The organism is Litorimonas sp. (assembly GCA_029936425.1).
Classification (GTDB): domain Bacteria; phylum Pseudomonadota; class Alphaproteobacteria; order Caulobacterales; family Maricaulaceae; genus Litorimonas.
In genome coordinates this window covers 1-56,723 of sequence record JAPYSU010000015.1, presented here as the reverse complement: position 1 = coordinate 56,723, position 56,723 = coordinate 1, and the positions used below count along the sequence as shown (strand labels likewise).

Below are 56,723 nucleotides of genomic sequence, written 5' to 3'. Positions count from 1 at the left end.
CCAGTGCTTCAAAGTCTCCGCGTCCTGAACGCAGACATATTTCTCTTTATCAAAAAGAATGTTTTCCGGCATTTCTCGCTCAACCGGTGCGGTCTCTTCTGCGGCGTCATCATCTTTGCGAAGGCCGTCGGTTTCGCCTTCCCCTAATTGCGCCCTCACCCGCGCGGTAAGCGTGCGGAACGTCATGCGCTCTAGGAAATCAAACAGCTCATCAACATCCGGGTCAGAAACAGCGAAGTCTTCCAGCTCCGTCTCGACCTCGACATCGGTTTTCAGTGTGACGAGCTGTTTGGAAATCAGGGCCATTTCCTTGTTCGCTATGAGTTTTTCCCGTCGACCCTTTTGTGGAATCTCCTCGGCGTGATCGAGCAGGTTTTCGAGCGTGCCGTATTCGTCCAAAAGCAGAACAGCTGTTTTCACGCCAATCCCGGGAACGCCGGGAATATTGTCAACAGAATCTCCGGCCAAGGCCTGGACGTCAATAACGCGGTCTGGCGAAACACCGAATTTTTCTTTGACCTGCGCAACGCCGATATCCTTATTCTTCATCGTATCGAGCATGACCACTTTATCCGTCACCAATTGCATCAGGTCTTTATCGGAGCTGATAATCGTGACCCGCGCGCCTTTGGCTTCCGCTTGGCGAGCATATGTTGCAATCAGATCGTCGGCCTCAAATCCGTCCATTTCGATAGAAGGCGAACCAAATGCACGCGTTGCATCCCGCACCCAAGGAAATTGCGGCACCAAATCTTCGGGCGGCGCAGAGCGGTTTGCCTTATATTGGTCATAAATATCATTACGAAAGGTCTGACTGCCCGCATCAAAGATTACGGCGAAATGGGTTGGACGAGCGGCGTTATTCTGGCCCTGGAGGAGTTTGAACAGCATATTGGAGAATCCGGCCACGGCTCCGACCGGCGCGCCGTCCGTTTTGCGTGTCAGCGGCGGCAAGGCATGATAAGCCCGAAATATGTATCCGGATCCGTCAACGAGGACGACATGGGAATTCTTATCAACGGGGGCGGATTTGGACATATACTCACTTACCGTAGGCTTAAAGTAATCTGGGATTTAAGGCTAAGAGGGTTTTGAGGGGAAGGGCGCAGGAATTCAATAGTGCAGTTGCGGTTTGGTTTGTATAAACCGCAAGAACGGATGGAATGAGGACAGACTTTGTATCAGGACATTGACGATATAGATGCCGAGGACGGCCAGGAAGCGGGGTCGTCACCGCCTGTCTGGCGACGGCCAAAAGGCCTGATCGCTCTGACTGGTCTTGGACTGCTAGCACTTATGCTCGTTCTGAGTATTTTCTTTCGGGAGCAGGCGCCTACCCCCGCCAAACCCGATCTGTCACAAACAGAAGCGGCGACCAAAGCCTACCTCACAGCGATTTCCGAGCAAGACCCGGCGCTTCGCCGCGCAAGGCTGAGCGACTATCTTTTGACCTTTGAAAATGGCCCTCACGAAACGGCTGTTCTGGCGCAGATTGACGTTATAAACCGATATGAGGGAGGCGATTGGGAACAGGTGCAGCTCACAGCCTATAATCCGCGGCTCTCTAAAGACGTCAAACTCGGCGTCTTGAAGCGATATGAAGAAAAGTGGGGTGGATCCTTATTAGGCAGCCGTGAAGACGACATTGAACGCTTGAGAGTGGAAATCATGGACTCACAGGCGCCAACAATCCTTCCCGACAGGAGCCTGGAGGGACAGAACAGCGGAATATCCGAAACTGTGCCGGATAATTTTCTGGCGGGCGGGCCAGGCTTTGCCGATCCTGACTTTTCGAATCGTCCGGAAGGCACCTTCCCATCTCTCAACCAACAGGCTGAAGTCATACCCCTACGCGTCAGGCGTGATCGCCGTCCAATCTATCCAAGATCAGCAGAGCGCCGCGGCATTGGCGGCGTTGTAACGCTATTACTAAATGTTGACGCTGAAGGCCGGGTCGTCATGACAGAAGTCGCCAGCGTTGAAGCAGATCGTTATGAGCGGGATTTTATAAGAGCCGCGCAGCGCGCCGCAATGCGAACCCGGTATTATCCAAGAACTGAAAACGGACGCGCTGTACCCGTCTCCGGAATCTCTAAAACCTATCGCTTTCGGGCCGAATAGTTTCGCCCTAGACGCCCATTAGTGTCCGTCGCTTACTGCATTTTCATCCAGAACAAACACCCGGTCACAATATTTGCAGCGCACTTTTGTGTCCTGGCCCATATCCAGCCAGGTTCGCGGATGGCCCAGAGCGACGCCGCTCCCGTCGCAAGCTACGCGTCTGGTCTTCACAACCGTAATGTCGTCATGGTTCTGGGAAATTTCATTTGAATTTGACATGCAAAGCCTGCGCGTGATGTGTAGGAGGGACTTTGTTAGATTTATGCGATAGAATCGTCAACGGGCGGTTTCATCCCACCGGCAATATTTGGACAAAATTATGAACGCTCCAGCGATTGAAATCAAAAACCTGAAGAAAACCTACAAGGCGACGCGCAAAGCACCGGCGAAAGAGGCCTTGAAGGGCGTGGACTTGACCATTCCACGCGGCTCTATCTTTGGACTGCTCGGCCCGAACGGGGCCGGGAAGTCGACCATGATCAATATTCTCGCCGGACTGGTCAATAAAACCTCCGGCACTGCCGAGATTTGCGGGTATGATATTGAAACCGCCACCCGGCAAGCACGGGCCTCTATCGGTATCGTCCCGCAAGAAATAACCATGGATGTCTTCTTCACGCCTTATCAAGCCCTTGAAATTCAGGCGGGCTATTACGGCGTACCGAAAGAAGAACGTCGATCAGAAGAAATTCTCGAGGCTCTCGGCCTGTCTGACAAGCGTGACGCCTATGTACGACAGCTTTCCGGCGGCATGAAGCGAAGGCTGCTGATTGCCAAAGCCCTGGTCCACAATCCTACTGTTCTGATTCTGGACGAGCCTACAGCCGGGGTGGATATTGAATTGCGCCGGCAGCTCTGGGTCTATGTTCAGGAGCTTCACAAACGCGGCACCACAGTCATCCTGACCACACACTACCTCGAAGAAGCAGAAGCTCTTTGCGACCAGATCGCCATTATTCATCAGGGCGAAATTGTCGCCAATGAAAGCAAATCCTCGCTCTTGTCCCGGCTCGACAAACGCAAATTGGTTATCACACCGACAGAGCCGCTAAGCGCCGTCCCAAAAGGCCTGTCACATTTGGACGCCGAAGTCATGGAAGACGGCGACTTGGTCATCTCTTATCGCGCCGGAACAGATTCAATTTCGGGCATGCTCAATGAGTTCAAGGATGCAGGCCTGTCCATCGGCGACCTGCGAACCGAAGAGCCGGATCTGGAAGATGTGTTTATGTCCCTGACTTATTCGAACGAGGCGGCGTAGGCCTACCGAAGCTAACCACGGACAAAAACTATAAACGTTTAGGAGACTGAAGATGATCAATATCGGCATTCTCGGCGCAGCGAATATCGCCCCCAAGGCTATTATACATCCGGCGCAGGATCGCGACGACTGCCAGGTTTTGGCTGTCGCCAGCCGCGACTTGGAAAAATCTGAAGCCTATGCGAAGGAACATAGCATCTCTGAGGCTCTGGACGATTATGACGCGCTCATCTCGCACCCAAAAATTGATCTGATCTATAACGCCCTGCCTCCAAACCGCCATGCGGATCTCACTATTGCGGCGTTAAAAGCCGGTAAATCCGTCCTTTGTGAAAAACCATTTGCGATGAACGTGACGGAAGCCAAAGCCATGGTAGCCGCTGCGGAAAAGTCAGACGGTCATCTGATTGAAGCTTTTCATTACCGCTTCCACCCCGCCGTCATTGAATTTCTGACCCTTATACATCACGGCGAAATCGGCGACGTCCGTTCCATGAACGGAAAGTTCAATGTAACGATTGCCAATAAACCCGGAGAGCTTCGTTATATCAAGGAGCTGGGCGGCGGGGCCTTAATGGATTTGGGATGTTATACGCTGCACCTTTCGCGGCTTGTCTCCATGAAAGAGCCCGAGGTGACATCGGCGACAGCAATTCTTTCAGAAAGCGGGGTCGACGCCGCTATGAAAGCCGAAATGAATTTTGACGGGGTAAAAGGCACTCTCGCCTGTGACATGCGGGGCGAAACAGATCGCGAAATAGTCTTTACCGTCACGGGAAGTAAAGGCACCGCGACCCTGGATCAGTATGTGCACCCTTATCGGCAATTTACCTTGACAGTTGAGACCGAAAGCAGCGTCAGAACGTTTACCGAAAAAGACGATGAAAAACGCTATACCCGATCAACCTATGCTTATCAGCTCGACCATGTCCTCAAAGTGATGTCCGGCAAAGCGTCGGCGCTGACGGGTGGCGCAGACGCAGTTCAGACAATGCGCGCCATAGATGCGATTTACGACGCCGCCGGAATGGGGCCGAGATAAAATTTCCGAATTAAACTTTTTCTTTATGTGAAAACCGACTAACAGCCGCCTTCATGACTGAGACGGCTCATATCATTGCTCCGGCTTCGCCAGAGGTTACGGCTCTCCCCGACACGTGGTGGGGCGAGATGGGCGCCCTGCTGCGCCTCGGAATTCCTATGGCGTTTACGCAGCTCGTCATGTTCTCGATTTATTTTATCGACACTGTGATGATAGGCCGCCTCTCCCCGGCAGATCTGGCGGGAGCGGCGCTTGGCAGCGTGATGATTTTCCTTCTCTATATGATTGCGAGCGGACCAATTATGGCGGTCTCTCCTCTCGTCTCTCAGGCAATAGGCGCGGATAAAAATGAGACGCGTGATTCCCGCCGCACTGTTCGCATGGCGATCTGGATGATTTTCTTAATGACGCCCTTTATGCTTGTCGCGATGCTTATGACGGAACGCGCGGCTTTATTTTTAGGTCAGGATCCGGTCGCCGCCGCGAAAGCGCAGAGCTATGTCCTCGCGATTCTCATTGGCCTGCCTTTTGGATTGGCGACGATGGCGCTCCGAAATTTTCTGGCGGCCCTGGATAAAACATTTGTGCCGTTTTTGATTGTGTTTTTTGTTGTTATCCTGAACGCTGGTTTGAACGCCCTGCTTATTTTTGGATTACTTGGGTTTCCGGCCTTGGGGCTTGTGGGGGCGGGTCTTGCTTCCTCTATTGCCACGATCATCGGATTTTTTATCTTTCTCGCTTACATTCAATGGGACAAACGGGCGCGCACTTTTGAAATTTTCAAACGGTTTTTTGTGCCAGACTGGGAAAGGCTGATTGAAATATTCAGACTTGGCTGGCCGATTTCTGTCACCACCTCTTTTGAAGGCATGTTATTTAACGCTTTGGTTCTCATTGTTGGACTTATCGGCATCACGGAGCAGGCCGCATATCAAATTGCGCTCAACGCCTCTGCGACCGCGTTTATGATGCCTTGGGGAATGAGCATGGCCGGATCTGTGCGTATTGGTCTCGCGCGCGGCGCAAAAAATAAGCCTGCCGAGAAGCGGGCCTCTAGCACAACTATATTATCCTGCGTCATCGCCATTGGCATTTTTGCAATTCCGATTGCGCTCATGCCTGAAACCATTGCTGCGCTCTATCTCAATTTGGAAGAAGCTGAAAATGTCGAGGTAATCGCTTTTGTCATTACCTTCTTGCCGATTGCGGCCGCCTTCATGTTTGCCGACGCCATTCAAGTCGGCTGTAACCAGCTATTACGAGGGCTTAAGGACGTAACAGTCCCAATGTGGATTACAGGCATCAGCTATTGGATTGTCGGATTTCCGGTTGCCTATTATCTTGGCCTCCACAGCCCGCTTGGCCCCAAAGGGGTCTGGTATGGCTTGATGGCGGGGCTGACCTGCGCCGCTATCGGCCTCGGAATAAGGCTTGCGCAGCAGCTTCGGCAGGATCCACTTCCCGGGTCTCCTGCTCAACTGGCTCCCCAATAAGCGCTTCCGGAGCAACGTCACTTTCAATTTCGATGACCCAGATATCCGGGTCGTCATCGACGCGTCGGTTCACCCGGCTATCGAGCGCGGCCTGATCCGCCATATCGTAAGGCCACCATACCCTTTGCCCCTCAAAATTTCGTTCCGGCGCGTAGAGCTTAAGCGCTTGTCCGACCCGGAAAACGATCAAAACAATTCCGGCGTCAGGGTCACCCTTGCGCAATATGGTGGCAAAGCCGCCTTGGGATTGCGCGCGGCGGAGGAGAGCCCCGACCCAAAATTCACTTTTTAATCTTGGACTCATAAATCCATCTCTCGCTTATCGCGGCCTGACTGAGTTATTTTCGCCTCAAGAGACATATCTGGCATCCCGCTTGCTTGGTTAAGGCCATGATTAACGTGAGGCCCGGATTAATGTCCCATTTCCGACAAAAGACACTTATGTCTTTAACGGCCTTTGCGCTTCTAACCGCTACGGGACCTGCTGTCACGGCAGAGGCGGGCATAAACGAGGCAAACAATCCCGGACTTAAAACGCCTTTTGGAAAGAGCCAGACACAGACGGCGGCTCTTTCTGATTTTACACGCTTATCTGAAAAACCCGTATTGGATTGGCGAAATCCAAATTACTCCCTGACATTTGACGTCCCTGATGTGAATTGGACATCTTCGCTTCGGTTAAGCCTCTCCGCCGACCCGGTCGGAAATATACCCCGAAACGCGGAAATTTATGTGCAACTTAATCAAGAGTCTCCTGTCAAAGTCAGCACGAAAGGTCGGGGTTTTGATGCTCTTTTAACGCTTGAAACGGCCAGCATCCGCCCCCGCAATAATGTTCTAAACATCTTTTACGGCGTGCCAGCCGGGGCTGAATGCCTCCAATCCCAAAACGGGGCCTGGGTTTTAAATCTAGACAGATCTATTCTTACTCTACGGAGCCGAACCAAATCCCGCGCTTTGAACATTGGGGATATTGATGCCGTGCTTTCTAACCCTCTAAGCGCGCCTCAAAACGTCAGTCTTATTGCTTTTGGCGATCACCAAACACAATTCCAATCCCTCCTGGCTCAAGCTGTCGGGTTGCGATCAGCACAGATGCCCGAATTTACGCTGTCCCCTGGAACAGGCGATATTGAATTCATCGCAGGGCGACGCGAAGTCATATCGCGACACATAAAAAACGAAGTTGTTCTACAGGTGAGCGGGCCGCGTGTCGCCCTGGATGAGGGCCGACCCTTACGAGTTATCCTGACAGGGGATACGGATGAGCAGGTCTTAGATCTCTTGCAGGCTTTCGCTCAGTACCAACTTCCTGAAACGCGCCGAACACTTACCAGCACGGGGGAGCTAAAAATGCAGCGGCCTCTCTCGGAAGACGCGACGCTTCAGAATGGTCAGACCAAGCTCTCTGATTTGGGATCGATGGATATTCATCCCAACTGGAATCCGAGTAATGTGAGTCTACGCTTTGATGTGGAAGACCCGCTCGCGAGCCAGGGAGATATTCTGCTCCGCCTCACCGCGCCGAAAGTCGTCGCGCGCGCCGAAAATACACTCACCCTCTCCTTGAATGGAAAGTCTATCGGTCAAACGTCATTGGATAAGCGGAATAAGTCTGTGGCTTTTCAAATTCCTCAGGGCGCATTGCAGGGACAGGATAATGTTCTGAAAGTGACGTCGGATATCGAAACCGAAAATCTGAACGGATGTTTAGGTCAGAGCTACACTCAAAACAGCCCGATATTTGGCGAGCACTCCCGGATTACGTTGACCTCCGAAACTGAAACGCCTCTCTCTGATTTGTCCCGCCTGACCGCGACAGGCGCGCCTTTTTCCGATGAAAATGGCAAAGAGACGTTACTAGTTTTGCCGAAAAATAACGCTGATTATCAGGCGGCGCTTGGTCTGCTCGCCAAGCTCGTGGCAAAACAGGGCGCAAGCTGGTCCGAAGCAGAATTTACGCGAGATTACACAAAAGTTGAAGCTTTAGCCCGCCAGCGGAATGTTCTTTTCATTCTGCCAGCTGAAGACATTCCCCAGAAGGCAAAGTCTGCGGCCCCCAAATCATTTCTTTCCGCTTTAACTGGTAAATCGCAGGACGGAGAGAATCTGTTAACTGCAGAAGCTGAGCGCTACGCCTCGGCAGCGTCTCTGGGCGGAAGCTTTACCTTTAAATCCGCGCAGCGCAACCGTATCGCAAATGGGGGCGTTGCCGCGCTTTATGCGTCGCCTTACCAGTTCGATAAAATCGCGGGAGTTATCACAAATATTCCTGGAGATTCTTTTGGCTCTGCCCTTGAGAATTTATCCCAGCCAACGCATTGGAACCAATTGGAAGGCAGTGTTGCCCGCTGGAATGACAAGACAGTCTTAATGACGGAATTGTCTTCGCCTCTGCCGGAGTTTGTTCGATCCGTTCGCCCGTCTTCCTCTTCGTCTTCTCAATTAGATTGGCCCGAGATTGATTTAACGGCGCTAAGTTCTGCTTTGCCCGATTTTCAATGGCCGTCCATGAATTGGACTGAGCTAAAAGAAAAAGCTTTATTTTGGAAAAAAGCCTACCCCGAAGCTGATGAAGGACATCAATCTGCAGTCTCCCTAAGAGGACTCTCTGTTTTCGAGACAGGGGATATTTCGCAAACTTCAAAAATCGGCTTACACTGGACAGGAAATAAGTGGAGCTCTTTGAAAGCGTCCGTTTTGGGTTGGGAGTTGAACGAGAAAGCCTCGAACCTACAGAGCCGCGTTCAGCATTTGAAATCGACGTGGCACCAGAATTGGAAACGCAGCTCGATTCCCGGACGTTATGCTGAGAATTGGAGCTTACAGCAATTAAGCGCGGCGGCCTTTTTAGGAATACTTCTTTTGGGAATGATCTTGCTTAGCTTCTCTAAACCGCGCAACCGGGCCAATAAATATTACTAATCAATCATCGCGAAGCGAATACGTTTTACCTAAGTTCTAAGGGTTTTCAGTCCGCACGGGATGACGGAAGCGAGACGGTGACCTGCGTTCCTTCCCCAAGCTGACTCTCAATATCAAACTCGCCCTGGTGTAATTCCGTCAGAGATTTCACCAAGGACAGCCCCAAACCGCTCCCGCGCTCTTCAGAGGATAGCCCGCTGGCCGATTGCGTATATGGCGTGCCGATCGTGACCAGGTCTTCTGCGCTGATGCCTTCTCCTTCATCCTCGACACGCAGAACCAAAGCCCCGTTTTGCTCAAAGGCAGAGACAGAAACACGGCCGCCTTTGTGGGAGAATTTAATCGCATTGGAGAGCAGATTTAACAGGATTTGACGGACGGCTTTGCGGTCCGCTTCGATGAGGAGTGTCTCGTCCATTTCGACAGCGACATCAAGACGAACTTCGGCGGCATCTGCCGCTGGACGGATCATTTTAACTGAGCTGCGAATGACATCTGCGGCGTCGAACGTATCATATTGAAGTGTGTACCTTCCGGCCTCGACTTTTGACAAGTCCAGGACGTCCCCGATCAAATCCAGCATGTGCTGGCCGCTATCATGAATAAGATCAGCATATTCCGCATATTTGGACGGCAAGGGCCCGAAAAGCCGAGAACGCATCATATCGGAGAAGCCTATAATGGCATTTAGCGGCGTCCGAAGTTCATGACTGACCCCGGCAAAGAAGAGCGTTTTGTCATCCGTTTCACGCGCAGCCAGCGCCTGACTGCGGCGTAAATCCTCTATTCTTTGTTCTTCGGCTGTCCGGTCAATAACATGCAGTACAAGCCGGCCATCATTTTTCGGAGCAATATAGCACTCTATAACCGCCGCGGAATTTTCCTGTCCCGGCAGGTTCAGACGTGTGGACCAAGGCTGCTTCGTTTCGCGAACTTTATTAATTGCTCCCATCAAAGCCGCTTGCTCTGCATCATCCGCCAATAAGCCTTGCAACTTCACAGTCTGTTCATTGGGATCAATATCAAATATTTGCCGAGCGCCTTGATTGGCTGTGATTAAGGTGCCTCTTTTGGAAAACTCTAAAACCCCGCCCTGAACGCCCTCATATATATGAGACGGGTGGGACATTCCCGCTGCCTCATCCATACGGCTACGGCCCCTGAGTTGAGCGGACACGAAAAGTGTGCCGATAATGAGGGCTATCAGACCTACAAGCCCGGTCTGCGTCGCCCAGAGACTTTGCGCATCATCAAGAGGCGTTTCCGGGAGCGCGCCGCGCAAGGTCGCAAAATAGAGAAGCCCGGCCAGAATGGCGGACATAACTAATGCCTCGACAATTTTTTCCTGCCGAAACAAAGCCGCCATAACGGGCGCAGTCAAAAACAGTATGGCAAGCGGCACAACGCCGACAAATAAACAGGCGATAATGGCAAGAGCAAGCCAGCTCAAAAGCACCAGAATTTGCGCCCATTCTTTCTCTATGAAGACACATAGCAAAACAGAAACTATTGCCGGAAAGGCCCCGATCAAAGCCGGCCCGGCTAAATCCAGCGGGTCTATACCGCGCAAAAGAGTCGCGGCAAAAGCAGTCGCGATAACGGCTAGCCATATCAGGCTCGGCACTAAAATCGCGCGTTTGGTATCTGCATAAGTCAAATGCAATCCTTTCGACCTCTAACAGGGTATAAAACACGTTTTTTGAGTCGTTTGACCAGTCAATTCGCGTGAGAGGTGTAATTTTTACACAGCCTTCGGACGCGGCCATGCCCTTGTGGGAACCGCTTAAGCTCCTTATTTCAGGAGTATGAGCGAGACCTTACCTGACGACATAACCGATTTGATTTCCGATTTCGAATTCCTCGATAATTGGGAGGACCGATATATGCATGTGATTGACATGGGGAAGTCTCTGCCCCCGCTGGAGCCAGCCCTGAAAACAGAGGCGACCAAAGTCAAAGGCTGCGTCAGTCAGGTGTGGCTGATTAGCGAGCAAGAAGGCGAAAAAGACCCGGTTCTGCGCTTTCAGGGGGATAGCGACGCCCACATCGTCAAAGGTCTTGTAGCTATTGTCTTGGTCATTTTCTCCGGACGAAAAGCGTCGAAAATTTTGAGCCTTGATGCCAAATCGATATTAGGAAAGCTCGGCCTGTCCGAACACCTGTCCCCGCAACGCTCAAATGGATTAAACGCGATGGTCGCCCGAATAAAGGCAGAAGCCGAAGCGCTCGTCTGACATCAATCAAAAACCGAGGCAATTGACTCTGGGGTTATGCCCTCTTTCAAGTCCCGGATTTCGAAATAAACCGCCGCCACGGAAGAAGCAGAAATGAGCACTGCAATCGCTTGGGCCGCAGCAGAAGCTAAGGCATAAACAATCCAGAAAATTACGCTTCCTCCGGTAAAGGTTGCCATATTGGGGTCCCCAAAGGGAACGGAAACGAGCGTCAGGAGAACGCTTATAACAGTCGAAATCACCCAAAGAATAATGACGATCAGCAGAACCCACCTCTTATATCCCTTTGTGAGTTCCCAGGACCGGCCAAGGGAGTCAACCACGCCGCGTTTTTCCACCAGTAAAACCGGGATACACACATACCAACCGAGCAGAAGTAAAATTCCCGGAATTATGAAGAAAACCAAACCGAGAAATACGCCGATTGTATATAAAATGATCAATCCGATTAAGCGCAGTAAAAGACTCAAAGCCTTTCTCATAGATAGTCTCAGGCTAACTTTTTCGCCTGCAAAATCCTTGAAACAGGCGTGAACGAGAATGGATTGCGCCAGAGCGTATAATAAAAAATATAACAACATGCCGCCAATGGCCCCAACGAATGTGCCGATAAGATAGCCGTCACTCAATTCGTCTCCCGATAGCATGCCTTCTCCCCCATAGAGTAGCAGTGGCCATAAGCCGACGACAAACATGGGAAGCCCAACAATTACAAAAGACAGCAGTCCAAATTTTACAAAATTGTTTTTAATGGCCGAAAACGTGCGGCCCAAGACCCGCCCCACCTCGAATTGCGGCTTCGGGCTTTGCCACTCAAATTGCGGCGGTTGGGAATCTATTTCGTCTGCCATGATAGCCTAATAGTTGAATTTACTCTTTGAGCTCAATGTCCCAATAGAGATAATCAAGCCAGCTGTCATGCAGATGATTGGGCGGAAACCTTCGGCCCTGAGCCTGTAATTGATGCATGGTCGGCTGGAAGGGCTTCACGAGCGGGTGCATTCCGGCCACTTTCGGATGGCGTCCCCCCTTTTTCAGGTTACAGCTGGAGCAGGCTGCGACGATATTCTTCCAAGTCGTTTTGCCGCCAAGCCGTCTTGGAATGACGTGATCAAAAGTAAGCTCGGTTTCGCTGTGGCAATAAACGCATTCAAATCCGTCCCGTAGAAATAAATTGAACCGTGTGAAAGCGGGGGCGCGGTTTTGCGGAACATAATCTTTCAGAGCGACAACGCTCGGCATTTGCATTTCAAATGTCGCAGAACGAACGCATTGCTCATAATGATTGATGACATTCACGCGGTCGAGAAACACGGCCTTTATAGCGTCCTGCCAGGACCAAAGCGAAAGCGGGAAATAGGAAAGCGGTTGGTAATCTGCATTCAGAATGAGGCAGGGGTAATTTCCACGAGCAACAGGTTTGGCATCCGAAATGTTTATTTCAGCAAGGCTCATCGGGCTCTCTCATCTCTGTGGGGAATATGAAACAGCCGCGTCTTGGCCTCAGCGAGGAGGCGCTATGATGATTTTGACAAAATAAATGACTGAAACCACTTACTCCAAAAAACTGTTTCTATACGGGGATAGATAATCAGAAAGACAGAGATGTGACAAGCAGAAGAAATTTTTCTTACATAACATAAGTTTAGCCCTTAGTTTTTATCGCTTTCTTATATTTTGTCTGTGTTTTTTGTTCGTCATATTGCGTGATAGCCCATTAGAAAGACCTATGCGATTCGCGAGATTTACAGTTTTCGCTTTGTTGGGGACCGTAATTTATTGCGGCACCTCTCTCGTTTGGGCGCAGAATTCTCCTACTGAGCCTTTCGTCGACCTCAACCAACCTTCTGAAAACACTCTCCCCGTCAGAACCCAGAGCGGAAGTCATTTTGCGGCGCTAAGAGCCGGAGATGGACTTGTTTTTGAAAGACTTTCACAAGGCTTAGGGGTGATTTCGGCTCTTGCAATTGACGCCTCCGGGACGCTTTATGTGGCTGACCGCGGTGCAGGCAGGCTCTGGCGACTTCGTGACCGCAATCAAGATGGCCGATATGAATTCAAACAGGCTTTGCCTCAGCGTTTTGATCAGCCATCCGGATTGGCGATTAGCGGAAAAAAAATTTATATCTCGGACCGAAACGCCGTCTGGGTAATGAACGGAATGAACCCTCCGCGAAAACTCGCCGGATTGGTCAACTCCGGCTCCAGAGGAACGCATCATCCTCTGTCGCTCACCGAGAATGGAAAAACTCTTTATCTTGGCCTCAGTACGAAAGCGGGCGAAGCTAAACTTCTACAGCTGAATGTCGAAACCGGAAAAGCCGCTCTGGTTCAGAACAAGGAAACGAGTCAGGAAATTATTGGATTGGCCGCTTTTGGAGACAGCGCGCCGTGGTTAGCGCTGGAGCATGGCATAGGCCCCTCTCTCGAAAACATAACACCTATTTCTTCCTCTCACTCCTTTAAGTCTTTGGCACTGCCTGTCTCTGCCGCAATTTCTGAAAAAAGTGATTGGCCCGCAGCCTTCAAGAACAAGGTCATAGTTTCCCGACAGTCCGGGGGAGGCTATGACGTCTTGGCACTCCCGGCCGGATTTGGGCAAATTGACCTCCGAGCCAAAGTAATATTTTCAGGATTTATGTCTTCTTCCGGACGGTCCGTCTGGGGAAGGCCCGGACCACTTCTTTTTGACACTAAAGGTTTGATCGTTGCCGATTCAAAAAATGGAGATATCTATCGATTAAAGGCGGCTCCTATGCCTGTCGCCCCAGAACAAAATGAAGACCCCGCCACTCTCGCACCCCCGGATACTCAATCTCCAAAACCAATCGCCCAGGCCGGGCCGCCGGACATGCAGGTTTCGACAATTCGAGAGGGCAGTCAGATTGGATCTGCCAGCGCCTTGAATCGCGGATCCAATCTGAATGTGGGCTCGACGATTATCCGGGACTATGAACCGCTTTCACTCGAAAAAGAAGGCCTTGAAGACGCGGAAGAAAAGAAAGCTGAACCCGAAGGGATAGATGACGATCAATAAGCTTTCAGGCTCAAGTCACCTCGTGTTCCATATTAAGTTTCGAGGCCAGTTTTTTGAGCCGAAATTCAACTTGCTCTGTCAAAAGAGCTTTCTCTTTTGTGTCTACGGTTAAAGTCAGAACTTTTTCGTTTTCTCCCAAAGAGAAACAATCCAGAAGTTCAGAGGATCCACCCGTCGCCACGATGCCCAGACGTATAGCGGCCCCGACCATGCCCGCCACTTCCTGTTGCTCGGGCGATAGCAGCGCGTCAATTATATCGGGCGCCGGAACGTCTCGGCTTGCGGTGTAAGATCGAAACAGGCAAAGCGCGAGAAAAACGCGTTCGGCATGGTATAAACCGGCCACCGGCGCATATAGAACGGCCGCAAAAATGGCTTCCGCGCGATAATCTGGATGCAAGTCTTTGCCAATTCCGGCCATCAGGCAGGCAGATTCGAATATTCTTTTGTCATCTTCGGTGTTGAAGACATCGGGGAAGAGCGACCTGACAGGTTCAATAAAACGGATTAACGGCCGCCCGAAATTTTCGGTTTGAAGTGAGCCCTTGGCAAAGGCGCGGCATCCGTCAAACAACGGATCACGTTGCCGCTGTGAGGTTGGAATGGCATTTTGTACCAGACCTTCGCGTAGTCCTGCTTGCGAAATAACAATTTCTCTGGGTTTGATTTTATCAATCAAAATTTCGAGCAATATTGCGCTATAAGGCAAGGTTTCGGCCCGGCGGCTTCGCATGCCCGGCCAGCTAAAGACCGCCTCACGGCCCTGGCCATAAGCCCAGCGCGCATGTTTTATCGCCTCTTTAGGGGATAATGTATAAGCCTGTAATGTGCGTAATGGATATCCTGAACGGGCCTGATGGATCGAGGCTAAGTTCCGCCAAGCTCCACCGATTAGATAGAGCGACTGGCCTCTGCCTTTTTTGAGCAGACCTTTATGTTCAGAGAGATGCTCCAAGATCGCGGCTTTGGCATTTCGAATTATATCCACCGTCATTTCGGTCAGATTTCCGCCCATCAGGTCGAACGGCCCAAGAGGAAGCGACTGGCATTTGCCAACAACGGCTTCTTTCTCCCCTTGTTTAATATTTACGAGTTCCAGGCTCGCTCCACCCAAATCAGCGGCCAAGCCGGACGCGCGCGGATGCATGGAAATTAATCCCATAGCGCTAAGGCGCGCTTCCTCATCTCCGCTGATCGGCTCTATCTTCAAACCGGTTTCAGACTTTATCTTGCGGAGAAAGTGAGCGGCGTCTTCCGCTTCGCGAAGAGCGGCTGTCGCCCCAAAAATCAGAGGCGGTAGATTTCGGGCATTGGCAATACGTGTAAAACGGGAGAGCGCCTGTAGGGTAAGGTCTTTGCCTTCTTCTGAGAGTTTGCCGGTGGATTTCAGAGACCGTCCCAAGCCCGCCAGAATTTTTTCATTATATATCTCGGTGAAATGCGAACCGAACACTTCGTAAATCACCAACCGGACAGAGTTTGACCCAATATCAACAACCCCTATTTCTCGGCCGACAGCTTTTTTTTTGAGCTTCACTTCGTCGCTTTCAGCTTTTCAGCAAAAATAGTTTCCAGAGGCAGCGGCGCGTCATTATCCAAGGCTTGCCCGCGTCCCGATAAGGACGGATTCTTCATGAAATAGGCATGGGCGGAAAATTGTCCGGTTTCTCCTTCTTTGCTCAACCGGCGATATTTACCTTTGGGGTCAAGCTCCCAGCTATTGGCGGTGTCGATAAGATTGGCAACCATGATCTGATCCAGAACCTGCCCGTGCACGGTCGGATCGTCAATGGGAATAAGGGTTTCAACGCGGCGGTCGAGATTTCTTGGCATCCAGTCCGCGCTGGAAACGAATACTTTCGCATCATCATGCGGCATAGCCGATCCATTGCCGAAACAGATAATCCGGGAATGCTCCAAAAAACGCCCGACAATGGACTTCACCCGTATTGTTTCAGACAGGCCAGGAACGCCGGGGCGAAGGCAACAAATTCCCCTTACGACCAAATCAATCTGAACTCCGGCTTTAGAGGCTTCGTATAATTTATCGATCATGTCAGCATCTACAAGCGAGTTCATTTTCGCCCAGATACAGGCAGGTTTGCCAGCCTTTGCGAACGCGATTTCATCGTCTATATGGCCATAAAGCGCCTCGCGCAGCCCCAGCGGGGCCACGACTAATTTTCTCAAATCACGAGGCTTGGAATAGCTGGTGACATAGTTGAAAAGCTTTCCAACATCTTCTCCCATTTCGGCATTAGCCGTAAACAAAGCCAGGTCCGTATAGATTTTTGCGTTCTGCGCATGGTAATTTCCTGTTCCCAAATGCGCATAACTTTTCAAACGAGAACCTTCCCGGCGTAAAACCAGTGAGACTTTCGCGTGAGTTTTATATCCGACAAAACCGTAGACAACATGCGCGCCTGCTCTTTCAAGATCACGGGCCCAGCGCAGATTGGTCGCCTCGTCAAAACGCGCTTTCAATTCAACCAAAGCTGTAACGGACTTACCTTTTTCCGCCGCTTCGATCAGGGCAGCGACAATCGGGCTATCATCGGACGTTCTGTAAAGCGTTTGCTTGATAGCGACGACATTCGGGTCCACAGCCGCTTGCTTGAGGAATTGAATAACAACATCAAATTCTTCATAGGGATGATGGACAACAATGTCTTTGGCGGCAATGGCCGCAAAACAATCTCCTTCAAACTCTCGAATCCGTTCAGGAAAACGGGCATTAAAGGAAGGAAAAAGAAGATCTGGATTTTGTGAGTCAATTATTTGAGAAACATCACTGAGGCCAAGCATTTTATTCTCGTCTTGAATGTCCTCATCCCAGCACTCGAAACTGTCGATTAGAAATTCCCGGAGTTCTGAAACAACGCCTTCCCCCAATTCGAGGCGAATGACCCGACCACGTCTGCGTTTTTTCAATAAAAACTCAAAATGACGAACAAGGTCTTCTGCATCCTCATCCACTGCAATATCACTATCGCGGGTAATCCGGAACAGACCCGTGTGACGGACATCAAAATCCGGAAACAGATCTTGAGCAAAAGTGGTCAAGACATCTTCGATTAAAACATAGCTCTTGCCTTTGCCCCCCTCTTGAACAGGCAGAAAACGCGGCACGTGAGTTGGAATTGTAATCAGGCCATACATGGGGTCATCTCGCCCCTCGACATTCATGGAGAGTGCCATTCCGAAGCCAAAATTTGGAAGAAAAGGAAAAGGATGGGCGGGATCAACCGCCAAAGGGGACAAAATTGGGAGAATTGATTCAAGAAATAGAGTTTTGACCGCCTCAAAAGGTTCTTTTTTCAAGCTCCCAACTTTCCGAATATGGATGTTTTCGGACGCTAATTCCCGTATAAGTTTTGACCAGCATGTGCCTTGGCGTTTAACAATTTTTCCGGCCCGCCTTCCGATTTTGGCAATTTGGGCATCCGGGGTCAGACCATCAGCGGATTTCGTATGCATTCCCGCCAGAACCTGTGTCCGAAGTCCGGCGACCCTCACCATGTAGAATTCATCAAGGTTTGAAGCTGAGATAGACAGAAAGCGAACCCTCTCCAGGAGAGGAACTTCCGGATTCTGGGCTTCTTCCAAAACGCGGCTGTTAAAGAAAAGCCAGGATAGCTCTCGATTGAAAAAACGTCTGGAGTCTAGAGGTGTCATGCCGTCTTTTAGTCAGACAAAGACGTAAAATATAGTCCTAAGCCACACTTGCTCTGTGACAGTTTTATAAAGCAAAACCGTTTTTAAGCGGCTTTCACGTCCTGACTTTCAGCCAAAATCATATAGAGCGCTTCGGCATTTGGCGCCGAGCGAAGACGCTGGCGCATTTCCTGACGTCGTAGAAGCCGGGAAACTTTTGCTAGAGCCCGTAAATGAGACCCGCCGGCATTTTCAGGCGCAAGTAGGAACGCCACTAAGTCGACATCGCGGTCATCCACGGAGTCGAATTTCAGGGGCGTTGCCAATTTCACAAATACGGCTGTGACATGGTCAATACCTTCGAGACGTGCATGCGGCAGCGCCACGCCGTTTCCAACTCCTGTGGAGCCAAGCCGTTCACGCTCCACGGCAGCCGCCACAATATCACGGCAGGCAATACCTTTAGAATCGAGTTTTTGGCTCTTGATAAGGAGCGAAGAGATTTCTTGAAAAAGCTGTTTCTGGCTTCCGGCGTTCAAATCAAACAGAACGCCTTCCGCGCTAAAGAGCGGCGGGGTTGGCATGACTATACTCATATTGGTTCACCGGAAAAAATCAAGCCGGTGACAGTTATGCGCGGTCTCGCGCTCAGTTGCGCGCTCCCTTAGAGGAGCGGCGCCCGAAGGTCAATCAAGGGCTTCAGCCCAAAGCGCTAGCTCTATGCGCCTGCGCCGTCCGGATCGACCCATCCAATATTTCCGTCCTGACGTTTGAAGACCACATTCAAGCCGCCGTGGCGCGCATTGTGAAAGACGACAACGCCGCTATCGGCCAATCCGAGCTCCAGCGCCGCCATAGAGGGCGTGAGCGTACGAATCTTGCCTTGCTTTTCAGCAATCACCATAGGCTCATCTTGATCGGGATATTCCGTCTCGTCGTCCTCATCCTCCTGACCGCCCGTAGGATCCTGCAGGATAAAGAGGTTCATATTCTTGGCAGCTTTTTGCGCTTTGGAATGATCTTTCAAACGGCGTTTATAACGGCGCAGACGCTTTTCAATATGTGTAAGCGCCTCATCTGTCGCCCCATAAGCGTCCTGCGCGGCGCCTTGGCCTTCCATGGACGCGCCGCTAGGTAAATGCACGGAGCAAACCGTCTTGAACCCGGTACCTTCGCGGCTGACTGAAACATGGGCTTCGCCCTCGCGGTGAATATACTTATCCATCATCTCATCTAGTCGGCCTGATATGCGCTCTCTGAGCGCAGGGGAAACATCTATGCCTTTGGAAACGATTTGGATTTGCATAATCTACCTCTCTTAGTTGTTATATAGATATACGGGTTAACATAAAAAAGGTGCCGTGACTGCCCAAAACTTATTTTAGGCTTAAATTCTAAGGCACTCATCTTTTAAACTTAAATCAAAAATGAATATGCTAAACTTCAAGACTAATGCATGTAAGGTGAATGATTATGACGTCCAAAGCTCCATCTTCCTCTAATTCACCTCAGAACGAGCAGTCACACCTTACAGATTATATACGGCAAATTATAATTTTGGTTGCCGCGCCCTCAATGTGGATTCTCTCCAGTCTCTCTCAGTTCGACGACAATGCCCGCAGTCCGGATGGTCTATCGGACATTAACGAAAGCCTGCTTGTTCCCCTCGGCTTCGCCTTCGCGATTTGGTTTCCGATTTTTGTCGGGTGCATCGCCTATGGGATAATTCAGGTTTTACCGCCGAACAGGACCCGCAAGATTTTCAGACATTCTGGCAAGTGGTCTGCCGCAGGATTTATAGGTATCTGTATCTGGTCGCTGATTTCGGCATATGCAGGGGAAAGTTGGGCGCAATGGGGAACGGCGATCATCTTCATTCCGGCCATGTTATGTCTGGTAAACACCATGCTGATCCTGACGCGGGGTCGGCATAAACTGGATAATTTGGAAACGGTTTGTGTCTGGCTGCCTGTCAGCCTCATCGCAGGTTGGACCTCCTTGGCGGTATTTCTTAACTGGACGCCAATTGTCATCGGACTTTTCGGAAGTAATGTGCCTTTCATCGTTCCGAATATTATTATGCTTCTGGCCGCGCTGGTTTGGGCAGGATTTATGACTCGCAAAAGCGGGGCCAACAGAGCTTACGCCTTCCCCATTATCTGGGGATTGAGCTTTCTGTTCATCAAACAGGTCTTCGTAACACAAGATTCGATTTTGATCGGCGGTCTGGCTTTGGCTGGCGCGCTTTTAATAATCGGATTGGCGGCTTTCAAACCTGAAATCGACGCGTCAGATTACAGGGTTTAATCAAAGACCGAAACATTGCCATCGTCTTTTGGATTAGGTCCGTATTTGTTCGGCCCGAAATGGCTGTCTTGGCAAAAAAAGACAATCAATAATATCCAGTAAGCGAACCCCATCAGGACTAGTAAAGCCACTATTAGTCCAACCCCAAATCCAATTATTATCAGGTTGGTTGCAAGTTTTTCACTTACAAACATCACCCCAAAGACGAAGCTCACGGCAATAACTGCCAAATAGGATCCACCAACCCACCAGCCTGAACGGCCTGTGTCATGGAGTCTTCGCCAAGAGACTGCGAGGCCCGGAAATAATGTGGCAAGACTGAACAAACTACCAAAAGGTTTTATATTTGAACCTTCCCATCCAAAAAATAAAGAATCCAGAATGCCAAAAACAATGCTCGCAATTATTGTGAACAATACCCAATACCAAAACTCGGATCGACGGGCACGGCCGCTGAATTTAAAATACTTCCGAAAGCAAGACCCAACGGCCTCTACCATATTCACTTAGGCCTCACCCCCGCCAAAGCGTTCCGTCCACTCCGCCACACTTTCCTCTTCAATTTTTGAGAATAATAGCTCAGGCGCAGCAACCGTGTGACCAATAGGCAAGGCGTCGAGGAGGTCTTTTACCTCTCCAAAATTCCAGCTGCGCCTATCCTCCGGCACGCCAATCGCGTCGAGAATTTTGCCCGCTGCGTCCGGAATCACGGGCTGGGCAATAATCCCGAATAAAGCAACCAAATTAAGTCCATGGCGCACGCCAATGGCCGCCTGATCTACATCCGTCTTGTAATGCGTCCAGGGCGCCGCTTGCGTCAGATATTCATTACCCGCCGCCCAGATAGCACGGGTTTCGGCCATGGCTTTACGGAAGTCGCGGGCCTCATAAAACTTTATCAGTTTCGGCAGACGGTCTGAAAGCTCATTCACAAGCCATTCTTCTGCTTCTCCGGCTTCTCCCCCTGATGGAACAACACCGTCAAATTTGCCGACACAATATTTTGTAATCCGGTTGACGAAATTCCCGAGCACATTGGCTAAATCGGAATTGACCGAAGATTGGAAATCCTCCCATGTAAAGGCCGCGTCAGAGCCTTCCGGCGCGTTCGCCATAAGGTACCAACGCCAGTAATCGGAAGGGGCAATTTCTATCGCCTGATCCATAAACACGCCTCGGCCCTGAGAGGTCGAAAATTTGCCGCCATACCAGGTCACCCAGTTAAAGGCCTTCAGTTGATCGACCAGCTTCCAGGGCTCTTCGCTGCCCATTATTGTTGTGGGGAAGGAGAGCGTATGAAAAGCGACATTGTCCTTGCCCATGAACTGGACATAATCGACGTCATCCGCGCCTTTATCCGTGCGCCACCAACTCTCCCAGTCGCCGTCATTTTCTGTCGCCCAGTCCTGCGTTGCGCCGATATAGGCAATGGGCGCGTCAAACCAAACGTAAAAGACCTTGCCCTCAAAGCCATCGCGCACATTCCCATCCAAGTCCGTAACCGGAATGCCCCAGTCGAGATCGCGTGTAATCGAGCGGTCGCGCAAGCCTTCATCCAGCCATTTCAGCGCGATGGAGCTCGCCAAGGGCGGCCAACCTGTGGAGGCGTTCACCCATTCCCGTAGACGGTCGCTCATTTTCGACTGCAAGAGATAGAGGTGATTGGTGTCGCGAACTTCGACGTCGTGACTGCCTGAAACGGCCGAATAGGGATCAATCAAATCGACAGGATCGAGTAATTTTCCGCAACTATCACATTGATCGCCCCGGGCTTTTTCAAATCCGCAATTTGGACAGGTTCCCTCAACATAGCGGTCGGGCAAATATCGCCCATCTGCATTTGAATAGACCTGCTTGGAGACGCGCTCTTCTATAAGGCCGTTCTTCTCTAGAACTTGCGCGAAATGCTGGGTCAGCCTGGCGGTGGACGGGGCCGAAGACCGCCCGAAATAATCATAAGAGAGGCCAAACTGCGCGCCGGCCTGTTTTTGCGCCTCATGCATTTTATCGCAATAGGCCGCGACCTCCATATTCGCCGCTTGGGCCGCCAGCTCTGCCGGCGTGCCATGTTCATCGGTCGCGCAAATATAAAGCACCTCATGTCCCATCAGGCGCATGGCCCGGGCGTAGACATCGGCTGGCAACATAGACCCGGCCAGATTGCCGAGATGTTTAACGCCATTAATATAAGGCAGAGCGGAGGTAATGAGGATACGAGACATAATCTTGGCCTTCTAGCGCGGCGCCCAATTCACGCAAGCCCAAATGGGGCTTTCTCCTGTCGTTTTAGGGGCTTTCATCGGATTACCTGCCCAATTGCCCAAGGTGCGACATTTTGGTACACTCATTTAGGGTCAATCACGGCCTGACAGAAGGGGGAGGCATTTATGCCAAAAATTCATAATACATCAATTCTCGGGATAGGCGTGGCCACGATCGCCTTTTATATTTTAGGGGGCCTTTGGTACGGGGTCTTTTTCGCAGAGCCTTGGATGGAACTGGCCGGCATGACCGAAGCCGAAGCCCTGGCCCGCAATGATGCGCTCGGGCCCATGATGTTTGTCTATGGGCTGTTGATCACCTTGGCGCAGGTCATCGGTCTCAACTGGTTAATTCATTGGGCAGGCGCCGCGCGCTGGCGCAAATGCCTCGAGGTCTGCCTGGTCACGGCAGGCTTTATCAGCTTTCCGATCATGCTTTATAGCTGGCTTTATGAAGGCACAAGTTTCCGCGGAGACATTCTTGATTTAGGACATATTGCTGTTGGCTATGGTATGGCCTTGTCGGTCTTATTCTTGCGGCGTTTCGCGGAAAAGACAAAGCCTCACTTGGCAACTGAAATAAGCGTTTAAGTCATGGCGGCGCACAAAAGCTTTTGCGCCGCCCCATTTTTTTCACCCGAGCTGCAATAATCGGCTTGCAAGAGCACTGCGACAAAGCTATGAGCCGCGCGCATCTTCCAGTGCCCCTATAGCTCAGCTGGTAGAGCACCTGATTTGTAATCAGGGGGTCCGCGGTTCGAGTCCGTGTGGGGGCACCATTTGATTTTTCCAAAACCTTCAATCTGAATTTTCCGTGTGGACTCACATGGGTGGCTCTCGATTGCATCCCATCCCTTAATCAAAATTTACCACGCCTCTTTGCGAAGCGGAAACTCCTGCCTGTTATTTAGGCTGTAATGAAAGAGCCGGAAAACACGGCCGTCAGGTGAAAAACGGAGTTTAAAATGCCCCCTCTCAACCCCCAAACCGCCGGGGTCCTTACAGCCTATGAACCAGCCGGCCGCCTTGTGCCTGTTCTCTCAGCAAATCCGGTTGGTTTTGATGTCATTGACACAGCGCTCGCGCTGGGCCGGAAAGCCGCGAGTTTTGGCGAGACGGTACTTATTCTCGATTGTAATGGGGGACAGACCCTGAACCGGGCCGGCATAGTCTTTAACAAAACCCTCGCAGATGTTCTATCCGGCGAAGCGCAATTGAGGGACGCGCTTTATATCACTTCAAACGAGCATTATAACGCCGCCGCGCTCGGGAATATTTCACTGGATAAAGCTTTGGGCAGCCTCGCAGCGCTGTCCCTTGATTTTGACTGGGTCTTTGTCGTGGCCGAACCGGGCTGCACGCGGGCGCACACACGTCTGGCCGCAGCGGGCGATATTTGCCTGCTGGGATATGAAACGCAAAAAGACGATTTCATGCGAGCCTATTGGATGATTGAAGCCGTGAGACGCCGCGCTCCGAAATTTGATCCTTTCATTCTCTCTTGCGGAGATAAAGCTGAGGCTGTGGAAACGGCTTTGATGCTCACCGACACGGTTCGCGATCATCTGGGCGCGCCGCCATCTTATGCGGGTCATGTGCTGGATAACAATCTGGAAACGCGCCTCCTTTCACAATTGCGGGATACCTTAGCAAGCACCGCCGCCTGAACCGCTGCAGAAGATGAAATTTAATTAACGCAGTAATTTGCGAAGGATTTAGGCGTCTGCCTCGTTTGTGTCTATGAACACAACGAAAAGGAGACCCCATGCGTCGCTTAAATAAACTCACACTTCTTGGCGTAGCTGCTGTCGCGCTTGCTTCCACCCCAATTATGGCCCAAACCCCTCTGGCCGACGCCAATCAAGACGGGCAGGTCACAAAGGCCGAATTTTCGGCCGAGTCCCTGGCAAAATTCCAAAGCGCTGATTTAAATTCGGACGGTTATCTCGATGAAACAGAGCAAAACGCTTTGCGCCAGAATCATCGCGACGCATATCTTTCCCGTAAATTTGACACACTCGACGTCAATGGCGACGGCTCTGTCACCGAAGCGGAAATGAAAAGGGTCAGTGAGGCCCGCCGTGAAAAACGCATGGAGCGCCGTAAGCAGCGCCGCGAAGAGTGGAAATCCCGGATGGACACGAATAGCGACGGATCCGTCTCTGACGCAGAAAAACAAGCCGCCCGCGACGCCTTCAAAGCCACAAATGATGACCGTAAAGGCAGATGGGGCCGTAAAGGCAAAAGAGGCCACAGGGCCAAACTGGATGCGAATGGCGACGGTTTTATCAGTCAGGCTGAATATACGGCCCGCGCCGACGCTTTATTCGCCCGCATGGACGCCAATGAAGACGGCGTGCTAACCCAAGGCGAGGGCAAACACCGTAAAGGCAAACGTCACAAAGGTCATGACCGAGACTAATGTCCAAATCCGACCCTGATAATGATCTCCTTCCCGGTCTTCGGGACGGAGACGAGACAGCTCTGGCCCATCTGATGGACCGGCACCTTAAAACTGTGACCGCCATTGGCTATTATATGCTGGGCGATGCATCTCTTGCCGAAGATGTGGCGCAGAGCACCTTTCTGAAACTCTGGCAAACAGCGCCGAAATGGGAGCCGGGCAAAGCGACCCTCCTAACCTGGATGAGGCGCGTGGCCACGAATGACTGCCTGGATCGTCTGAGAAAAAAAGGCCCGGTTTATTCGGATCACGTGCCTGACGCGGCGGATGACCAACAAACAGCTCTGGAAGGGTTGGAAAAAGTCGACACGATTAAGGCAGTAAAAATGGCGCTTGCAGGACTTCCCGCAACGCAGAGAGCGGCCATAACATTGTCCTATTACCAGCAAGTGTCACAAAAAGACGGCGCAGAGATTTTAGGCCAAAGCGTCAAAGCTTATGAAAGCCTGCTCTCGCGGGCTCGAAATAACCTTAAAGCAGCGCTTAGTCCGCTGGTTGAAAGAGAGAGTATATGAGCGATTTGAATTCTTTACTTGATCAGGTGAAATCACCGGAGCCGAGCGATTTACTAAAAGCGCGTATTCTGCAGCAAGCCAAATCGCAAACTGTGAACCAAAACTCCAAACCCGCAAATGACACTCACTGGAAACGCTGGATCGGAGTGGCCGCAATAGCTGTTATCATGGGCGTTGTCGGCTTTACCACACTTTACTCCGCTCCGCCGAGTGAAGACGAGGTCTGGGCAGAGGCCGCGCAGGATATGGGGTATGGAGACCTTTATGCCTGGGTTGAAGGGGACGCTACCGAAACCCTGGCTGCTAATGAAGACTCTTAACTGCATGAAGCCGTAAAGCTATTAAACGAAAATCGTGACGCTCTGCATGCCTTCGGCGGTCAATTCCCCTGAACTGTTCCATATCCGCATAACCTGGGTGGAGTAGCCTCCTTGCGCGGCAGTTAAACGCGTTTCGATATGCCACCATCCCTCTTCGGTGGACGGTTTATCGGACAAAATGTTGAATATCCAAGTCATGGAACTCACCGGACCGGGTTGTGTTAGCATCGGAAGGGCGCCTGGGGGCAGGACATCGCCAATACAAAGCAGACTAGACGTTCCGTCCCTAGACGCATCGTCTTGATGACGGCTCCAGACTCGAACATAGCCCTCCTTATGTCCTGTAACGGGGCGCCCCCCCGCAATAATTCGCGTATCGAACCGTTGGAAGAATACGGGAACAAATTTGGCATATTCTTTGGGGGTATATGGCTCACATGTCTCCGGGGAAGAAGCTTCCGGCGCCGGATAACCTACATTTAACTGCGAGTCGCGACTGGCTCCGAAAGAAAAAACGACGCTGATGACCGGGGTCTCCCCGTCATATCCTTTGACTTCAATGGTCGTAACATTCCGGCCCTGACGAAGAATCTGTGTTCGGTATACGGGATCCGCCGGAACAGGTCCTGTGAAATTAATCAAGGAAGACCGCAAAGGCGGAAGATCTGGATGTAGTCTTTTAACAGCTTCGAGAGCGAGCGCCGAACTTATACCGCCATAAGCGGTACGTCCCTGTCGCCAGTTATCCGGTATTTCGGCTTTTAAGCCGTCCGGTGACTGGGACAGGCTGTCTGCTATATCCTTAAAACCTAATGCCGGCATAATCTTATTTTCCTGTCCTTGTCTATCGCTCAAAGGATTTCCTGCATAAGGTCTTGCAAACCTTCCGCGTCAAAACCAGAGCTGTTCATGAATAGTCCAACTACAAAAATTGCTGTTTTCGGGGCGGGGTCCATCGGATGTTATCTGGGAGGCATTTTAAAGTCCCAAAACATGGACGTCGTTTTTATTGGGCGAGACCGCCTGAAAAAAGCCGTCCAGACAAAGGGGATGACCCTGACCCATTTCGAAGCCGCGCCTCTTCACCTGCCCTCTGGATCAATTAGAGTTGAAACGACCCCTTCCGCGCTCAAAAATTGCGATTTGATCTTACTTTGCACAAAGTCTCAGGACACGGCAAATGTGGCGCAGGAAATACGGAAACACGCAAAACCGGGTTCACAGATCGTAAGCTGCCAAAACGGCGTCGGGAATGTGGAAATTCTAAATGAATATCTGAAATCTGGTTTAGATAATCAAAACTTCCAAATCTCCGGCGCGATCATACCCTTTAATGTAACGCCGACAGGCCCGGCTTCTTATCATTGCGGAACAGGCGGAGCGCTACATTTTGAAAACGGTCTGCCTGGGGACGTGCAAGACGCGTTCAAATCTGCGGGCCAGGACGCAATATATGGCGGAAATTTTCAAGGGGATCAGTGGGCAAAGCTCTTGGTCAATCTAAACAATGCCCTCAACACATTGAGCGGAGGCACATTACGGGAAGCGTTCCTACAAAGAGATTATAGATTGGCTTTTGCAAAAGTTATCGCGGAGGGGATATCTGTGGCCAAAGCCAAGAATATAGAGATAGGAAAGTTTAACGGAAGATCGCCATCACTCTTGATCAAAATGCTTAAACTCCCGAATTTTCTCTATAAATTCCTGATGGACAGAATCGTCAAAATAGACGCCAAAGCCCGCTCATCCATGTTGGATGATCTGGAATTAGGGCGGCCGTCTGAGATAGATTACTTACAGGGAGAGATCGTGCGTGAAGGCAAAACTTTGAACCTCCAAACCCCCGCCAATTTAAATGTTCTGAGAGCCGTTCAAAACGCCTTTAAGACAGGGCGGTCTCCGAACCTGTCAGGAACAGAAATTCTTAATCTTGTAAAGGAAAGGCAATAAAAGAATAGCGACGCCATGCGTACTGGGAGGGGGGTAAACGCATGACGCCGCATCTGTTACGCTACGAACCAGTTTTCAGGGGAGGAAACTGTCGCAATCGCGTAACACCTATTTAGGCAGCTTTCGCCTTACTGCCAGACTTCGGGGTGATTAATTTTTGGTCAGAATTTTCAATCGCGATTTTACGGGGTTTCAGCGCCTCTGGCACATCCCGTTTCAGCGAAATTGTCAAAAGACCATTTCTCAATTCGGCCCCTGTCACAATGACATGATCTGCGAGTTGGAAACGACGTTCAAATCCGCGTTCCGCAATACCGCGATGCAGATATTCAACATCATCATTTGCGGTATCAGACACATTGGTTCCTGAAATCGTCAGCACATTTTCATGTGTTTCGAGTTCCAGTGTATCTTCAGAAAAACCTGCAACAGCCAATTCGATACGGTATGTATCCTCGCTCAGACGCGCGACATTATAAGGGGGGTAACTCGCAGTATTGGCACTGGCTTGAGAGGCCGCATCAATCAGATTGGCCATCCGGTCAAAACCAACAAAGTTACGGTAGAGGGGGGAGAAATCATAAGTTCTCATTGTATCATCCTTTTTAAAAGCAATGTATAATAGGACTCCCTTTCGGGACGTCCGGTTTCAATTTACAGACCCCATTATGGCGGCCTGCAAACCCAAAAATGGGTTGTTATTTTTAGGCTTCAAGCTTGGCAACTGCACAAAATTAGCCATTGTGCTGACATTTATTTTAGGCCAGTTAATTGGCAGAGAAGAAAACAAACCGACTTTAGAGAGAGTTTAGAATGACGGCGATGAAATTTACAAAATGGGCTCTTTTATCTGCTACCGGCATGGCGCTTATCGCTTGCGGCGGCGCAAACGATCAAGCTGAGCCTCAAACGACCGAAACCGAGACGCCTCAAACAGAAGATTCAACGGCGGCTCCAGCTGAAGCCTCCCTTACGCTTTCTGAAGTGATTGCGGACCCTCGTCGCGGAGACGAAACGGCCCGGGACGAATTTCGCAACCCACAAGAAACACTCGAATTTTTCGAGATCGGCCCAAATCAACGCGTCGCCGAAATTTGGCCGGGTTGGTATACGAATATTCTCGCGCCTTATCTTGCGGACAATGACGGAACTTATGTCGCGGTTCAATATCCTGCAGGTGTAAGCGAGCGTCTGGACGAGCGTATGCAGGCCTTTAGGGATAAGTATTCTGATGAAGATGTTTATGGAACAATTGAATATGGCGGGTTCATGAAGGACTCCGGCCCTATTTTACCGGCCGAGTCCGTCGATACGATTCTCACATTCCGGAACGTACATAACTGGATGGGCGGCGGCTATGCCGATCAGGCTTTTGAAGAGTTTTATGCCGCTCTCAAGCCTGGCGGAATACTCGGCGTTGTCGAGCATAGATTACCCGAAACAGCCTCTCAGGATCCGCGCGGAAGTACGGGCTATGTTCAGGAAAGCTATATCAAGGATATGGCCAAACGTGCGGGATTTGAATTTGTCGCCTCCAGCGAAGTTAATGCCAACCCGAATGATACGGCAGACCACCCCTTTGGAGTTTGGACATTGCCGCCGAGTTCCAGATTGCCGGAAGACGGATCTGAAGAGGCGATTGATTTCGAGCCCGAACTCTACAAAAATATCGGGGAAAGTGACCGGGCCACGCTGAAATTCCGCAAACCTTTATAGGCTCTATGCAAATCTAGGGGCGAAAAAGGACTCGCCCTGCCGGGACCTTTCCGCCTACACTCGTAATTCATTAGACCCAGAAGGATGTTAAAATGGAAAATTCTGAAATCGCCACAAAAATGACCGAAGCGCTGGAAAAGGCCGGTGGTATCGATAAATCCGTTAAATTTGATTTTAACGGTGATGGCTCTGTTTGGGCGCAAGGAACGTCAGCTGAAGTCTCTGATAAAGACGCTGATTGCGTGATCAATGTCGATAAAGCCGACTTTATTTCTCTGGCCAAAGGCGAGATGGATCCAATGATGGCCTTTATGTCCGGTAAGCTGAAAGTCACGGGCGATATGTCTGTTGCCATGGGTCTGCAAAGTATTTTTTCAAATATGTAAAATTGTTTGTCTTGTTCTGACCGGAGTCAAAGCTCCGGCGCAGGCTTTTTATGCAACATGATACACTGCCATTTGAGCCCGCCGAGATAATCCAGCCCGGAGGAAGGCCCCTCCCGACTGGAATGGAGACTCGGGCCAAGACCTATTTTGTCGAGGGCAAAGACGGCATAAAACTCCGTGTTCTACTGGTTCTGCCTAAAACGCACAGCCCGCGCGGAACTATTCTTTTCTGCCCGGGCCGAACGGAATTTATTGAAAAATATCTGGAGTCTGTTGCAGATCTGACGAGCCGGGGATTTTGTGTTCTTATGATGGACCCACGGGGTCAGGGCCTCTCTCAGCGTATTCTGCCGGATAAATTGAAGAGTTTTATCGATAGTTTTCAGACTTATGCCGATGATCTGGCAGAAGTCAGTTCACATTTCGAAGATTTCCTGCCGCGTCCATATATTGCCATGGGGCATTCCATGGGCGGCACAGTTGTCCTGCACGCCATTATAAGCGGAGTTCTGGCCCCTTCAGCCGTCATATGCAGCGCCCCCATGCTTGGGCTGTTTGATCTTGAAACCACTTTCATGAGATGGACAATATCGGCTTTGTCCAAACTCGGACTGGCCGAAAAAAACCTTCCCTTTCAAACTCAACGAAACGGAATGCCTGTCTCTTTCAGCGTCAATAAACTGACAACTGACAAGGACCGGTATAGAATTTGGGCAAGCTATTTTCAGAGCGTTCCGCGTTTGCGAGTGGGTCAACCCACCTTTGGCTGGATCAGCGCTGCTCTGTCTTCCATGTCATATGTCAATCGCAACGCCGAGAATCTGAGAGTTCCGGGATTGATGGTAGCTGCCGGAGCTGACCCCATTGTTGACCCAAGCTCTGTCGAGGAGTTCGCGAAGAATGCCGGGGTCAAATATGACGTTATTCCCGGCGCCCTGCATGAGCTGTTTCTGGAACGCGATAGCTACCGCACGAAGTTTTTTACTTTAATCGATGAGTTTTTGGAAGAAGAAGGCCTTTAATTTCAGGCCTATCTCCTGTCAGGCCGGGTCCATGGCCCGTCCGAGATAGGTGTATAGTTCCGGCAGCAAAGCCGCATCGCTCACCGCAACGACCCGACCTCCATTCACGGCAGATCCGCCTTCCCAATTTGTCAGGCGTCCCCCGGCCCCTTCGACCACCGGCATAAGAGCGCGGACGTCACAGGGCTTCATCAAGGCCTCAATAATTATATTCATGCGCCCTTCGGATAAGAGGCCGTAGCCCAAAGCATCCAGTCCCAATCTGGAAAATCTCACGCCCCGCCGGATGATATTATACGCCGCCAGCTCTCCCGGCTTCAGCATTGCCAGAGGCTCGGTACAGCCCAGAATAGCCTCTTGTAGGCTGGCGCAATCTTCTGTTTTCAGAGGGCTTGAAATCCCTTTTTCAAGGCGCCAAGCCTCTTTTTTACCGCCGTAAATTCGTCCGAAATATTGTTTGTCCAGAGCCGCCACATCAATGAGGCCCAAAACAGGCTCCCCGTCATAGGACAAGGCAATAAGAGTGCTCCAAACCGGGACGCCAGCGATAAACCCGCGCGTTCCGTCAATTGGGTCCAGCGTCCAGGAAAAGGCATTTGTGCCTGAATGATCCTCAAATTCCTCCCCTTCGATGCTGTCCTCCGGAAAGGCTTTTAAAATGAGAGACCGCAATACTTTCTCAGCGTCTTTATCGGCTTTCGTGACCGGGTCGTAATCTGCCCCAAGCGATTTATTTTCAATCCCTTCGGGGTTTGAGAAAAGCGGTAGAGTTATAGCTCGGGCTGCTTCGGCCAGCTCAGGAAGAAAAGAAAGGCGGCTGTCAATTTCGGCTTTTACGGTCATACCCAAAGGCTAGCATGGCCGCCGGGCCTTACAAACAGGTTTATCGGGCCACGAGGCGGAGGTTAGGCTTCGTATTCGCTTCAAGTGACTTGGCCAGATCCAATAAATGTTTGCGCGGCGTTTCGCCCATGGAATAATAGGCCCTGACTAAATCCATGGTTTCTTTTTTCGACAGAACGTCCGGAGCAATCACATCCGGATCCGGCGCATTAAATAAGGGATCATTCGAAGACAGACCTTCATAAAAATACTGGATCGGAACAGAAAGCGCCTCCGAAAGCTCGAAGAGGCGCGCCGCCGAAACGCGGTTTGCGCCGCATTCATATTTTTGGATTTGCTGAAAACGAATGCCGACTTGTTCCGCCAAGCTTTGTTGTGTCAGGCCCAAAAGACGGCGGCGTCGACGAAGACGTTTACCGACATGAAGGTCAATATGATTGGTCATTTTTTTTCACCCTGTTTGCGTTGCCTCATTACAAGAGCAAGCCCTGTGCCAGAGTGACGATTCTGGGCTTGAAAAATTCCCCTGCGGGTTGTTCGCGTTAAAAAAGCACCAATTTTTTCCTTTTCACCTCACGGAAGCCCGAAAAACTTTATGTCTTTCGCCTCATATTTGAATTTTTGAGATTTGACTGTTTCAAATCGATACAATTGAATAGCTTATCAAAAGCATAGCCCTAAATTATTGAGCCGCGCGGCTATTGGGTATAAATGAACGGATAATAGACTCTATTATATGGGTCATATTCTCCGCCAGAGAATCATATCCCTTTTTGGGAGCCAGCGTGACGGGGTTAAGGTATAAATCCCGGTTTATTTCGATCTGAATGGCCTCAATACCGCTATTGGGACGACCATAATGCTCCGTGACGTAGCCTCCCGCATAAGGATAGTTAGTTGACACCGAATAGCCCGCCGCACGAAAAATTCCCTGAATACGTGCAAGCGTGTCCGGATGGCAGGATTTCCCGAACCGGTCTCCCAAGATAATATCAGGTCGTCTGGAGCCCATTGGCGAAAAGCCCGGCATGGAATGACAATCTATCAAGAGCCCCTGTCCAAATCTGCTGACGCAATCGGAAATCAAATCCTGCAGGGCATCATGATAAGGTCTGTACAAACGGGCGAGACGTAAACGCAAAACATCCGGTTCAGGCGACCGGCGATAAATAGCGGTTGTCTCATTAATGTGTGTCGGAATAACGCCTAGACCGGCCTGGGCCCTGACACTGCATTTCTTCGGGCTGTCGCACCAGTCCGGCGGAATTTCATCTTCGCAGCGATTGACATCCACAAAGCACCTGGGAAAACGGGCGGATAGCAATGGCGCGCCGGCGGCGACACAGGGCGCAAAAAGTTTATCAACGAATATGTCCTCGTTTTTCCGTAATTGGGCAATGCTCAGAACAGATCGTTCAATAAAGCTTTGCGGATATAGGTTTCCGGAATGAGGAGAGGCGAAAAGAACGCCGGCACGCCAGTGAGACGGACGCAGAAGCTTGCAGGCCGGGGTCAAAACCCTCAGACTATCATGTTCCAACTCATATGCCGACTTCACCATAATTCCCTTATAGCGCATAAATCGCGCAGACGTTATAGAAAGTATTAATATTACCCACGTAGCACCCAATTGAGCATATTTCGAGGCAGCTGGCCGGATTCCTGCATAGGAAAGTAATTGTATGGGCGCTAAAGTTGGATTTAGATAGGTTAACCCTAGGGACAAGATATGGCGACTATACTTTATGCTGAAGATGACGATGCAATGCGCAAGTTTTTCGAGAAGGCTTTGGAAAAAGCCGGACATCAGGTTATTGCCTGCTCTGACGGAGAACGTGCCCTGCGGGCTTTAAAATTTGCGGATGGTGCATTTGATATGCTGCTGACCGACATAATGATGCCCGGTCTGGACGGTATTGAACTGGCCAAACAGGCGGAAGTCTTATCTCCCGGCATTAAAATCATGTTTATTACCGGATTTGCCGCCGTTGCCATGAGCGACGAAAAAGCATCTGAAACGACCGTTTTGTCAAAACCTGTCCATTTACGTCAGCTCGTCGCCGAAGTGGATCGCCTTATTGCAGCCTGATATACCTCATTAATGTTTTTGAAATAAAATTTAATAAAGGCGCACCCAAACCTCTTATCTCGTCGTAACTCTTAGGCAAGTTCCATTTGCGCTATCACTGAGAGGACAAAAAATGAGAAGATTTTTAACAGGTACGATATCGGCGGGCGCCCTCGCTATTTCTTTAATGACAGCCGCTCCGGCTTTCGCTGACCCAACCCCGGATTGTAATACAGGCGACATGGATGCAACATCTCTTGAGTGCGGTGTGGATTCCAATGCAGACGGTGCAGACGCCACGGCAGTTGGCACAGAATCCAATGCAGAAGGGCCATCCACAACGGCCATCGGCGGAGAGTCGAATGCACAAGGCCCTGGTGCGACAGCGGTCGGCTGGAGAGCCAATGCCGATGGTGAGCGAGCTCAAGCTTTTGGTCATTTGGCCAATGCTCAGGGTTTACGGACGCTAGCAGTGGGCGAAGCTGCAACAGCAAACGGAACCGAAGCGTCAGCCGTGGGTAACCAGGCGACAGCTACAGGCGTTGACGCCACATCCTTTGGGACAATGGCTAATGCAAATGGTAATTCCACCACAGCAATTGGCGGAGAATCCGAAGCGACGGGTCCTGGTTCCACTGCAATTGGCTGGCAATCAACAGCGCGGGGGGCTCAAGCTCATGCTTTTGGCCATCAAGCGCGAGCAATAGGCGATATGTCTCTCGCTATTGGTGAAGATGCCAACGCTCAAACGGCCAACTCTACAGCTATTGGCAATTTAAGTATTGCAAATGGCACTGACGCTTTGGCTGTCGGTGACGAGGCCCGCGCCGCGGGCACCTCCACAACAGCTATTGGCGGTGAAGCCACCGCCTTTGGGACAGCCGCAACAGCGTTTGGCTGGCGCTCAAATGCACGAGGTGAACGCGCACACGCAGTCGGCCATTTGGCCAATGCACAAGGACTTCGCAGCTTAGCCGTTGGTGAAGCCGCTAGCGCTGTGGGAGAGCAAGCCTCCGCTGTCGGTAATCAAGCAACTGCGACAGGCGTAGACGCAACTTCATTCGGCACAATGGCCAATGCAAATGGTAACTCCACGACAGCTATTGGCGGTGAATCGAATGCTGACGGTCTCGCGGCCACCGCTTTCGGTTGGCAATCAAATGCAGAGGGCGAACGCGCCCATGCAATGGGCCACTTGGCGAACGCTCAGGGACTTCGGTCTCTCGCTGTTGGCGAAGCCGCTAGCGCTGATGGAGAGCAATCTTCTGCTGTTGGTAACCAAGCCACAGCGACAGGCGTCGATGCCACATCATTTGGGACTATGGCCAATGCGAACGGTAATTCCACGACAGCTGTCGGCGGAGAGTCGAATGCAGATGGCCTGGCAGCAACCGCTTTCGGTTGGCAGTCTTCCGCAACAGCGGAACGCGCTCATGCATTTGGTCATTTGGCCAGTGCTTCTGGAGTTCGCTCTACAGCCGTTGGTGAAGCGGCAACTGCAGACGGGCTTGAAAGTATAGCTCTCGGCAATCAATCTTCAGCAGACGGGGCAGATGCTATCGCGATCGGTACGATGACGACAGCCTCAGGCCCGTCCACGACGGTCGTTGGCGGTGAATCCACCGCAATGGGTCCAGGCGCAACAGCGATTGGCTGGCGCGCCATGGCAACGGCAGAACGCGCGCAAGCCTTCGGTCACTTGGCCCAGGCAACAGGCGTTCGGTCTCTGGCCGTTGGTGAAGGCGCCGTCGCGAGTGGCAACACGTCCACCGCTATTGGTAATCTCTCCAGTGCAGGTTTCGGAAACTCAACAGCTATTGGTAACGGCGCAACAACAACGCGTAATAATCAGATAGCGCTTGGTACGAGTGTGAATACCTATACTTTTGCAGGTCTAACTTCCGCAACGAGTACGGCGGCTCAGACCGGCGATATCGGACTTGTTACCACAGACCGTAACGGAAACATTGCAGCAGACTTCTCGCTTCAAACTGGACAGGCTGCGAATAGTGCGGCCATCCAGAATAACTCAGCGGCTATCACAACGAATGCTTCCGCGATTAATGCGAACGCGATGGGAATAAACTCCAACACGGCCGCGATTAATTCAACGAATGCCGCTTTGGCCAATACCAATGCAGCTGTCGCTTTAAACACAGCGGCAATCGATTCGAACTCCGCGCAAATCAGTCAGAATATTGATGGTATTCTGGATAACCGCGCAGGGATTGCAGCTGCCTTGGCGCTTGATAATGCCTATGTTCCGCTAACGCAGACATACGCTGTTTCAGGTGGCTTTGGGTATTATGATGATGAGACGGCCTTTGCTGGTAGTGTCGCGTATCGTATGAACCAGAACTTCCAGGTAAGCGGTGCGGTCACAACGGGCGTTGATAATGGATCCACTGGCGCCCGCGCTGGTTTCCAAGCGAGCTGGTAGTCAGCTCTAACAGCTCTCACTTTCTGAGAGCCATAAGATTTACCCCGGCCTTACAGGTCGGGGTTTTTTATTTCCTGTTTTTGGTTTCGCACCATTTCTCACATCATCGCAATCAGTTGTCTTTGTTTTCATTTCAATTAGGCTGCTTGTCGAAACAATTAACGCCTTCACAGAAATGCATTTTAGATAAGAAGCTCAATGATGAAATTAATAGCTAAAACCTTCACTGTCGCGGCTTTGGGATTTTTTTCGGGCACAGCCCTGGCACTGGCGCTCCCCTCCCATGCCGCGGCGCAATCACAGCAAAGCTCTGCCTCTGCCAGCACGCCTTCTGTTCCGAGCGAAGCAGTTCTAGCCCGGCTCGTCTGGTCCACAATGATCGCTTTGGACAATGCCAATAGAACAGGGAATTATTCCGTATTATACGCCTTAGGGTCTCCCACCTTCAAACAGCAGAACTCTCCTCAACAACTCTTCGGAAATTTCGCGTCCTTGCGTCAAAACCGTATTGATGTTGGCCGCACGATTTTCTTAAGCCCAACTTACTATATCCCGCCGGCCATATTGCCGGATGGAAGTCTACGGCTTCGGGGTGGCTTCGAGGATCGGGCAAAGTCGGTCCGCTTTGACCTTATTTATTCAAATTCAGGCGGAGGGTGGCAGATAAGCGCGATATCAGTCGTCGAAATGGCGGCCTCCTCACCCAGATAACGGCACACTTCCCAGATAGTCATATAGTAGTGTACCCCGCTGCTTCCAAGTCATCGATCCCTTTAATAGCCTCTGACCGCAAACAGATCATGGGCATCAACCATAAAAAAAGCCGCCCGGAAGGCGGCTCTTAAATTCAGTATTTAGCAGTTCTCAAGGAGCCGTAATCGTAATCGGCTCGGCTGTCTTATCCAGAGGGATGATATCTCCATCCACAGGATCCACGGCCGGATCAAAAGGTCCCTGATTAAAGGCTGCCGCAAATCCAGCACCTGCCTGTGATTGCGGCGTCCCCGCTGGCGGCGGAGGCGGCGGCGGAGGCGGCGGCGGTGGCGGCGGTGGCGGTGGCGGTGGCGGTGGCGGAATCTCACCTGTGGGTGGAGGGGTAAAGTTGTTATCCCCTCCTCCGCAAGCGGAGAGCGCGAACGCTGCAACACTCGCCATCAAAATGATTTTGACAGTATTAGTTGGCGTTTTCATCTAGCCCTCCCCTCCAGCGTTATTTGGAGATCCAGGATATGGTGTGTTCAAATACGGAAACTCGTTTTGAACATCCGTTGCCGAAATTGGCGCACCGTCTGTGAAAGGCTGGTCTCCGACGGGTGCATCTTCCGGCTCACAAAAGCCCAGGTTAGTTGGCGTACCATTGACCGGAATTTCATAGCAAAGTGCTCCCATGGCTACGCGGAGTTCAATATCCACAACATCATCGCCCGGACGACGTCCGTTCGGGAAGCCGGCCAAGTCATCGCCTGCAACGCCAAGATTGCTCTGAGCGGCCTGTGGCGTCGGCGCAATGTTAGTATTCAATCGCATCATTTCAGATGGGGTCACGGTAGCCTGTTGATTGACACCTTCAAATCCAGTCAAAAACGCTGCAACCAAATCTGTCCGCGGTATGTTTGACGGAGCAATATTGCCATCAGCGCCAAGTGCGTCCCGGAACAAAATATCGATTAGAGCCGGGAACGTCGGATTGGTAACAAAATCGGCAGCTTGCGCATCATCTTTTGGCTCAGAGGCATTGAAAAGGTCTTTGATCGGAAGTCCGATAACAATTTCATTTACCAATGGCGCAGAAAGCCGTGAGACTTGCACGAATGCACCGCCATGTAGCTCAGGATTTTCATATGTTGGTGTCGGATCCTGTAAAGTTGCCTGTGGAACACTGGCTGTCGTCCAGGCACCAATCACGCCGTTACCGTTTCCGGTCACGCAATCAATTGGCACTTCCAATGCAAAAGAAGTTACATTCGAGTCGGCTAGCTCATTATTTTCTTCGCTTTGCTCAATCGAACCTTCTAGAGGAACGAGATTAACCAAATCAAAGACTTCGCCCAAATTCACGGCAAAAGCTTCTGCGCGTTGGCCGACAAATACGCGGCCCGCTGTAGAGCAGCCCGGTAAAGTAACGTCATACATATACTGGTCTGCATAAGCCTCATAATCAGGCAGTGTTTTATTACCCACATTGTCCAAAGGCTTAACAAAAGTCTGATCTAATGTTGTGCGTGTTCCGGATTTCCGGTCACCTGTTACAACTGTCAATTCATACGTTTCGTTTTCTGCCAGATTTGAACTATCGCCTGCTGTGACCGGACCAGCATAACGCAGAGGAATGGGCAAGGTTTTATCGCCGATGTCCAAAGTTATGCCTTGGCCGTCATTGACGAGGCTGTTGTCGAAATCGAAAGAATAAGTGATGTCCTCTACGGCATCCCCATCATTATCAATATGAATTTCATAAATCGCATCCGGATCCATGGTAAAGTAATTGGGTCCGCCATATGGAGCCTGCAATGGCTGATAATTGGCGATAAATGTTACAAATCCTTCGCGTCCAGGCTCATAGCTGCGGAACATGTAAAAGTCGGTCCCGTCAACTTTTGGCGTTTCCGTGATGGCTGGCGCTTCTCGATGGCTGGAGGCCCAACTAGGGGCGACACCCGCACCGACAACGGCCATAACACTACCCGCCAATAGCAGGTTTCGAAGGGGCTTGGAGTTTGATTTCATAAGTTTTGGCATTCTTGGTCCTCAATTTTACTATACAGCTGCCATTTTCAGCGAACGCACAGGCCCACAAAGATTAACTGTAAGGGGTTGGTGGTGTTTCAGTTACGAGCCCATTTCCGGAATGGGTGCATAAAAATCGAGAAATTCCGAACTTTTATAGAAAAAAGGATGGATTCTTGACTTTTCCGCTTAATTTTGCGGAACTTATGAAGATATCAGGCTTTGAATAGTTTAATCTCAACCAAAGGATCGGGGCCTTGGACACCTTCAACGAAGAAAATTTGATATTGGCGGAATGCCTATCCAAATGTGCCCAAGGCGATCATAAAGCTTTCGAGCAAATTTACACGCTGACTTCTGGAAAATTGAATGCCATTTTGTGCGGTATGGTTCAGGATGAAACTCTCGCCCATGATATTCTACAACATGCCTATATTTCCATTTGGAAGAATTCAGCCTCTTACGATCCGAGTAAGGGAAAGGCTTTCACCTGGATACTTGTCATAACTCGAAATAGAGCCATTGATCAGTTGAGAAAACTCAAAAGAAGGCCAGACACGACAGAGTTGATTGAAACGCTTCCCGATAAAACAGCAAAATCCGACTCCGCCGCAAAATCCATGTTATTGAAACGCTTTCTTGACCCGCACCTCGACAATTTACCCCCAGATATGTCCAGAGCGATAATCTTGAATATTGTACACGGATTAAGCTCACGCGAAATCGCAGAGACGATCGGTGTTTCTCCGAACACCGTCAAAAGCTGGATCAGGCGCGGCCTGAAAAAACTACGCTCGCAAATCAATATGTCAGATTTGAACGCCTTGCTTTAAACCTTATTCGGCGCATTTCAAAAGCGCGACAGAAACCAGGGTTTAAATCGTACCGATCGCGCCTGTGTATAAAACGGGGCCTTCCGGGCCAGCAGATTTCGAACCGCCTTTTTGCTCCAGGCTAATAGCGAGAATATCTGTTCCGTCCTGAAGATTTTCCGGCACGGCAAATGAGACTGATTGGTCTTCATTGGCCTCTTCCATGACGCCAAGAGAAACCGGCCCGTCCTTACCTTCGCGGATAAGCCAAAGCTGTAAATCTCCATCTTCCGGAACATTTACATTGGAAAGTTTCGCAACAATTTCATGTGTCTCCGGATTATAAATGATGGCCACAAGTGGAGGGCTTTCCTCTCCGGAGAGCAGTGCCATCATCCGGCTCTGGTCGGAAACAGGCTCCGCGGGAGAGGGGCCTATGAAATGCGACCCAATCGCCAAAATAGCAATAACCGAGGCCGCAGCCGCCAACGCTTTCCATCGTCCTGCGTAATTGTCATTCATCGCCTCAACGATTTTATGCGCGCTTTCGGAGTTATCCGACATAATTTCAGCCATGATACTATCATAAAGGTCTGGCGGAGGCGTTCGGTGGACAGAGTCTGTGTTTAAAGGAGAGAGCCAGACTTCAATATCGCGTACAGTTTCTCTAAAGCCTGCCTCCTCGGCGTAAGCTTTCCTGTATAAATCAATCTGGCTCGCGCTAGCCTGCCCGGTAAGATAGGCAATCGCCAAAGCCTCATTATGTTTTTTCGTGTCGGTCACTATCCAACTCGCTTGATTTTGTGATTTATATTTTCAAGAGTGCGCGAAATTTGTTCTTCGCTTTGATTATGTTTTGACGCTATTTCCGAAACAGGGTCCCCTTGTAGATAGGCTTGCCTGAAAAGTATTTTTTCATCCTCGGACAAACTGACTGTTGAATAGTCTGAATCTTTTCCAACGCCATTATTTTTGGATATCGCAGGTGTGCCGTTCAGAATGGCGCTCTTGGTTTTATAATCCATAGCATATCTGTGCGCCGTTGCTCTTAACCAATCCAAAGGATCCAGAGCCTTTTTCTGAAACTCATCTTTTTGATCCCACAGGCGGCAATAGACAGCTTTCAGAACATGCGAGGCTTTTTTGTCATCATTAACAACCTGATAAATCAGCCCGTAAAGATGTGAAGATGTCAGATTATATATATCTGACATAACCGTTTTCCCTTCTGTCCTGAGCCGGACGCATAATTTAGACAAGTCTTCGCGCATTAATTATGTCTCAGCGGTGTTTTTCTTTAAATAAGTAAGAATCATAAACCCTTGTAAGATTTTAATCTGCGTTAAACTATTAATAGATACGCAGATTCCTTCAAACTGGGTGCATCTGTCATCAACTATGCTGTATTATCCCGTTCTTGCCCATTATAAACCGATCTCTCTTAGATAAGCACAGATTATAGAGAGTCCAGAGGGACGGATGTCACGTCTCTGTGTAAACTTTTCACCTTGCCCATTCAGTTTACCTGACACACTTTGTCAAAGATAATGCCATCACTTCTCAAGAAAGAGGTTTGAAAATGACGACCATCGGTACAGCCCTTCGGCCTTCGGCAACAAAAGTTATTTTACTTGGCTCTGGTGAGCTTGGAAAAGAAGTGGCGATCGAACTTCAGCGCCTCGGTATCGAAGTTATCGCGGTAGATAGATATGCCGACGCACCTGCCATGCAGATATCCCACCGTTCACATGTGATGAATATGACCGACGGGGAAGCCTTGCGGTTAGTGATCGAAGCCGAAAACCCGGATCTGATAGTTCCTGAAATAGAAGCGATTGCGACAGACACGCTTTGCGAGTTAGAAGCAGAAGGGTTTACCATTATTCCAACCGCGAAGGCGGCTCAACTGACCATGAATCGGGAAGGCATTCGCCGACTGGCAGCAGAAGAGCTGGGGCTGAACACATCGCCTTATCGTTTCGCCGATACCGAGAGCGGAATGAGAAAGGCGGCGTTAGATATTGGTCTGCCTTGCGTCGTAAAACCTGTGATGAGCAGTTCCGGAAAAGGTCAAAGTACGGCCCAGGATGAAGACGACTTAGAAAAAGTCTGGCACTATTCTCAGGAGGGCGGGCGGACGGGAGCGTCCCGAATAATTATCGAAGGGTTTGTAGAGTTTGACTATGAAATAACGCTTCTGACCGTTCGGCATAAAAACGGCACATCCTTCTGCGCGCCTATCGGGCATTTGCAAGAGGACGGAGATTACCGGGAAAGCTGGCAGCCTCAGAAAATGAGTGAGGCGGCGCTTGATGCAGCGCAAGCCATGGCCAAAAAAGTTACGGACGCCCTTGGAGGGTACGGCCTTTTCGGAGTTGAATTATTTGTCAGAGGAGATGAGGTAATTTTTTCTGAAATTTCTCCCCGCCCTCATGACACAGGCTTAGTGACGCTGATAAGTCAGGACCTTTCTGAATTTGCCTTGCATGTTAGAGCTATTCTTGGTCTCCCAATCCCAGGCATTAGAGAATTTGGGCCTTCTGCCTCTGCCGTTATTATGGGACAGGGCCGCTCAGACAATTTGTCTTTCCAAGGTCTTGAGGGCGCGCTTTCTGATCCCGACACGCAAATTCGACTGTTTGGAAAACCGGAAATAAATGGATCACGACGCCTGGGCGTCGCTTTGGCCCGCGGCGAAACCATTGAGGCGGCCAGAGAAAAGGCCCGTACATCCGCACAGGCCATCAAAATTAATTATAATAGTTAAATCAAATACTGAGACGAGTGATATTCAACCGATTCGCAATATCACTAAACGCCCCTTTTAATTCTTCTGCATTTCTCGCATCAAAATAATTGCCTTTTTCCGACGCGCAGGACTTGAGAAGTTTTTCTATCTCGCCACGGCCTGCGCCCATACGATATCCGACCGTATAGATTTGTATGCCGTCTTTTTTTGCCGCTTCACAAAGATTGGCTGTTCGTTCATTTGCGGCTTTTTTATCTCTCCCGCTATGAGTAATCTGCCCTTTGTTTTGGGAGAGCGTATTTTCCCCGTCTGTCATAACCACCATGGCATTTACAGGGTCATTACTTTTTTTCTTATAGCTTCTGCGAATTTCAGTCAGAGGCGCATCTTTTTGAAGAGCACGCCACCCCCAAACAACACCGGACGGCAGATAAGTCTCGCCTTTTACCTCTAGGTCATCAATCGTCCGTTCAACTTTTTTCAAATTTTTGACCAAAGGCAGCATTTCCGTACCGCAACGTTCATTCATTATGCCGGGAATGCGGCGAGAGGCGTAAGGCGCTCGTTCATTATAAGGGGACTGGCGAGAGCCTACACACCCATACCAAGTATAATTGGTTTGACGCATGCTGCAGACTCGATTGCCTGTATATTCATATTCTCCTTTTGTGCACTCTCTCTCTTCTATTCGCCGTTTGCCTCGATATTGCCCATCAACAATGATGTCTTCTGTGCGATACCGTCCGGTTCCCCGACATTTACTGGGTTTGATGGTTCTTCGTTCATTATAACAATACTCATATTCCCGCGACGTACCGTCTTGAGAAGTATCAATCCATTGCGCGTTTTTATTTTTTAGTCCTACATTTACGTACTTGCCGAATGGGATAACGGCCATGCGAACAGACGCCTCGGAGTCGCCCATAATCTTGACCATTTCTTTGGCCGCGACCTTCAAATCCCTGATATTGTCGCCATACATGGAATCCGTTGTATCCAAAACTAGCGCCAAATTAATTGGGGTCGACTTTGAGAGCGGCGCTCCGGCATCGGCTTTGATTTCAACTCTGTCTTTCCCGACCATACCCATGAGGATCGTTTCATAATCGGTCGAGGCCTCGACATAGACGACATCATTTTTAAGGCGAACCTTGGCTTTGATAGGCCAATTTTGAGTATTATGTTGCGCGATGACCTTATCTACCATGTCCTGCATATCCTTACGGCGTCCATCTTTGATTTGGGCCGCCGCGAGCGTTGCATTATCGACCATGTCTTGAAGGCTTTGCTGCTTTTTCGTGGCAGAGGTAAAATCGACAGCGGCCCCGACAGCCAGTAAAACAACGGAGAGGGCAATAGCGCCCATCATAGCAAAATTGCCGGAGTTTGATTGAAAATATTGCCTTAACATACCACTTCCCTTTGCCCACTATTTGAAGCTCACTCCCATAAGCTGGCGGAAATTAGCAAATTTGTCTTAGGAATGGCTTTTGAGTTATGGTTAAAGTGGGTTTAACGACTTTCCTCAATTGCAAGAGCTATACATGTTGAAATTGGCGCTTCCCCAACTCTCCCCGGTTTGGCTTAATCGCGAAGGCAGCCTGTCCTCTGTCTTAGAGGCCATTCAAAAAGCCTCTAAGGAAAAGGCCGACCTCATTGTCTTTTCGGAAGGCTTTGTCCCGGGTTATCCTTTCTGGCTCGACGGGACAGGTGGCGCCGCTTTTGACAATCCGAAACAGAAAGAAATTTTTGCCCATTATGCCAATCAGGCTGTGACCATTGAGGACGGACATCTCGACGGGGTCTGCTCGGCTTTGAAAACGGCGGGGGTGGCCGCCTATCTTGGCATTATCGAACGTCCTCGTGATCGCTCCGGCCATTCGCTTTACTGTAGCTATGTCTATATAAATAAAGAGGGAATTATTTGTTCAGTTCATAGAAAACTTCAGCCAACCTACGAAGAAAGACTGGTTTGGAGTCCCGGGGACGGCGCGGGTCTTGTCACTCATAAGCTGGGCGATTTTACGGTCGGCGGCCTGAATTGTTGGGAAAACTGGATGCCGCTCACGCGCGCGGCGTTTTATGGTCAGGGCGAAGACCTTCACATTGCCTGCTGGCCTGGGAATATGAGAAACACCGAGGACTTAACGCCTGTTCTGGCCAAAGAAGGCCGGAGCTATTGCGTCTCTGTTGGCTCAGTCATGACTCCCGATTGTGTCGAAGACGACACGCCCTTTGCGGAAGAGATCAGAGCCTCACTCGGAGATATGCCAGCAGATGGAGGCTCCTGTGTCGCCGCACCTGACGGTAGCTGGGTCTTGCCTCCGTTAAAAGCCGAAACCGGGATTCGCTATTGCGAATTGGACCCGGCGAAGATCCGGCAGGAGCGCCAAAACTTTGATCCTGCGGGCCATTATTCGCGCCCGGACGTCACTCAATTAAGAGTTAATCGACAGCGTCAATCGACGGTGAGGTTTGAGGACTGAGCGCCTCAAGTCCCGAAAGCTTTTTTATAAGCCCGGTTTCCAGCGCGTCGATTTTGTTCTGCCTTACATCTGTCTTCATACCTGTCTGACCCTCAACGGCATTGGCAGAAAACTCCATCCAAATTCGGTCTTGATGTCGGTCCCAGTGCGGTAGGTTTTCGTTGTTTGGGTTTCCTGTTCTGGCAAAATTTGTCCAATAAGATGTCATCAATTCTGAAAGATGTTTATCTTCATCCGTATATCCAAAGCCGTCTCTAAGAGCGCCGAATACAAATGGAATTTCGGCAGAGTGATAATCCTAGGGTTTGATCTTCACTCGAAGGAATACGGCTAAAGAAATAGACATAACTCGGGCTGGATAAGGTTTCATTGCCGCGGGCCGCATAACGTATATTTACGCCAAAAATATCATCCCCCATCATTTGGGTTCCGCCTTCAACAAAATCTTCGTCTAAATTATACAACGCCTGAAGTATTTTCCCTTGCTCAGGATAGACTTCGTTAAGTTTGGCAATTTGTGCTTGCGAGTCCTGTCTGGGGAAACCCTCTATCCAGACGGAAGGTTCAGGGTCATCCGGAAAAAACAATGTCGCCTCATCCGCATTATACCCGGCGATAAAGGGAACGGAATTAATCTCCCCGCTCCGGAAGGCCTCGCCCACATTTTTCGGAAAGACATAGCCATCACGGATATGGTGAAAAGCCTCGTCCGAATTTTCTGGAAGATTTCCCATGATTTGCTTTGCCGGAACGGCTCTTAGGTCCGAAGCGCTCGGCTCACTAAGTCCAACGGACTGCGCTACTTTTCGCCCCATGAAATACCCGCTTGGCCATCCGGCCCCTTCGCCTGACATCTGCCCCAGATGATAGGTCGAGGCGCCGCTCTGGGCGATGGCTTTGTCAAAAAGCCCTTTCGCAAGCGGGCTAGCCATAAGTTCTGTCACAGACCACGCTCCGGCGCTTTCGCCGAAAATTGTCACATTGTCTGGATCTCCGCCATAGGCTGAAATATTATCTCTCACCCACTTTAAGGCCGCCATCTGATCCAGCGTGCCGTAATTACCGGAGACGCCGTTCGGATCCGCTTCTGAAAGGGCCGGATGCGCCATATACCCAAACACGCCGAGACGGTAATTGATTGTGACCAAAACCACGTCTTTTTTAACAAGGCCGTTGGACTGATAGAAAGAGGTGTCGCCGGAGCCGAATTGATGACCGCCGCCATGTATCCAAACCATGACGGGATTATTCTCTTCGCCTGAGACGTTTCCTGTGCGCACATTCAGATACAGGCAGTTTTCGCTCATAGGCGAGGGGTCTTGGGATGCGACCACGCGTTTAACAAACCACGTTTTTATAGCCCCGAATCCTTGCCCCTCTAAAAGACGGTTTATAAACCCGTCCTCCGTTAGAGCAGGCTGCATACAACGATTTCCAAATTGCGCCGCATCGCGCGTTTCTACCCAATTGGGGGCGGATTCCGGCGCGGCCCAGCGCAGATGACCAATCGGCGGGGCGGCATATGGAATTCCATTAAACGTATAAATACCCGCATCTTCAGTGGTGATCCCTTGAACCGGCCCTTGGGGCGTTTCAATAAGAGCGTTGGAAGAAGGTTGAGGGGCTTTTCCGCCGCATGAGGCAAGACCTAAACTCGTAAATAATAAAACCGCCGATTTAAAGAGTTTCATACTCTGCCTTCCCCTACAGCCCGCAACCTAATTCTCTATGGTTCGCGCAAGTCTGAATCCATAATCATCATATCTGTAATCGGTTGTGTAACGCAGACGTTTGGACGCCCGCATCTGATAGCCATGGGTCACCCAGGAACCGCCGCGCATAATCCTGAACTTACAGTCCCCGTCGAGCCGGGCACTCCCATCAACCGGAGCCCCGACATGGCTCGGATTCCAACAATCCTGCACCCATTCATAGACATTGCCATGAATGTCATAGACACCGAATTTATTGGCGGCAAAGCTGCCCACGGGCAGAGTTTTCCGGCGATATTGGCCTTTGGGGGCGTCGCCATAAGGATGTTCGCCATTAAAGTTTGCTTGCGCGGCAGAAATAGACGTTCCGGTTGAAAAAGGCTCTTTGGTTTGTCCCCGCGCCACATATTCCCATTCTGCTTCTGTCGGGAGGCGATAACGATAGCCCGTCGTCCGGTTTAACCAGTCAATATAGCTCTGCGCGTCATTCCAGCTGATATAGATAGCCGGACGGTTCCCCCGCCCCCATCCACCGTCTTTTGGGCGATACCCACGACACCCGCCTCCCGCCACACATTTGCGCCAGTCATTAAAAGTGATTTCGTATTTTCCGATCTCGAAGGTATAATCTATCGTTACTTTGTGACGCGGACCTTCATTATTATCGCGCCGCACTTCATCTTCCGGGCTGCCCATCATGAAGCTGCCGGGCGGAATGACCGCCATATTGCGCGAGGCCGGAGACGGCTTGGAATGATCAATAATCCGGGGACGCGGACGCTTTACGGGCTTGGGCTTAGGCGGCTTGGCGTCAAAGGTTTCGTAATGAACGGCTGTACGGGAGGCCGGATCAACGGCGCATTCTGTTGGGAGAACGAAACTCGCCCCCGATAAATATAAAGCGCAAATTTCTGAAATCATAAACTTGTCTGTCCCTTTTGGTCATTCCCCCAGACCTGTTTTTTCGATCTCTATCATGTATTGACCCAAAGTCTTTAGATTTAATTCGGACGATTACAGCCAAAACCCAGACAGATAGAGCCAGAATTTGACTACTCAGGTGTATTTCCTAGTGGTCATACCCCGGATTTGCCCTCTGCAACTTCCGCATTAATCCCGGCCAGACCAGATTGTCGCCCATACCCGGCACGAAAGCGGCTGACCCCTGTTGATAAACTTTTTGCCCCATTGTTTCAGGCTCTTCATGCAGGGCGTCCTCAGATCCAACGGATTGCGCGAGAATTTGGGTCTTGCAGGCATTTTCCAGGAAATACATACGTAGAAAAGCCGTGCCGCAGGTTTTACCCAATGTCAGGGTTCCGTGATTTCGTAAGAGCATAAGAGATTTATCCCCTAGATCTTTAACAATACGTTCGCGCTCCTCCAGTTCCAGCGCAATGCCTTCATAGTCATGATAAGCCAGATCATGCTGAACCTGCATGGAAAACTGGGTGTAGCGGCGCAGGCCTTTTTTCTGAACGCTTACGGCTATGCCATAAGGTGTGTGGACGTGGATGACGCATCCGGCATCTTCTCGCGCCATATGAACGGCGGAGTGGATAGTGAAACCGGCCGGATTGACAAAATACGGCGTGTCCTGACAGATTTTTCCGTCCAGATCGATTTTAACAAGAGCGCTAGCGGTCATTTCGTCAAACATGACGCCGTAAGGATTAATCAGGAAACGCTCTTCCCCGTCCTCATCCGGAAGGCGAACGGAAATATGGGTAAACACAAGGTCTGACCACCCATGAAGCGCGCAAAGCCGGTAGGTCGCCGCCAGTTGCTTTCTAAGTGTCCATTCCGCTTCGGAGACCTTTCCTTCCAATCTCGGAACTTCTGTCGGGTCCGGGATCATGAAACCGGAACTGGCATTGACGGCGCTTTGCGTATTCATAAGTCTGTCCTCGCTAAATTAGAATTTAATATGCGGCATCACGCCCCGTCTTGGCAAGCGGGAGCGCAGAGCTTAAGGCAGACGCATGATACCTATTCAAAGATTTGGCACATTACCGGACGGGGACGACGTTGAAAGTTTTACATTAAAAACGTCGACTGGCTTTACCGCAACCCTGCTGAGTTACGGCGCAACATTGCAGTCTTTCTGCCTCCCTGACGGGACAGATATCGTTTTGGGATTTGATAATCTAGACGACTATCTTGCGCCTCATCCTTATTTTGGCGCCGCGATTGGACGGGTCGCCAACCGCATTGAGAAAGCCAGATTTTCACTGGACGGAAAAAACATTTCTGTCAGCGCCAATGAAAATAAAAACACCCTCCACAGCGGCCCCGTCGGATTTGACCGGGTTAATTGGGAGGGCCGGGTTGAAGGATCTTCTGTTGTTTTTCGTCATATCAGCCCGGACGGATTCCAAGGCTACCCCGGAAATGTGACAGCCGATTTTCGATATGCTCTGGAAAAAGACGGCCTTCGCCTTGATATGTCAGCCAAAACGGATGCGTCGACGCCTATCAGCCTGACGGGACACAGCTATTTCAATCTGGGCGGAGGGCGCGTTCCTGAGCACGGCCTGACGACTGAAGCGACGCATTATTTTGAAACAGATGGGCAAGGCATTAATCATGGCAACGCACGTCCAATAGAAGGCTCGGAATTGGAACTCGGGGCATCAGCGAAAATAGGGTCGACAGAAATTGACCATCATTTTGTGGTGCCGGGAACCGGAATGCGCCCAATGGTCACCTTGAGTTCGCCGGACGGCCTGCGGCGTCTAAAAATACTTTCGGATCTTCCCGGGCTTCAAATCTATACAGGCCATAAGTTAGGCCAAATCAAGGGAAAGCGGAAAGATACCTATACAAACGGGGCAGGAATCGCGTTTGAACCGCAATTCCCGCCCAATATTGTTAACCTGCCCGCTCTGGGCGATATTATCTTAAGGCCCGGCCAAAGCTGGGCCTTTACTATTCTCTATAAAATAGAAAATTTAGACGCAGCTTGAAGCCGGAACCCAGTCAAGGCCCTGCGCTTCGGCAACGGCTTCAATTGTCAATTTGCCTTCGCAAACATTCAGGCCGTTTAACAGATGCGGGTCAGACGCCAGCGCCTCTTTCCATCCGTATCGAGCCAGACGCTTGGCATGTACCAAAGTCGCGGCGTTGAGCGCGTAAGTTGACGTGCGGGCCACAGCCCCCGGCATATTCGCCACACAGTAGTGCACAACGCCGTCGACAATATAAGTCGGGTCATCATGAGTGGTCGCGCGGGAGCTCTCAAAACACCCGCCCTGGTCAATCGCCACATCCACGAGAACGGCCCCGTCCAGCATTGTCGACAAATGCTCACGCGTCACCAGCTTAGGCGCAGAGGCGCCCGGAATCAGGACCGCTCCGACAACCAGATCTGCAGTTGTCAAAAGCTCGTCCAGAACGGCAGGCGTCGACCGAACGATTTTTGCTTTATTTCCGAAATAATAGGACAGCTCTTCCATACGCGTATTACTACGATCCAGAATAGTCACATCCGCCTGCATACCCACGGCCATTTGCGCCGCATTAAAGCCGACATCCCCGCCGCCGATAATCACGACTTTGGCCGGAGCTGTCCCGGGAACGCCGCCGAGCAAAACGCCGCGACCGCCGCCGTCTTTTTGCAGAGCTTTCGCGCCGACCTGAATGGAGAGACGACCCGCGACTTGGCTCATCGGGCGCAAAAGAGGCAAAAAGCCACGATCGTCCGTAACCGTTTCATAGGCAATACAAACAGAACCACTCTCAATCAGGTCCTTTGTCTGGGGCGCGTCGGGTGCCAAGTGAAGGAATGTATAGAGGATCTGGCCTTCGCGGAGCATAGCGCGTTCATTGGCTTGCGGCTCTTTGACCTTGATAATCATTTCGGCAGTTTCGAAGATTTCTTTGGCGGTCTGGGCAATAGTGGCGCCTGCAGCCATATATTCTTCGTCCGAAGCGCCAATTCCGGCCCCGGCCTGTGTTTCCATGACGACGGTTTGACCGTCTTGAACAAGCTCGGCCACCGATTCCGGCGTCAGGCCGACGCGGTATTCGTGATTTTTAATTTCCTTAGGGACGCCAATATGCATTTATCTACTCCATTTGTCTCTTGGTCGGGAATTAACAGACGCCCTTTCGATAAATTATCTAATTTTATTCGGTATTGTGACCAATATTAGAATAATATACGAAGAATAGATGATATATCTGTGTTTCAAATCATGATTGATGATATTGATCGGAAAATCCTAGCCCTTCTGCAAAAAGATTGTCGCCGGTCTATTGCGGATATTGGCGAGTCCGTTGGTCTTTCCGCCTCCGCCTGTCATCGCCGCATCGGTATTTTAGAAAAGACCGGTGTTATTGAACATTACTCGGCGCGACTGAACGGAGAAAAGCTGGGCTTCAACATGACGTTTTATGTGGAAGTCACGCTTGAAGGTCAGAGCGAAGCTATTCTCTCCGCATTCGAAAAAGCCGCGCTCGCTAGACCGGAAGTACTTGAATGCCATCTTATGACAGGCATGGCAGATTACCTCATCAAGGTCGCCGCCCCTGACACGAAAGAATATGAAAGACTGTATCGCCGCGTCATCGCTGCCTTGCCCCATGTCAGCCGCATTCAGTCCTCTCTCGTAATGAAAACCGTTAAAAGGTGGAGTGGGTATCCACCAAGGAAAACTTAAGGCCATTCAGACTATGCCGAAACCCACATGACATTCAGATGGCAGAAAATTCACTCAATATAGTGAAAAAAATCAGGCTTTTGCATAGACCGTGACGAGGCGATTGGGTAAGGCGAAGAAGAAAGGCGACGCTTCGCCTTTTTTAAAGAAACGCAAATGGAACTGACAGGGGACAGATGACACAGCCACGGCCACAGACTTCCCGTTTGCGATCAGCTGCTCTTCTGAGAACCAGCGCTGTTGCCGCAGCTCTTTTTGTTACCGGGGCGGCCCTCCCTGCTTTCGCTCAGATCGGGGTCAGCGAAACGGCAGCCGGTACCAACCGTCCTTTGCAACTCGCTCCTGACAGCCCTTACCGAGACCCGGATCTGATTTATCTGGAAGCCAACAGTCTTACGAATGATGAAAAAGCTAATATTCTCACCGTATCCGGCGAGGTCGAAGGGCGATATCAAGACAGGACCCTACGCGCCGAAACAGTGGTTTATGATCTGAATACAGGCGAAATCGTGGCGACTGGCAATGTTATCTTGATCGATGCAACAGGCTCCACTCAATATGCTGACAAGCTTGAACTTTCCGATGAGTTAGAGGCTGGTACTGCGACCAATTACACAGGCCGCATCGAAGGAGGCGGCGTGGTTGGCGCGCGGTTTGTCAATCGCAACACCAAAGAAGAATTTGAATTCTATAACGCCTATTATACGGCCTGTGAGCTTTGCCGGGATGCAGACGGAGATGTTGAAACCCCCTCATGGAGATTACGGGCCAAACGAGTCCGGCAGGACAAAGATACCCGCACCATCCGGTATAATGATGCGGTCTTGGAGCTTCTGGGCGTACCCGTGCTTTACACACCTTATCTTGCGCACCCGGATCCAAGCGCCGAAAGAGCCAGCGGCTTCCTAACCCCTTTCGTCGGGCTGGCCAGTGACAAAGGTTTTACGCTTGAAGCTCCCTATTACTGGGCCATTGATGACTACACCGAGGCAACGATAACGCCCCGCGTCTTTTCCAAAGTAAATCCCTTGATGGAATATCAATTCGCGCGTCTGTTTAATACTGGCCGCGTGGATGTTGAGGGTAGCTTTACCTATGGAAGCATATTTGACCGTGACGGCAATGCTTTTGACGATCCAAACCGCTTTTTCGACCCCAGCACCGCTCCAACAGGTAAACGCTGGCGCTCCCATATCTTTGCGGACGGCTATTTCGAACCAACGGATTTCTGGACATATGGCTTTGGGGTGCAGCTGGCGACGGATGATAACTATCTGAACCGTTATGATTTAAACGAACGTCCGGGTACGCGCGGCGTTTATGATTCCGAGAGCCGCCGCAACACGTCGCAAGCCTATCTCGTGGGGCAAGACGATGATATGCGGTTTAGCGTCTCTACTGTTGGGTTTCAGGACCTGCGAAGCCGCATTGTCGAACTTGGCAATGACCAACTTCGTCTTTTTGAAGACAATGACGACGCGCTTCCTATCGTAGCGCCGAAAATAGAGTTGGAAAAATATATCGCCGACCCGGTTCTGGATGGACGGCTCAAACTCTTCGGAGATACGACCTGGCTTACGCGGCAAGAGGGCACCAATTACGGCCGAGGTACGATTGGCCTTGATTATTCTCGCACCTGGATTGCGCCGGGCGGTATAGAGGTTCAGCCTTTCGCCAATGCAAGGTTCGATTATTACGAAATAGAGCCTGAAGGCAGTGAGACAAATGAATTCAACCGCACTTTGGGCCAAGTCGGTGTGGACGCGCGTTATCCTTTTATTCGGTCTGATGGAAATGTAACCTGGATTCTTGAGCCCCGAGTTCAAGTGACACAAAATTTCGGCGATGCGAAACTGGATCAGTTTACTACCCTTGATTCCAATGGCTTTACGGTTGACCTCGCTCAGGACGGGACTGACATAGATCTCGATCAAGCGCTATTCTGGCAGTCTAACAAGGCTGCAGGTTACGATCTTTGGGAAGACGGCCTACGGGCCGATGTCGGCGCCTCTGTCAGTGCAAATTGGAACGATAACCGCGCACAGCTTTTTGTCGGGCAGAGCTATACCACTGACACCAACACGGAATTTGACGCAAGTTCTGGATTGCGGGACGACAATTCGGATCTTGTCGGGCTATTCGAACTTGATTTGGGACAGCGCTTTTCGTCTCAGACACGGGTGCGATTTGACGAAGATTCTTCCAGCTTCCGTAGAATCGACTCGTCCTTTCGGTATCGCGACAAAAGGTTCGATCTGTCTACACGCTATTACCGCATCGACAGTGCCAGCAACCCTCTCCTCGCCATCAATAATGCGCCTTCCGAAGAAGTCTCCGGTGCACTGGGTGTAAAAATCACGGATAAGTGGAGAACCCGCTACACAGGCTATTACGACATCGACAGCAATAATCTGCGTCGCCAGAGCCTCTCATTGACCTATCAGGATGACTGCACTCTGATTGAATTGACCTATAACAGAGAAAATCTGGCCAATGACGCCATTCGCGATTCGTCGGGCTTTGGCATCCGCATCGCCCTGTTAACTTTAGGCGATAGCGGCAATTAGAATTTAAGAGTCGTCGCGCGGGTAGCTTAACCCACAAATGATTTTTCAACGACAAATTCGGCCGGCTGGGAATTTGAGCCTTCTTTCAGGCCAAATCCCTCCACGAGCTTCGCCGTATCATCAATCATATCTTTGGAACCGCAGATCATAACGCGATCTTCTTCGGGATTAAGGGGCGGAACGCCTGCATTTGTGAACAAATCCCCTGATTCAATCAAAGTCGTAATTCGGCCTTTCAGCGGGTAATCTTCACGTGTGAGGGAGGTCAGATGTAAAAGCTTGTCCCCGATCATTTCGCCGACGAGCGGGTCATCTTTCAAGCTTTCGACAAGGCGCAAACCATAAGACAGCTCCGCGCGTTGACGGCAGGTATGGGTCAAAATCACTTGATCGTAACGCTCATAGGTTTCCGGATCGCGAACGAGAGAGGCAAATGGCGCAATCCCCGTCCCTGTTGAGAACATATAAAGACGCTTTCCGGGGAGGAGTGCGTCCAGAACCAAAGTTCCGACAGGTTTGCGGCCTAATAATACCGTATCACCCTTTTTTATCTTCTGAAGGCGTGAGGTCAGAGGGCCGTCAGGGACTTTGATAGAGAAAAACTCCAGACTTTCGTCCCAGCTGGGCGATGCGACAGAATAAGCCCGCATAATAGGACGTTTCTGGCTCGGTAAAGCCGGCAGTCCGATCATAATGAACTCACCTGAGCGAAAACGGAAGGATTTGGGACGCGAGATATTGAAGCTGAAAAGACGATCCGTATAGTGCTCAACATCAATGACGGTTTCTTCTGTGGGAGCGTTTGACATACATCTATCCAAAAGCGTGTGTGTTGTAATCAAGCCGCCCTATAGGCGGGGTAGTGCTGAAAGGCAACATTCTATATAAGAAACATGTGTTCTATACACAGAACGACAGAATTTCGAATTTCTGGTCTGGAATACAGCTCAGCTCTGGCTTTGCCTGCGCTCTGAACATAGACTGAAGTTTCATTTTAAATAAGTTGGTTATGTCTGATCTCTCAATAAACAATGACTTCGAATCCCTCTCACGCGAAGACTGGATGACGCGCGTTCAAAAAGGGCTAAAGGGCGCTGAATTTGAAAGCCTTATCAAAAAAACGGATGATGACCTGATACGTGGTCCTTTCTTTAGCGAAAAGGACAGGCCGGAGAAAACGGCCGCGCAACTACGTTTGAAATCCCCGCTCCTCGAAGAACGGGCTTGGCATATGTGCTCGCCTGTCCGTGACCCGGACATTCAATTCGCCAACAAACAGCTATTAGCCGATCTCGAAGGCGGCGCGAGCGCTCTGGATATCAGCCTCTCAAGGGACGGAATAAACCTAGTCAGTCGGGCTGACTTGAAACGCCTCTTGGAAGGGGTCTGGCTCAACCTTGTGCCTTTACGGTTTCTCATAACATCAAGCCCCGTGGAGACGATTGACCTTATAAAATCCTACTCTCCTTTATCTGAATCGGTCGTGAATTTAGGACTGGATCCCGTGTCTATGGCTCTGTCCGGCGCGGCCTCCGAAATTATTTCTCTGAAAAGCGCGTTGAAAGACTTGCCGGCGTCCTGGACGGCGCTCTGCATTAACGCCGCCTCTATACATGATCAGGGCGGAACCGAGGCTCAGGAACTTAGCGTCATGGCGGCGAGCGCCGCTCACTATTGGCGCCAATACGGCCCTAAGACGAAACTCTCCATATGCCTCGCAGCGGATCGGGACGGGCATCTGGGCATTGCAAAAATCAGAGCGGCCAGACAAATTCTCATCCGCATCGCCGAGGTTTTCGGCGCAGACGCAAATATTCCACTACACGCCGTCACAAGCCTTCGTATGATGCAGACCGTGGACCCTTGGACAAATTTGCTGCGCGTTATGGCGGCCGGGTTCGGCGCGGTTTGCGGGGGGGCGGATTATTTGACCTTGCGGCCCTTTACGGACGCGCCGTCCGACAGACCGCGCTTGGCCACGCCATTTAGCTATCGCATTTCGCGCAATATGCAGCTGATGATGATGGAAGAGAGCCACCTCGGACAGGTCAATGACCCCGCCCATGGCAGTTATTTCCACGAAGCTCTCACGCAAAAGATCGCGGAGACCGCATGGACAGAGTTTCAGGCAATAGAGTCCGGCGGCGGCATCGAAGAGGTCATCGCTTCGGGAACTCTCCAAAAGTCTATTGCGGCGGCAAAATCCGACCGCGACGCGAAAAACGACCCTATTCTGGGCGTCACCTTGCACCGGGCAGAAGAAACAAAACCGGCAAAATTACGGGAGGCCGCCAAATGACTCATCCCGATTTTTCGAAAATTGATCTAGGGCATTCCTCCTCCAAACCCGGCGGCGGTCAGGATTGGTTGTCACCCGAAGGTATCCCCATAAAAGCCCATTACTCCGCTTCGGATGTTGAGGGCTTACCTAATCTCGACACGATGCCCGGCTCGGAGCCTTATATTCGCGGACCTTACCCGACCATGTATGTCCAGCGGCCTTGGACGATCCGTCAATATGCCGGATTCTCGACCGCAGAAGACTCCAACGCATTTTACCGCCGTAACCTTGCCGCCGGACAGAAAGGCCTCTCTGTCGCTTTCGACCTAGCCACCCATCGCGGATATGATTCCGATCACCCCCGCGTGCCGGGTGATGTCGGCATGGCGGGCGTCGCCATTGACAGTCTTTACGACATGCGGGTTCTTTTTGATCAAATCCCGCTTGATAAAATGTCTGTCTCCATGACGATGAACGGCGCGGTTTTGCCGGTTTTGGCGCTCTATGTCGCTGCAGCCGAAGAACAAGGCGTCAAACAGGAACAGCTTTCCGGCACAATCCAGAATGATATTTTAAAAGAGTTTATGGTGCGGAATACTTATATTTATCCGCCCAAGCCCAGTATGCGAATTATCGGAGACATCTTCTCGCATACGTCCACTCATATGC

General features: G+C 50.6%; 57 protein-coding genes and 1 tRNA gene (1 of these 58 running past the window's edge). 30 read left to right on the top strand and 28 right to left on the bottom strand.

Going from position 1 to position 56,723, the window contains the following annotated elements:
- A protein-coding gene (gene polA / locus ACN0IC_RS11905; RefSeq protein ID WP_416879004.1) for a DNA polymerase I crosses the window boundary here: on the bottom strand, positions 1-1,038 show its start. 1,797 nt of this gene lie to the left of the window's left edge; 1,038 of the gene's 2,835 nt are visible here — the first part of the coding sequence; the start codon lies at positions 1,036-1,038; its stop codon lies off the left edge, out of view.
- A 138-nt stretch (positions 1,039-1,176) separates the two neighbouring features.
- Between polA and ACN0IC_RS11900 the strand changes: the two genes are divergently transcribed.
- Positions 1,177-2,121: an energy transducer TonB gene (locus ACN0IC_RS11900; protein WP_416879003.1), complete on the top strand. Its 945-nt coding sequence runs from the start codon at positions 1,177-1,179 to the stop codon at positions 2,119-2,121.
- A gap of 18 nt (positions 2,122-2,139) precedes the next feature.
- On the opposite strand, the gene ACN0IC_RS11895 is transcribed toward ACN0IC_RS11900, so the two are convergent.
- The gene (locus ACN0IC_RS11895; protein WP_416879002.1) at positions 2,140-2,340 is read right to left on the bottom strand and encodes a zinc-finger domain-containing protein; all 201 of its coding nucleotides are present in this window, start codon (positions 2,338-2,340) and stop codon (positions 2,140-2,142) included.
- Between the two features lie 100 nt (positions 2,341-2,440).
- On the opposite strand from ACN0IC_RS11895, the gene ACN0IC_RS11890 reads away from it, so the two are divergent.
- The 3 genes from ACN0IC_RS11890 to ACN0IC_RS11880 are packed head-to-tail and all read left to right on the top strand — an operon-like array spanning position 2,441 to position 5,917.
- Positions 2,441-3,382, top strand: coding sequence for an ABC transporter ATP-binding protein (locus ACN0IC_RS11890; RefSeq protein ID WP_416879001.1), 942 nt, complete (start codon positions 2,441-2,443; stop codon positions 3,380-3,382).
- A gap of 52 nt (positions 3,383-3,434) precedes the next feature.
- Positions 3,435-4,424, top strand: a complete 990-nt coding sequence (locus ACN0IC_RS11885) for a Gfo/Idh/MocA family protein (protein ID WP_416879000.1) — start codon at positions 3,435-3,437, stop codon at positions 4,422-4,424.
- A gap of 53 nt (positions 4,425-4,477) precedes the next feature.
- Positions 4,478-5,917, top strand: a complete 1,440-nt coding sequence (locus ACN0IC_RS11880; protein ID WP_416878999.1) for an MATE family efflux transporter — start codon at positions 4,478-4,480, stop codon at positions 5,915-5,917.
- Here ACN0IC_RS11880 and ACN0IC_RS11875 read toward each other — a convergent pair.
- Entirely contained in the window at positions 5,835-6,221 is a 387-nt protein-coding gene (locus ACN0IC_RS11875; protein WP_416878998.1) for a DUF1491 family protein, read from the bottom strand. The genes ACN0IC_RS11880 and ACN0IC_RS11875 overlap by 83 nt on opposite strands.
- A 110-nt stretch (positions 6,222-6,331) precedes the next feature.
- On the opposite strand from ACN0IC_RS11875, the gene ACN0IC_RS11870 reads away from it, so the two are divergent.
- Positions 6,332-8,842 carry a hypothetical protein gene (locus ACN0IC_RS11870; RefSeq protein ID WP_416878997.1) on the top strand — a complete coding sequence of 837 codons (2,511 nt, stop codon included), beginning with the start codon at positions 6,332-6,334 and terminating at the stop codon, positions 8,840-8,842.
- 46 nt (positions 8,843-8,888) lie between these two features.
- Here ACN0IC_RS11870 and ACN0IC_RS11865 read toward each other — a convergent pair whose 3' ends face one another.
- Positions 8,889-10,499: an ATP-binding protein gene (locus tag ACN0IC_RS11865; RefSeq protein WP_416878996.1), complete on the bottom strand. Its 1,611-nt coding sequence runs from the start codon at positions 10,497-10,499 to the stop codon at positions 8,889-8,891.
- Between the two features lie 148 nt (positions 10,500-10,647).
- On the opposite strand from ACN0IC_RS11865, the gene ACN0IC_RS11860 reads away from it, so the two are divergent.
- A complete protein-coding gene (locus ACN0IC_RS11860) occupies positions 10,648-11,076 on the top strand; it encodes a SufE family protein (RefSeq protein ID WP_416878995.1) in 429 nt (142 codons plus the stop codon).
- Positions 11,077-11,078: 2 nt separating this feature from the next.
- Here ACN0IC_RS11860 and ACN0IC_RS11855 read toward each other — a convergent pair whose 3' ends face one another.
- Positions 11,079-11,927 (bottom strand): hypothetical protein, encoded by an 849-nt coding sequence (locus ACN0IC_RS11855; RefSeq protein WP_416878994.1) that lies wholly within the window; start codon positions 11,925-11,927, stop codon positions 11,079-11,081.
- 19 nt (positions 11,928-11,946) lie between these two features.
- Positions 11,947-12,531 carry an HNH endonuclease gene (locus tag ACN0IC_RS11850; RefSeq protein WP_416878993.1) on the bottom strand — a complete coding sequence of 195 codons (585 nt, stop codon included), beginning with the start codon at positions 12,529-12,531 and terminating at the stop codon, positions 11,947-11,949.
- A gap of 274 nt (positions 12,532-12,805) precedes the next feature.
- Between ACN0IC_RS11850 and ACN0IC_RS11845 the strand changes: the two genes are divergently transcribed.
- Positions 12,806-14,113: a hypothetical protein gene (locus tag ACN0IC_RS11845; RefSeq protein WP_416878992.1), complete on the top strand. Its 1,308-nt coding sequence runs from the start codon at positions 12,806-12,808 to the stop codon at positions 14,111-14,113.
- 10 nt (positions 14,114-14,123) lie between these two features.
- Here the strand turns inward: ACN0IC_RS11845 and ACN0IC_RS11840 are convergent, their stop codons facing one another.
- The 4 genes from ACN0IC_RS11840 to hpf all read right to left on the bottom strand — a co-directional run bounded on the left by ACN0IC_RS11840 (position 14,124) and on the right by hpf (position 19,073).
- A complete protein-coding gene (locus ACN0IC_RS11840; RefSeq protein WP_416878991.1) occupies positions 14,124-15,650 on the bottom strand; it encodes a hypothetical protein in 1,527 nt (508 codons plus the stop codon).
- Positions 15,647-17,788, bottom strand: a complete 2,142-nt coding sequence (locus tag ACN0IC_RS11835) for an RNA degradosome polyphosphate kinase (protein ID WP_416878990.1) — start codon at positions 17,786-17,788, stop codon at positions 15,647-15,649. Before ACN0IC_RS11835 ends, ACN0IC_RS11840 begins: the two co-directional genes overlap by 4 nt.
- 83 nt (positions 17,789-17,871) lie before the next feature.
- Positions 17,872-18,351, bottom strand: coding sequence for a PTS sugar transporter subunit IIA (locus ACN0IC_RS11830; protein WP_416878989.1), 480 nt, complete (start codon positions 18,349-18,351; stop codon positions 17,872-17,874).
- A gap of 134 nt (positions 18,352-18,485) precedes the next feature.
- Positions 18,486-19,073 (bottom strand): ribosome hibernation-promoting factor, HPF/YfiA family, encoded by a 588-nt coding sequence (hpf, locus tag ACN0IC_RS11825; RefSeq protein ID WP_416878988.1) that lies wholly within the window; start codon positions 19,071-19,073, stop codon positions 18,486-18,488.
- 167 nt (positions 19,074-19,240) lie between these two features.
- Here hpf and ACN0IC_RS11820 point away from each other — a divergent pair, with 167 nt between their 5' ends.
- Complete coding sequence (locus ACN0IC_RS11820; protein WP_416878987.1) at positions 19,241-20,074, top strand: hypothetical protein; 834 nt, start codon at positions 19,241-19,243, stop codon at positions 20,072-20,074.
- Here ACN0IC_RS11820 and ACN0IC_RS11815 read toward each other — a convergent pair.
- On the bottom strand, positions 20,071-20,574 hold the full coding sequence (locus tag ACN0IC_RS11815) for a DUF805 domain-containing protein (RefSeq protein ID WP_416878986.1): 504 nt from the start codon (positions 20,572-20,574) through the stop codon (positions 20,071-20,073). The two genes, ACN0IC_RS11820 and ACN0IC_RS11815, sit on opposite strands and share 4 nt — an antisense overlap.
- Positions 20,575-20,580: 6 nt before the next feature.
- Positions 20,581-22,296, bottom strand: a complete 1,716-nt coding sequence (metG, locus tag ACN0IC_RS11810; protein ID WP_416878985.1) for a methionine--tRNA ligase — start codon at positions 22,294-22,296, stop codon at positions 20,581-20,583.
- A gap of 165 nt (positions 22,297-22,461) precedes the next feature.
- Between metG and ACN0IC_RS11805 the strand changes: the two genes are divergently transcribed.
- The 6 genes from ACN0IC_RS11805 to ACN0IC_RS11780 all read left to right on the top strand — a co-directional run bounded on the left by ACN0IC_RS11805 (position 22,462) and on the right by ACN0IC_RS11780 (position 25,634).
- A complete protein-coding gene (locus ACN0IC_RS11805) occupies positions 22,462-22,926 on the top strand; it encodes a DUF1761 domain-containing protein (RefSeq protein WP_416878984.1) in 465 nt (154 codons plus the stop codon).
- A gap of 112 nt (positions 22,927-23,038) precedes the next feature.
- Positions 23,039-23,114 (top strand) — tRNA-Thr (locus ACN0IC_RS11800).
- Between the two features lie 186 nt (positions 23,115-23,300).
- The gene (locus ACN0IC_RS11795; protein ID WP_416878983.1) at positions 23,301-24,002 is read left to right on the top strand and encodes a MinD/ParA family ATP-binding protein; all 702 of its coding nucleotides are present in this window, start codon (positions 23,301-23,303) and stop codon (positions 24,000-24,002) included.
- 98 nt (positions 24,003-24,100) lie between these two features.
- Positions 24,101-24,757 (top strand): EF-hand domain-containing protein, encoded by a 657-nt coding sequence (locus ACN0IC_RS11790; RefSeq protein ID WP_416878982.1) that lies wholly within the window; start codon positions 24,101-24,103, stop codon positions 24,755-24,757.
- Positions 24,757-25,314, top strand: a complete 558-nt coding sequence (locus tag ACN0IC_RS11785) for a sigma-70 family RNA polymerase sigma factor (RefSeq protein ID WP_416878981.1) — start codon at positions 24,757-24,759, stop codon at positions 25,312-25,314. The genes ACN0IC_RS11790 and ACN0IC_RS11785 overlap by 1 nt, the downstream gene beginning before the upstream one ends.
- The gene (locus tag ACN0IC_RS11780) at positions 25,311-25,634 is read left to right on the top strand and encodes a hypothetical protein (RefSeq protein WP_416878980.1); all 324 of its coding nucleotides are present in this window, start codon (positions 25,311-25,313) and stop codon (positions 25,632-25,634) included. The genes ACN0IC_RS11785 and ACN0IC_RS11780 overlap by 4 nt, the downstream gene beginning before the upstream one ends.
- A 21-nt stretch (positions 25,635-25,655) precedes the next feature.
- Here the strand turns inward: ACN0IC_RS11780 and ACN0IC_RS11775 are convergent, their stop codons facing one another.
- Positions 25,656-26,489, bottom strand: coding sequence for a thioesterase family protein (locus ACN0IC_RS11775; RefSeq protein WP_416878979.1), 834 nt, complete (start codon positions 26,487-26,489; stop codon positions 25,656-25,658).
- 54 nt (positions 26,490-26,543) lie between these two features.
- On the opposite strand from ACN0IC_RS11775, the gene ACN0IC_RS11770 reads away from it, so the two are divergent.
- Positions 26,544-27,584 (top strand): 2-dehydropantoate 2-reductase, encoded by a 1,041-nt coding sequence (locus tag ACN0IC_RS11770; protein ID WP_416878978.1) that lies wholly within the window; start codon positions 26,544-26,546, stop codon positions 27,582-27,584.
- A 112-nt stretch (positions 27,585-27,696) separates the two neighbouring features.
- On the opposite strand, the gene ACN0IC_RS11765 is transcribed toward ACN0IC_RS11770, so the two are convergent.
- Entirely contained in the window at positions 27,697-28,176 is a 480-nt protein-coding gene (locus tag ACN0IC_RS11765) for an Hsp20 family protein (protein WP_416878977.1), read from the bottom strand.
- Positions 28,177-28,252: 76 nt separating this feature from the next.
- Between ACN0IC_RS11765 and ACN0IC_RS11760 the strand changes: the two genes are divergently transcribed.
- The 4 genes from ACN0IC_RS11760 (at position 28,253) to ACN0IC_RS11745 (ending at position 30,708) form a co-directional block, all read left to right on the top strand.
- Complete coding sequence (locus ACN0IC_RS11760) at positions 28,253-28,396, top strand: hypothetical protein (protein ID WP_416878976.1); 144 nt, start codon at positions 28,253-28,255, stop codon at positions 28,394-28,396.
- A gap of 1 nt (position 28,397) precedes the next feature.
- Positions 28,398-29,300, top strand: coding sequence for a class I SAM-dependent methyltransferase (locus ACN0IC_RS11755; protein ID WP_416878975.1), 903 nt, complete (start codon positions 28,398-28,400; stop codon positions 29,298-29,300).
- 92 nt (positions 29,301-29,392) lie between these two features.
- Positions 29,393-29,686 (top strand): SCP2 sterol-binding domain-containing protein, encoded by a 294-nt coding sequence (locus tag ACN0IC_RS11750; RefSeq protein ID WP_416878974.1) that lies wholly within the window; start codon positions 29,393-29,395, stop codon positions 29,684-29,686.
- 50 nt (positions 29,687-29,736) lie between these two features.
- On the top strand, positions 29,737-30,708 hold the full coding sequence (locus ACN0IC_RS11745; protein WP_416878973.1) for an alpha/beta fold hydrolase: 972 nt from the start codon (positions 29,737-29,739) through the stop codon (positions 30,706-30,708).
- An 18-nt stretch (positions 30,709-30,726) separates the two neighbouring features.
- On the opposite strand, the gene ACN0IC_RS11740 is transcribed toward ACN0IC_RS11745, so the two are convergent.
- The 3 genes from ACN0IC_RS11740 to ACN0IC_RS11730 all read right to left on the bottom strand — a co-directional run bounded on the left by ACN0IC_RS11740 (position 30,727) and on the right by ACN0IC_RS11730 (position 33,112).
- On the bottom strand, positions 30,727-31,551 hold the full coding sequence (locus tag ACN0IC_RS11740; protein WP_416878972.1) for an inositol monophosphatase family protein: 825 nt from the start codon (positions 31,549-31,551) through the stop codon (positions 30,727-30,729).
- Positions 31,552-31,591: 40 nt separating this feature from the next.
- Positions 31,592-31,996 carry a helix-turn-helix domain-containing protein gene (locus tag ACN0IC_RS11735; RefSeq protein ID WP_416878971.1) on the bottom strand — a complete coding sequence of 135 codons (405 nt, stop codon included), beginning with the start codon at positions 31,994-31,996 and terminating at the stop codon, positions 31,592-31,594.
- A gap of 237 nt (positions 31,997-32,233) precedes the next feature.
- A complete protein-coding gene (locus ACN0IC_RS11730) occupies positions 32,234-33,112 on the bottom strand; it encodes an N-formylglutamate amidohydrolase (RefSeq protein ID WP_416878970.1) in 879 nt (292 codons plus the stop codon).
- Positions 33,113-33,280: 168 nt separating this feature from the next.
- Between ACN0IC_RS11730 and ACN0IC_RS11725 the strand changes: the two genes are divergently transcribed.
- From ACN0IC_RS11725 to ACN0IC_RS11715, 3 genes are all read left to right on the top strand, one after another.
- The gene (locus tag ACN0IC_RS11725; RefSeq protein ID WP_416878969.1) at positions 33,281-33,640 is read left to right on the top strand and encodes a response regulator; all 360 of its coding nucleotides are present in this window, start codon (positions 33,281-33,283) and stop codon (positions 33,638-33,640) included.
- 112 nt (positions 33,641-33,752) lie between these two features.
- Positions 33,753-36,059, top strand: coding sequence for a YadA-like family protein (locus ACN0IC_RS11720; protein WP_416878968.1), 2,307 nt, complete (start codon positions 33,753-33,755; stop codon positions 36,057-36,059).
- Positions 36,060-36,257: 198 nt separating this feature from the next.
- Entirely contained in the window at positions 36,258-36,770 is a 513-nt protein-coding gene (locus tag ACN0IC_RS11715) for a hypothetical protein (protein WP_416878967.1), read from the top strand.
- A gap of 153 nt (positions 36,771-36,923) precedes the next feature.
- On the opposite strand, the gene ACN0IC_RS11710 is transcribed toward ACN0IC_RS11715, so the two are convergent.
- Together ACN0IC_RS11710 and ACN0IC_RS11705 are read right to left on the bottom strand one after the other, a co-directional pair.
- The gene (locus tag ACN0IC_RS11710) at positions 36,924-37,250 is read right to left on the bottom strand and encodes a hypothetical protein (protein WP_416878966.1); all 327 of its coding nucleotides are present in this window, start codon (positions 37,248-37,250) and stop codon (positions 36,924-36,926) included.
- Positions 37,251-38,798, bottom strand: a complete 1,548-nt coding sequence (locus tag ACN0IC_RS11705) for a DUF4331 domain-containing protein (protein ID WP_416878965.1) — start codon at positions 38,796-38,798, stop codon at positions 37,251-37,253.
- Positions 38,799-39,043: 245 nt separating this feature from the next.
- On the opposite strand from ACN0IC_RS11705, the gene ACN0IC_RS11700 reads away from it, so the two are divergent.
- A complete protein-coding gene (locus ACN0IC_RS11700; RefSeq protein ID WP_416878964.1) occupies positions 39,044-39,619 on the top strand; it encodes an RNA polymerase sigma factor in 576 nt (191 codons plus the stop codon).
- 42 nt (positions 39,620-39,661) lie between these two features.
- Here the strand turns inward: ACN0IC_RS11700 and ACN0IC_RS11695 are convergent, their stop codons facing one another.
- Together ACN0IC_RS11695 and ACN0IC_RS11690 are read right to left on the bottom strand one after the other, a co-directional pair.
- Complete coding sequence (locus tag ACN0IC_RS11695) at positions 39,662-40,381, bottom strand: anti-sigma factor domain-containing protein (RefSeq protein ID WP_416878963.1); 720 nt, start codon at positions 40,379-40,381, stop codon at positions 39,662-39,664.
- A complete protein-coding gene (locus tag ACN0IC_RS11690) occupies positions 40,381-40,812 on the bottom strand; it encodes a hypothetical protein (protein WP_416878962.1) in 432 nt (143 codons plus the stop codon). The genes ACN0IC_RS11695 and ACN0IC_RS11690 overlap by 1 nt, the downstream gene beginning before the upstream one ends.
- Before the next feature lie 365 nt (positions 40,813-41,177).
- Here ACN0IC_RS11690 and purT point away from each other — a divergent pair, with 365 nt between their 5' ends.
- Positions 41,178-42,365: a formate-dependent phosphoribosylglycinamide formyltransferase gene (gene purT, locus ACN0IC_RS11685; protein ID WP_416878961.1), complete on the top strand. Its 1,188-nt coding sequence runs from the start codon at positions 41,178-41,180 to the stop codon at positions 42,363-42,365.
- A gap of 1 nt (position 42,366) precedes the next feature.
- Here the strand turns inward: purT and ACN0IC_RS11680 are convergent, their stop codons facing one another.
- Positions 42,367-43,758 (bottom strand): hypothetical protein, encoded by a 1,392-nt coding sequence (locus tag ACN0IC_RS11680; RefSeq protein ID WP_416878960.1) that lies wholly within the window; start codon positions 43,756-43,758, stop codon positions 42,367-42,369.
- Between the two features lie 133 nt (positions 43,759-43,891).
- Between ACN0IC_RS11680 and ACN0IC_RS11675 the strand changes: the two genes are divergently transcribed.
- Positions 43,892-44,833 (top strand): carbon-nitrogen hydrolase family protein, encoded by a 942-nt coding sequence (locus tag ACN0IC_RS11675; protein WP_416878959.1) that lies wholly within the window; start codon positions 43,892-43,894, stop codon positions 44,831-44,833.
- Here ACN0IC_RS11675 and ACN0IC_RS11670 read toward each other — a convergent pair.
- The 4 genes from ACN0IC_RS11670 to ACN0IC_RS11655 all read right to left on the bottom strand — a co-directional run bounded on the left by ACN0IC_RS11670 (position 44,793) and on the right by ACN0IC_RS11655 (position 48,442).
- Complete coding sequence (locus ACN0IC_RS11670; RefSeq protein WP_416879007.1) at positions 44,793-45,113, bottom strand: carboxylesterase family protein; 321 nt, start codon at positions 45,111-45,113, stop codon at positions 44,793-44,795. The two genes, ACN0IC_RS11675 and ACN0IC_RS11670, sit on opposite strands and share 41 nt — an antisense overlap.
- Positions 45,088-46,524: a carboxylesterase/lipase family protein gene (locus ACN0IC_RS11665; RefSeq protein ID WP_416878958.1), complete on the bottom strand. Its 1,437-nt coding sequence runs from the start codon at positions 46,522-46,524 to the stop codon at positions 45,088-45,090. Before ACN0IC_RS11665 ends, ACN0IC_RS11670 begins: the two co-directional genes overlap by 26 nt.
- A gap of 27 nt (positions 46,525-46,551) precedes the next feature.
- Entirely contained in the window at positions 46,552-47,466 is a 915-nt protein-coding gene (locus ACN0IC_RS11660) for a formylglycine-generating enzyme family protein (protein ID WP_416878957.1), read from the bottom strand.
- A 148-nt stretch (positions 47,467-47,614) separates the two neighbouring features.
- Positions 47,615-48,442 carry a class II aldolase/adducin family protein gene (locus tag ACN0IC_RS11655; protein ID WP_416878956.1) on the bottom strand — a complete coding sequence of 276 codons (828 nt, stop codon included), beginning with the start codon at positions 48,440-48,442 and terminating at the stop codon, positions 47,615-47,617.
- An 85-nt stretch (positions 48,443-48,527) separates the two neighbouring features.
- On the opposite strand from ACN0IC_RS11655, the gene ACN0IC_RS11650 reads away from it, so the two are divergent.
- Positions 48,528-49,511 carry an aldose epimerase family protein gene (locus tag ACN0IC_RS11650; protein WP_416878955.1) on the top strand — a complete coding sequence of 328 codons (984 nt, stop codon included), beginning with the start codon at positions 48,528-48,530 and terminating at the stop codon, positions 49,509-49,511.
- Here the strand turns inward: ACN0IC_RS11650 and ald are convergent.
- Positions 49,497-50,609, bottom strand: coding sequence for an alanine dehydrogenase (gene ald, locus ACN0IC_RS11645; protein ID WP_416878954.1), 1,113 nt, complete (start codon positions 50,607-50,609; stop codon positions 49,497-49,499). The genes ACN0IC_RS11650 and ald overlap by 15 nt on opposite strands.
- A gap of 120 nt (positions 50,610-50,729) precedes the next feature.
- Here ald and ACN0IC_RS11640 point away from each other — a divergent pair, with 120 nt between their 5' ends.
- On the top strand, positions 50,730-51,206 hold the full coding sequence (locus tag ACN0IC_RS11640) for an Lrp/AsnC family transcriptional regulator (RefSeq protein ID WP_416878953.1): 477 nt from the start codon (positions 50,730-50,732) through the stop codon (positions 51,204-51,206).
- Positions 51,207-51,412: 206 nt separating this feature from the next.
- The gene (locus ACN0IC_RS11635; protein WP_416878952.1) at positions 51,413-53,773 is read left to right on the top strand and encodes an LPS-assembly protein LptD; all 2,361 of its coding nucleotides are present in this window, start codon (positions 51,413-51,415) and stop codon (positions 53,771-53,773) included.
- 26 nt (positions 53,774-53,799) lie between these two features.
- Here the strand turns inward: ACN0IC_RS11635 and ACN0IC_RS11630 are convergent, their stop codons facing one another.
- Complete coding sequence (locus ACN0IC_RS11630) at positions 53,800-54,582, bottom strand: ferredoxin--NADP reductase (protein WP_416878951.1); 783 nt, start codon at positions 54,580-54,582, stop codon at positions 53,800-53,802.
- 200 nt (positions 54,583-54,782) lie between these two features.
- Here ACN0IC_RS11630 and ACN0IC_RS11625 point away from each other — a divergent pair, with 200 nt between their 5' ends.
- Together ACN0IC_RS11625 and ACN0IC_RS11620 are read left to right on the top strand one after the other, a co-directional pair.
- Entirely contained in the window at positions 54,783-56,072 is a 1,290-nt protein-coding gene (locus tag ACN0IC_RS11625; RefSeq protein WP_416878950.1) for a methylmalonyl-CoA mutase family protein, read from the top strand.
- Positions 56,069-56,723: methylmalonyl-CoA mutase family protein (locus tag ACN0IC_RS11620; protein ID WP_416878949.1), on the top strand; the 655-nt coding region annotated here is incomplete at its 3' end. The genes ACN0IC_RS11625 and ACN0IC_RS11620, both read left to right, overlap by 4 nt.

Coding starts and splice junctions, on each gene's coding strand:
- ACN0IC_RS11890 (WP_416879001.1), top strand. CDS start 2,441: ATGAACGCTCCAGCGATTGAAATCAAAAACCTGAAGAAAACCTACAAG.
- ACN0IC_RS11875 (WP_416878998.1), bottom strand. CDS start 6,221: ATGAGTCCAAGATTAAAAAGTGAATTTTGGGTCGGGGCTCTCCTCCGC.
- hpf (WP_416878988.1), bottom strand. CDS start 19,073: ATGCAAATCCAAATCGTTTCCAAAGGCATAGATGTTTCCCCTGCGCTC.
- ACN0IC_RS11705 (WP_416878965.1), bottom strand. CDS start 38,798: ATGCCAAAACTTATGAAATCAAACTCCAAGCCCCTTCGAAACCTGCTA.
- ACN0IC_RS11630 (WP_416878951.1), bottom strand. CDS start 54,582: ATGTCAAACGCTCCCACAGAAGAAACCGTCATTGATGTTGAGCACTAT.
- ACN0IC_RS11765 (WP_416878977.1), bottom strand. CDS start 28,176: ATGAGAACTTATGATTTCTCCCCCCTCTACCGTAACTTTGTTGGTTTT.
- ACN0IC_RS11750 (WP_416878974.1), top strand. CDS start 29,393: ATGGAAAATTCTGAAATCGCCACAAAAATGACCGAAGCGCTGGAAAAG.
- ACN0IC_RS11755 (WP_416878975.1), top strand. CDS start 28,398: ATGACGGCGATGAAATTTACAAAATGGGCTCTTTTATCTGCTACCGGC.
- ACN0IC_RS11785 (WP_416878981.1), top strand. CDS start 24,757: ATGTCCAAATCCGACCCTGATAATGATCTCCTTCCCGGTCTTCGGGAC.
- metG (WP_416878985.1), bottom strand. CDS start 22,296: ATGTCTCGTATCCTCATTACCTCCGCTCTGCCTTATATTAATGGCGTT.
- ACN0IC_RS11805 (WP_416878984.1), top strand. CDS start 22,462: ATGCCAAAAATTCATAATACATCAATTCTCGGGATAGGCGTGGCCACG.
- ACN0IC_RS11855 (WP_416878994.1), bottom strand. CDS start 11,927: ATGGCAGACGAAATAGATTCCCAACCGCCGCAATTTGAGTGGCAAAGC.
- ACN0IC_RS11730 (WP_416878970.1), bottom strand. CDS start 33,112: ATGGTGAAGTCGGCATATGAGTTGGAACATGATAGTCTGAGGGTTTTG.
- ACN0IC_RS11665 (WP_416878958.1), bottom strand. CDS start 46,524: ATGAAACTCTTTAAATCGGCGGTTTTATTATTTACGAGTTTAGGTCTT.
- ACN0IC_RS11760 (WP_416878976.1), top strand. CDS start 28,253: ATGGCGGCCTGCAAACCCAAAAATGGGTTGTTATTTTTAGGCTTCAAG.
- ACN0IC_RS11820 (WP_416878987.1), top strand. CDS start 19,241: ATGACGTCCAAAGCTCCATCTTCCTCTAATTCACCTCAGAACGAGCAG.
- purT (WP_416878961.1), top strand. CDS start 41,178: ATGACGACCATCGGTACAGCCCTTCGGCCTTCGGCAACAAAAGTTATT.
- ACN0IC_RS11660 (WP_416878957.1), bottom strand. CDS start 47,466: ATGATTTCAGAAATTTGCGCTTTATATTTATCGGGGGCGAGTTTCGTT.
- ACN0IC_RS11680 (WP_416878960.1), bottom strand. CDS start 43,758: ATGTTAAGGCAATATTTTCAATCAAACTCCGGCAATTTTGCTATGATG.
- ACN0IC_RS11790 (WP_416878982.1), top strand. CDS start 24,101: ATGCGTCGCTTAAATAAACTCACACTTCTTGGCGTAGCTGCTGTCGCG.
- ACN0IC_RS11835 (WP_416878990.1), bottom strand. CDS start 17,788: ATGACACCTCTAGACTCCAGACGTTTTTTCAATCGAGAGCTATCCTGG.
- ACN0IC_RS11845 (WP_416878992.1), top strand. CDS start 12,806: ATGCGATTCGCGAGATTTACAGTTTTCGCTTTGTTGGGGACCGTAATT.
- ACN0IC_RS11830 (WP_416878989.1), bottom strand. CDS start 18,351: ATGCCAACCCCGCCGCTCTTTAGCGCGGAAGGCGTTCTGTTTGATTTG.
- ACN0IC_RS11885 (WP_416879000.1), top strand. CDS start 3,435: ATGATCAATATCGGCATTCTCGGCGCAGCGAATATCGCCCCCAAGGCT.
- ACN0IC_RS11725 (WP_416878969.1), top strand. CDS start 33,281: ATGGCGACTATACTTTATGCTGAAGATGACGATGCAATGCGCAAGTTT.
- ACN0IC_RS11715 (WP_416878967.1), top strand. CDS start 36,258: ATGATGAAATTAATAGCTAAAACCTTCACTGTCGCGGCTTTGGGATTT.
- ACN0IC_RS11780 (WP_416878980.1), top strand. CDS start 25,311: ATGAGCGATTTGAATTCTTTACTTGATCAGGTGAAATCACCGGAGCCG.
- ACN0IC_RS11745 (WP_416878973.1), top strand. CDS start 29,737: ATGCAACATGATACACTGCCATTTGAGCCCGCCGAGATAATCCAGCCC.
- ACN0IC_RS11625 (WP_416878950.1), top strand. CDS start 54,783: ATGTCTGATCTCTCAATAAACAATGACTTCGAATCCCTCTCACGCGAA.
- ACN0IC_RS11735 (WP_416878971.1), bottom strand. CDS start 31,996: ATGACCAATCATATTGACCTTCATGTCGGTAAACGTCTTCGTCGACGC.
- ACN0IC_RS11675 (WP_416878959.1), top strand. CDS start 43,892: ATGTTGAAATTGGCGCTTCCCCAACTCTCCCCGGTTTGGCTTAATCGC.
- ACN0IC_RS11880 (WP_416878999.1), top strand. CDS start 4,478: ATGACTGAGACGGCTCATATCATTGCTCCGGCTTCGCCAGAGGTTACG.
- ACN0IC_RS11850 (WP_416878993.1), bottom strand. CDS start 12,531: ATGAGCCTTGCTGAAATAAACATTTCGGATGCCAAACCTGTTGCTCGT.
- ACN0IC_RS11870 (WP_416878997.1), top strand. CDS start 6,332: ATGTCCCATTTCCGACAAAAGACACTTATGTCTTTAACGGCCTTTGCG.
- ACN0IC_RS11650 (WP_416878955.1), top strand. CDS start 48,528: ATGATACCTATTCAAAGATTTGGCACATTACCGGACGGGGACGACGTT.
- ACN0IC_RS11710 (WP_416878966.1), bottom strand. CDS start 37,250: ATGAAAACGCCAACTAATACTGTCAAAATCATTTTGATGGCGAGTGTT.
- ACN0IC_RS11740 (WP_416878972.1), bottom strand. CDS start 31,551: ATGACCGTAAAAGCCGAAATTGACAGCCGCCTTTCTTTTCTTCCTGAG.
- ACN0IC_RS11815 (WP_416878986.1), bottom strand. CDS start 20,574: ATGGTAGAGGCCGTTGGGTCTTGCTTTCGGAAGTATTTTAAATTCAGC.
- ACN0IC_RS11860 (WP_416878995.1), top strand. CDS start 10,648: ATGAGCGAGACCTTACCTGACGACATAACCGATTTGATTTCCGATTTC.
- ald (WP_416878954.1), bottom strand. CDS start 50,609: ATGCATATTGGCGTCCCTAAGGAAATTAAAAATCACGAATACCGCGTC.
- ACN0IC_RS11720 (WP_416878968.1), top strand. CDS start 33,753: ATGAGAAGATTTTTAACAGGTACGATATCGGCGGGCGCCCTCGCTATT.
- ACN0IC_RS11770 (WP_416878978.1), top strand. CDS start 26,544: ATGAATAGTCCAACTACAAAAATTGCTGTTTTCGGGGCGGGGTCCATC.
- ACN0IC_RS11655 (WP_416878956.1), bottom strand. CDS start 48,442: ATGAATACGCAAAGCGCCGTCAATGCCAGTTCCGGTTTCATGATCCCG.
- ACN0IC_RS11795 (WP_416878983.1), top strand. CDS start 23,301: ATGCCCCCTCTCAACCCCCAAACCGCCGGGGTCCTTACAGCCTATGAA.
- ACN0IC_RS11895 (WP_416879002.1), bottom strand. CDS start 2,340: ATGTCAAATTCAAATGAAATTTCCCAGAACCATGACGACATTACGGTT.
- ACN0IC_RS11690 (WP_416878962.1), bottom strand. CDS start 40,812: ATGTCAGATATATATAATCTGACATCTTCACATCTTTACGGGCTGATT.